Source organism: Pseudomonas fjordensis (assembly GCF_976987115.1).
The window spans coordinates 4,768,967-4,825,470 of the sequence record NZ_OZ336860.1 but is presented as its reverse complement, the minus strand read 5'-3'; the positions used below and the strand labels follow the sequence as shown (position 1 = coordinate 4,825,470).

The window sequence follows — 56,504 nt, the reverse complement described above, 5'->3', positions numbered from 1 at the left end:
AAGCGTGGCGATATCCAGATCCAGGGCGTGGGCAACCTGATGACGCAAATGGCCGGCTGCTGCCAGCCGTTGCCGGGCGACGCGATTGTCGGCTACATCACCCAGGGCCGTGGCGTGAGCATTCACCGCCAGGATTGCGCCTCGGTGCTGCAGTTGGGCGGGCGCGAACCGGAGCGGATCATCCAGGTCAGCTGGGGCCCGGTGCCGGTGCTCACGTATCCTGTGGACATCATCATCCGTGCCTACGACCGTTCCGGCCTGTTGCGTGACGTCTCGCAAGTGCTGCTCAACGAGCGGATCAACGTGTTGGCGGTCAACACCCGTTCGAACAAGGAAGACAACACTGCGTTGATGTCGCTGACCATCGAGATTCCGGGGTTGGACGCACTCGGGCGGTTGCTGGGGCGTATTTCCCAGTTGCCGAACATCATCGAAACCCGGCGCAACCGCACCCCATGAATAGCAGAATGATTGCTGACTGACATGTGGAGCTGTGTTCTGTGGGAGCTGGCTTGCCTGCGATAGCATCACCTCGGTTTAACTCAAGCACCGAGTCGCCGGCATCGCAGGCAAGCCAGCTCCCACATAAGATATTCAGCGGAAAGAGATACGATGTATTCACTCGAAGACCTGCTGCACCTGATGAACCGCCTGCGCGACCCGCAGTACGGCTGCCCGTGGGACATCAAGCAAACCTACGCCACCATCGTCCCGCACACGCTGGAAGAAGCCTATGAAGTGGCCGACGCCATCGAGCGCGGCGATTTCGATCACCTGCAAGGCGAGTTGGGCGACCTGCTGTTCCAAGTGGTGTATTACAGCCAACTGGCCCGCGAAGAAGGGCGCTTCGAATTTGCCGGCGTGATCGACAGCATTACCCGTAAGTTGATTCGCCGGCATCCTCACGTGTTCCCAACCGGCGACCTGTACGCGCCGCTGGATATCCCGCAGTTGAGCGAAGAACAGGTCAAGCAGCGCTGGGAACAGATCAAGGCTGAGGAGCGCGCAGAAAAGTCCGACGCCCCCGAGCAACTCTCCCTGCTCGATGATGTGCCCACCGCCTTACCGTCGTTGTCCCGTGCGGCCAAATTGCAAAAGCGCGCCAGCCAGGTCGGTTTCGACTGGCCGTCCGCGTTGCCGGTGGTGGACAACGTGCGCGAAGAGTTGGACGAAGTGCTCGAAGCCATGGCCGATAACGACTCGGCAGCCATTGCCGATGAAGTCGGCGACCTGCTGTTTGCCGCGGTCAACCTGGCGCGTCACCTCAAGGTCGACCCGGAAACCGCCTTGCGCGGCGCCAATGCCAAGTTCGAACGACGTTTCCGATTTATCGAACAGGCATTGCGCGATACACACCAACCCATAGAAGATTGCACCCTCGAAGTGTTGGACGCCCTCTGGGGTGAAGCCAAACGTCAGGAAAAGAATGTGTCCAGCTGCGGTTGAGCAGTTGCCTAAGTGAGTAAGCACCATGAGCCTTTCCCTTCGCGACCAGTTGCTCAAAGCAGGTCTGGTCAACCAAAAGCAGGCCAAGCAGGTCGGCAAAGAGAAACAGAAACAGCAGCGCCTGGTCCACAAAGGCCAGGCCGAAGTCGATGACACCCAGGCGCGCCTGGCCGCCGAGGCCCAGGCCGAGAAGGTCAAGCGCGACCAGGAGCTGAACCGTCAGCAGCAGGAAAAAGCCGAGGCCAAGGCGCGTACCGCCCAGGTCAAGCAACTGATCGAGACCTCGCGCCTGCCCAAGCTGACCACCGAGGACTACTACAACTTTGTGGATGACAAGAAGGTCAAGCGCCTGTCGGTCAACACGCTGATGCGCAACAAGCTGAGCAACGGCTCCCTGGCGATCGTGCACCACGGTGGCGGCTACGAGGTGATCCCGCGCGAGGCGGCGCTCAAAATCCAGGAGCGCGCGCCGGAACGTATCGTGCAGCTCAACATCCTCACCGAAAGCCAGGTGCCGGATGAGGATGATCCGTACGCCGCTTACCAGATCCCAGATGATCTGATGTGGTAAGCATCTAGAAACGACAAACCCCGCCAAATGGCGGGGTTTGTGTTTTAAGCGTGCAGCGTCAGCCTGTTACCAATCCACGGCGTAACTCAGGCTGAAGGTACGACCCTCGGCATTCGGGTACGGTGCGCGGGCGTTGGCCTGGGCGAACATGTTCTGGTAGTTGCGATTGGTGAGGTTGTACACCGCACCTTCCAGGCGGCCTACCGGTAGCCTTACCGAGCCCAGCAGGTCGACCAGGGTGTAGCCCTGGATATCGCGACCGTTGTTGTCCTTGGCCGCCGCGTCGTAATTGGCCAGGCGCATACCCTGCAAGCGCAGGCTGTAGTCGTCACGCTCATAGCCGACAAAGGCTGTGGTCTTGGCGGGGGAGATGCGGGTGGCAGGCAGGTCGATCCACTTGCCGTTCTGCTGGGTCTCGCCTTTGGCATAAGCGTAAGTACCACCGACGGACCATTGGTCGGTAACGTTATAGGTCAAGCCGGTTTCGACGCCACGCACGCGCTCTTTCTGATTGATCAGGCGCAGCACACGATCATTGGCGTCATAGAACTGCGTGACATCCGAGGTGTTTTCATACGCGGTGACACTGGCCTGCCACTTGTCCCAGTCGCCACGCCAGCCCAGCTCGTAGCTGTCGACTTTCAGGGCCTGAGCATTGAGATCCTGAATATCGTATTTGCTGTTCACATCACGCAGGAAGCGCTGGATATCCGGCAGGGAAAAGCCCTGGCTGAAGTTGACGAACACATCCTGGTTGTCGGTCAGGTGGTACACCGCACCGAGGTTATACAGCGTGTCATCGTATTTGAGCGTGCCACCGGGCAGTGTCGCGCGGTTGCCGGTCTGGACGATTTCGCCGTATGCGATGCTGTCGGAGACCTTGCTCTCAATCCACTCGCGACGTACGCCACCGCGCAAGGTCCAGTTGTCGATGTCGTAGGACAGCTGGCCAAAGATGGCTTTGGTGGTGGTCTCGATATCTGGGCCCAGTTCGAACGTGGTGCCGGTTTTGGTGTAGGTCAGGCCATTGACCCGGTATTGGTCGCCACGCTGGCGTGAGGTTTCATGGTCGTAGTCCGCGCCCCATACCAGGTTGCCCGTTGCCGGGCCGATGTCCGGCATCTGGGTATCGACCGCTGCACGCAGGCCGTAGACGTCCTGCACGCTGTTGTTGTCTGACACGCCTGCCCGGCCTCGGGACAGGTCTGGGAAGAACAGTGCATCCGCCCGCCGCCAGTAACTTTCGACCTGCAAACCCTGGCCGTAAAAATCCTTGTCGGCGTAGTTGAGGTTGACCGCCTGGTTATGGGTGTAGGGTTGGTCGCCAAGGTCCAGGCCTTTTACGGCGACTGCGTCGCTGGTGATGCGTGGGTTCTTGGTGTAGCGGGTGTCTTGTTCGTCCTTGTAGTCTTGCAGCGACAGGCTGATCTTCTTGTCGTCATCAAGCTCATAGCCGAAGCGACCTTGCAGGTCGTAGGTATCGGTGTCCATGTTGCTGCCCTGGGACGTGTCCTGGGGAATGCGCTTGCCATTACCGTCGAACTGATCGTTGCGCTGTACGGTATTGCCTGAGAGATACCAGTCCACCGGGCCCTTGCGGCCCGTGGCGCTTTGGAACGCCTGGTAAGCGAAACCCTTGTGGCTGAAGTTGTTGCCGGCGGTCATGCCGATCTTGCTGCTGAACGCCAGGTCTTCACCTTGGTTGCGTTTGGTGATGATGTTGATGATGCCGCCCGATGCGCCTGCGCCGTAGACACTGCTGGCGCCAGAGATCACTTCGATACGCTCGATGCTTTCTGGTGCCACGCTGTTGAGCTGGCGGAAGTTATCGCGGGTGGCGTTTTGCGAAACCCCGTCGATCAGGATCAGGGTATTACGCCCGCGAAGCGTCTGGCCGAAGTTGCTCATGCCGCCGCTGGAAGGCGCAATGCCAGGCACCAGTTGGCCGAGGATATCGGCGACCCGACGTCCTGCACCCGTCTGCTGGCGGATTTGCGTTTCATTGATCACCTGCACCGAGCCTGGAATCTGCGCAATGCTGGTTTCGCTGCGCGTGGCCGAAACCACTGTCGCCTGCAGTTGCAGGCTGGTCGGCGTTGCCGGTGTCTGCTCGGTCTGATCGGCCCAGGCAGGGGCGCTTATCGACCCAAGAAGTGGCAGCAGTACTGCCCATTGCGATGTGTTCATGATCATGTCTCAGAGTTATTAAAAGTATTGACAGAAAAATCGGATGTCTCAGGCGCTCGCGCAAATGCACGGATGACTCGGATACTCGCGGCGGCCAGGGCATAGGTCAGTGCCACCAGCCAGAAGCTGTGCGCCAAGCCCACCCACCCCATGCCGATACCGCCCAACAAGGCGCCGCACAGCGCACCGGCTTTGGCGGCGCTATTGCCCATGCCCAGGGCAAAACCCTGCTGGCTGTGCGCTACGGTAGTGGCGATCAGGGTGTAGGCTACGGGCAACAACGCGCCCTGCCACACGCCCCACAGCAGCCGGCTGGCGATGAACCCCACCCATTCACTGGCCAGCGCCGTGCAGGCCAGCGTGAAGGCGCAGGCCCACGTGACCCACTCAATGATGCGCAGGGTATGGGCTGGCTGATGCCGATCGAACAGGCGGCCCCACAACGGCGCGGACAGTGCCAGGGTCAAGGCGCTGGCGCCATAGCTGGCGCCGATCAGCCACGCGGGCGCGTGCAAAACCTGGGCGACATATAAGGCGTAAAACGGTTGCGGCATCATCCTGGCTGCCTGGATCAATACGATGATCCCCAGCATCGCGCCAATCCAGCCTTTGGGGAGTGCGGCAGGCTTGGACGTGCGGGCGGGTCTCGATCGTGGTGAGTCGCTGGGTAAGAACGCGCTGATTATCGCGCACAACAGGCAGACGCCGGTGGCGCTGTAGCACAGCAATGCGAAACCGGATATGTCCATCAGCCAGCCGCCCAACACCGGCCCGGCCAGGGAGCCGACGGCGGTGGCTGATTGCAGCCGGGCAAGAATGTGCCCCCGTCCGCCGTCGCCGCAGCAGGCCAGCGCGTAAGCTTGGGCAGCGGCGATGAAACCAGCCAATGCGCCTTGTACCACACGGATAGCCACCAGCCACCATGGATCAGGCGTAATCGCAGCCAGCGCCTGGCACACCGCCAACGCCAGCAGCGCGCGGATAATCATGAGCTTATGGCCGGTGCGGTCGCCCAGTCTTCCCCACATAGGCGTGAGGATCATCGCCGCCATCATTGGCCCTGCATACACCAGCGAAGACAGCAGGCCGGTGTACTGGGCATTGGCAACGCCCAGCAGCTTCTGGATTTGCAGCGGCCAAAACGGGCCGCTCATTTCCATCGCTCCCATCGACACCAACTGAATCACCACCAGCAGCCGCAGCGCTGTGTTGTTAGTCGGCATTGGCGGCCGCGCTCAACGGGTTAGGCAGGCGCCCGACGATATCGGCATGGCTCTCCAGCAGGCGCATGCGCATGAACGACTTGGCCGGCCACGCGTGCTCCAGCAGTGCTTCGCGCTCGGTGGTCCAGCGCTGTGGATCAACCTGCGTGCGCAGGTCGTCAAAACACTGGCTGACCTGAGCCGACAGTTCATCCCAGAGCAGCGCCTGGGGGATGTCGAAGTGGCGCGCAGCGAGCAGGATGAGCTCGCCCAGATGGCACATGAATACGGTGTGCAGGAGTTTGTCCCGTACGAAACCGGCGTCGTCGTACAGCGTCATCTTCGGGTCGTGCAGTTCAATGTCCAGGCCGTGGGCGTGCAAGGTCTTGCGGTCGATTCGGATATCGCCGAAGTCGCGCAGCAACAGGCGGCTCAATTGTCCGTCTGCGGCCATCACCATGAAGGAATTTTGCTGATGGGCCTCAAAAGCGATGCCATAACGCAAGTACATGCCCAGCAGAGCTGGCACGGTGATCGCTGCGTAGTCATGGAAGAACGCGAGCATGGCCGCCGCGTCATCCTTGCCTTGGCTCAGGCGCACCCACTGACGTAGCAGTGGCTGGCCGTGTTGATCAATGGCAAACAGGCTGCCCACTGGCACGGCCATTTCCCCTGGCTGGAGCTGGCTCTGGGGATTGTCGCGATAGAGCACTGCCAAGTGGCGGGAGTGCTCGTCATTGGCCGGTTGTGGCTGGAAATGCACACCGATCCGTTCGGGAACGATGTTCAGGCGTTGTTGAATCGCAGGCTCGCGTTCCAGGATGCTCAGCAGCAGATGGCTGATCCGTGGGCCCATGCGCGCTGAACGCGGCGAGACGGTGCGCTGTACGCTGGTCAGTCGTAGTGACACGGGCAGCTTGACCATCGGCGCATCGCGACGGCCCTCAGGTAACACGGTCCTGAATGACATGGTGGGGTGGGCGGTAAACGCGACGATATCGGTCAGCACCAGCAGCTTGTCGCCGATTTCGTTGGCGAACAGTTGGGGCAGTTCCTGGCGTGCCTGCCAAGGGTGGGCGGGCAATGGCAGATAATCGCCTGCCTCAAGACCCTGTGCTTGCAGGACTGCGGTCAGTTGCTGTGCCGCTTGCGGGAAGTGCTCGCTCCACCACTGCCAGTAATCGGCGGTACCGACCAACTTTTCGACATGGGCAAATTGGCGATGTAGCGCACACAGCAGCACCGGGAAGCGTGCTTCGAACTCTGGCGAATAGTCGATGACTTGCTCGGTATTCAGGCCCAGCTTGGTCTTGTAGTTGGGGTGCCATGGGTGACCCAATGTTCCCCACTGTTCAAGCACGGAAGTCGGGTTGATAACGCTCGGGCTGTTTTTGAGATGACTCAGCAGGTTGTCTTGATGCACCGGGTCCATGGACGCCTGCAACTTGAGCGTCCATTGCTCATGGAAGGCCAGGCACAAGGTGTCGTTGATGAAGCTGTCGTCGATCTCAACGTTGAGGCGGTTGAGCACTTCCCGGTCGGCAGGCGAATCAAGGCTGGCGTTAAGCAACGTCAACAACTGTGAGGGGAACTGGATTTTCTGTTCGGGCTGGCCTTGGCGCAACAGGATGACTTCGCCGCGCAGGTCCCAGCTTGCCATGCGGCCAGGACGCAAATGTTCGAAACGCAGTCGGGCCTGGCAAGGCAGTGTCAGTGAGCAATGCCCATGTTCGTCATAAATGAGGGTGCTGGGGTCCAGCAGGCTTTCACGAAACAAAGCTTGGATCAGGCGTTGGAAGCTACGTTCGGCGGCGGGTGCCAGCGTTTTGATCAGGGCTTGGAGGCTGATGTGGCTGGCCTGAAATTGCGCGGTGGCAAGTGCTTCGCTCCAGCGTTTCAGTAACGCGTTTTCCGGCTTGCTGCTGTTTCCATGCATCAAATTGATTCCCTGATTCGTGAGCCTGAATGAAAAGCGAACGAATGATATCGAGAATCATTATTTGTGTGTGTTTTTGTTACATTAATTTATGACAAAAAAACCGCGCTCAAAAGGCGCGGTTTCTTGTAGACGGCCCGGCTGCGTGGGCCGGGCGTCAACATGATTTCAGAGCTTCAGGAGCTTTTTGCCTGGCGTTGCAGTTCGAGAGTTTCGAGCTCGTTTTTATAATTATTGGCGTCGCTCTCGTTGTGAAACATGCCGACCAATACGTCTTGCTGATGGACATCCCAGATGTGAATCCCGTGGCCTACGGCTTCATGGGACATATGTTCATCGTCGCGTTCAGTTACTTTTACAGTCATCTGCTTGCTCCAATCTCTGGTTGATCTGCGGCAAGTCGTCGCAGGCCTCTGTTATATGATTTGTTAGCTTGCTAAGTAAACTGATTTTGCGCGCAATAATTCATTGCAGGAAGCGCAACAATGCTGGAGGCCGCGTAAACCGAGGCATTACGTCGCCATGGCAGAGGCTTTATGACAAAAGTTTCATGTTCGGGGCGGCCAGGTTGACCTCGGCACCGCCATCGCAGGCAAGCCAGCTCCCACCTTGAAATGCATTCCCCTGTGGAAGCTGGCTTACCTGCGAAGACGGCCTCACAGTCGACGCCTATCTACCTGATACCCCACGATCCAACTGTGGGAGCGGGCTTGCTCGCGAAGGCGGCCTGGCAGGCGACACTGTTATACCGAGTACATATCCATTCCTGCGGTAACGGCCACTTAGGGTTCCGCCCTGACGGCCAGCCCTTTCAAGGTCTTTTCGTTTTGGCAGCCTTGATTACCCTGTCCGTTGAAACATGCGCATTCACCGCCTTGCCTTGCACCCATGTCTTGGGTTTAGGCACCTTGGGGCCGCGGGGGCTTTTCGCAACTTGTTTGGGTTGGATGTTTCTGGCCAGCTCCAACAAACGCTGGGCCAACTTTTCCACAGGGATGGCGGGAAGATATTCCGAGGGCAGTGCAATCTGCATTCCCTCATAACCACTCCTGACCTGGACCGCCAAGTGATAGATCGAGGCTTCCCAGCCATCAGGCTGGGTCTCCCGATGGGCTTGCTCCACGCTTCGCTTGAGTACGGCCAGGACGTTGTAGGCCAACACTGCCGTAGTGAACCCGAGCAAGGCGGCCTTTGGGCTGCCGAGAGTTTCGATTTCACTTTCCAGGATCGCTTCCAGTCGCTGGAACATACCTTCAATGCTCCAGCGGCGGCGATAGAGTTGCGCGATCTGCTCAGCGCTGACGCTTTCAGGCAGGTTGCTCCAGAACATCAAGCTGCTGTCACCCGAGTCTGTTGGCGAATGAAGCGTCAGTTCGACGCGCCGACATTGGTAACCGCCTCTGACCTGGATGATCTGCTCACGCACAGAGCCTGTTTCCACAGGCACGGGTTCTTGCCACTCACCCTCTTGAATCAGGCGTGGATGTTTGGCTTGCTGGCGAATGACAAAGGACGTCTGGACCTGCTCACAAGCTTCCATTACCGGAAGCGTGCAGTAGAGTCGGTCAGCCAGCCACACCTGGCCAGGTTCAGCATTAGCCAACAGAGGCAACACGCAAACACGCTCGCTGGCGTAGGCATCCTCACATGCCTGAAGGTCGATAACCTGATCGAGATCGGGATCGTAGACCACTACCGAAAAACCGGGACGAGCCGCACCTCGCTCCTGGCGTAAAGCCCCCAGACGCTTCTCAGTGGATGCCAGGTGATTGCCGTCTACCACGCGAACCTGCCAGTCCGGCAGCATCGTCGTGCAGCCCAGTTCTTTGATGGTTGGAGTCAGTCGTTGCGCACTACCGGTGACCAGAGCGCGCAATAGCGCGGGTTCAGTACGACTGATCTTGTCGTAAAGCGCCGCCAAGCTGACAGGGAGATCTTCCAGTTGCCGCGCGGCGGCGTGCAGGGATGGCTTCAAACCCAATGAAACAAGGGACATCAGCTTGATTATGGTCGAGAACAGTAGTTCACGAGAATACTGCCGTTGCCGATGTTCTTCGAAGACCTGATCGACCCACTCAGGGGCAATAGCTTGTTCCAGCGCCAATTTGGCCATGACGCTGGCAGGTGCTTTTTTCTCGAAACGCGCTAGAACATCGGCCCACATCGTTTGGGATCCCTGAATGAAATTTCAGGGGATTTTACCGAAGACCTTGAAAGGGATGGCCCTGACGGCGGCTCACTTTTGAAAAGCCGGAATGCCGGCCCAGTCAAAAGTAAGCAAAACGCTCTTGCCCCACCACTCGGCACCTCGCTTAGGCTCGGTGTGCCCGAACACAGGCTTGAATCCGTGGGCCGCCGCCACGCGCCATCCATGGCGCGGGGCGGCTAACCCGGCGTCCTGCCGGGTTACCCACGAATTCAAGCCTGCGTTCGGCCAGCGTGGTTTAACGGGGCGCCTGAGATCAAGAGCAAGATCAAGAGCGACTCGCTCCGCATCGTGGTTACCGTCTGCTGCTACAGCCCAAAAGTTGTGTAGATACCTATGCTGCGATAGCGGTAGTGGCCGCGCCTAAAATTGCAGGCAAAAAAAAGCCCCGCATTCAGCGAGGCTCTTTTCCGGTGCATCAGCAATCAGCTGCCTTTGACGGCCTTACCGTCAACGGTGCCATCCTGCAGCATGATGTTGTATTCCTTGCCATCGGTCTCAACCTGACGCAGGGCAACCAGGATGCCGCCCTGGTTCTTGGCAAACCACATCTGGGTGATGCGCTTGCTCTGCGACGGGTCGCGCACGCGCTCGACCTTGATCGCGTCGATCGAACCGACTTTGGTCTGGACCTTTTCCGAGCCGATCACGCGGAAGTCGTAGGTATCGGTATCGGTACCCTCAACCACGCGGTAGCTCATGCTCTTTTTGCCCGCAGCCACATCACGCTGCAGGGCGAGTTGATAGGTGGACTTGTCGAGCATGCCGCTTTCGAGCGTGACATTGACCGGGTCTTTGTTTTCAAAGCCGGTGACTTTCTTGGCGCTCTGGTCAAAATCCAGGTTGATCTTCTTCGCCTTGCCCAGGCCGCCGCGTTCGAAGCTGTAGCTCTTGGGTTGCAGGGTGTCCTTGTCGAACAGGATCACGCTGGTTTCGGTCAGGCTGGCAATCATCATCGAGGCCTTGAAATTCAAGGTCCAGGTACCGTCGCCATTCTTGGCCAGGCTGCGTTCAGCCGAACCGCTCATGGGCAGTTGTTTCCAGTCGGCGGTGTAGCTGACGGAGAAGGGGTGAAGGTCTGCCGCTTGTACGGCAGGCAAAGCGAACAGCGCAAAAGCGAAAAGCAGGGCGCGACGCATAAAATCTCCTAGGTTCGAATCAAGTGGCCGCTGGCCGCGAGTAACTGGCCGTCCAATAATGCACCCTGGTCGCCAAGAATCAACCGTCCTTCGGCAAACCAGCGAACAGCCAGTGGGTAAATCCTGTGTTCCTGGGTATGAACCCGTTGCGCAAGCGTCTGCGCCGAGTCGCCTGACTCTACCGGAACCACTGCCTGTACGACCAGAGGCCCGCCATCGAGTTCCTCGGTCACAAAGTGCACGCTGCAGCCATGCTCACTGTCGCCGGCGTCGAGGGCGCGCTGGTGGGTGTGCATGCCTTTGTACTTTGGCAGCAGGGAAGGGTGGATATTGAGCAGGCGCCCTTCGTAGTGCCGGACGAAATCTGCGCTGAGAATGCGCATGAAGCCGGCAAGGACCACGAGTTTGGGCTTGAAGGCGTCGATCAGTTCGATCAAGGCGCTGTCGAAGGCCTCGCGACCGTCGAACGCCTTGTGATCCAGGGAGCGAGTATCGATACCCGCGTCACGGGCGCGTTGCAGGCCGTAGGCGTCGCTGCGGTTGGAAATCACCGCAGCGATGCGCACCGGGCTGTCGCCGGTGCGCGTGCTGTCGATCAGGGCCTGCAAGTTACTGCCGGTGCCGGAAAGCAGCACCACGACATCACAGGTCTGGGGCATCAGTGAGCCTTGAGGTTCTTCAGTTCAACCTGGGCTGCGCCTTCGGCAGCAGTGGCGATCTGGCCAATGACCCAAGGTTGCTCGCCGGCTTCACGCAGCACGTTCAGCGCGGTTTCAACGTGTTCCTGCGCAACGCAGATCACCATGCCCACGCCGCAGTTCAGCACGCGGTGCATTTCGGTTTCGTTGACGTTGCCTTTCTCTTGCAGCCAATCGAAGACTGCCGGGCGCTGCCAGCTGGCTACGTCGACAATCGCCTGGGCGCCTTTTGGCAGGACGCGCGGGATGTTGTCCAGCAGGCCGCCACCGGTGATGTGGGCCATGGCCTTGACGGCGCCGGTGTCCTTGATCAGCTTGAGCAGTGGCTTGACGTAGATGCGGGTCGGCGCCATCAGCAGGTCTGTCAGTGGCTTGCCGTCGAGCTGGATGTTCTCGATGTCGGCGCCGGACACTTCGATGATCTTGCGGATCAGCGAGTAACCGTTGGAGTGCGGGCCGGACGATGGCAAGGCGAGCAGGGCGTCACCAGCGGCTACTTTGGAGCCGTCGATGATCTCGGCTTTTTCCACCACGCCCACGCAGAAGCCGGCCAGGTCGTAGTCTTCGCCTTCGTACATGCCTGGCATTTCAGCGGTTTCACCGCCCACCAGGGAGCAACCCGACAGTTCGCAGCCAGCGCCGATGCCGGTCACAACCTGGGTAGCGGTCTCGACATTGAGCTTGCCGGTGGCGTAGTAGTCGAGGAAGAACAGCGGCTCGGCGCCGCACACCACCAGGTCGTTGACGCACATGGCGACCAGGTCGATGCCGATGCTGTCGTGCTTGTTCAGGTTCAGGGCCAGGCGCAGCTTGGTGCCCACGCCGTCGGTGCCGGACACCAATACAGGCTGCTTGTAGCCGGCCGGGATTTCGCAGAGGGCGCCAAAACCGCCCAGGCCACCCATGACTTCAGGGCGCGCAGTGCGCTTGGCGACGCTCTTGATGCGTTCGACCAATGCTTCACCGGCGTCGATGTCTACACCGGCGTCCTTGTAGCTCAGGGAGGGTTGCTTGCTCATGATCCAGGCCTTTAGGGGGGATTTCTGGGTAACGACCGGGCGGGCGGGGGCTTTTGGAAAGGGCCCTGCCGTTGACGGTCTGCGAAGGCGCGCGATTTTATCAGGCTTGAGGGGCAGCGGCCATCCTCGGGCCGACGGGCAGGGCATATGAGCTCAAAAAAATGCAAATCGGGCCGGTAATCGTGCGTATTAAGGTATAGCCTTGAGCTCGCTAGCGTTATGACAGTATGAAAACTTACCGGGACCCTGTGAATGTTTTACCGGTCGCTGTGTCACAGCCTTGCCAAACCGAGATCACGCGGTCTGTTCCAACCGCTAAATTTGTCGTTCGGGAATCTTCCATGCGTCTGTGTAAATTCTTTTTTGTAGGCTGCTTGTCGTTGGTCAGCCTGGCGAGTCATGCCGAAACCCTCAATGGCCTCTATCAAGTACTTGAACCGGTCAGCAGCCAGTCGCCCCAAGAGCGCGACCAGGCCACACAGCGTGCCGTGCAGACCCTGGTGATCCGCCTGACCGGCGACGCCAAGGCCGCCGATGGCCCGGGCCTGGCGGCGATCCGCAAAGATCCGCAACAAATCATCAGCCAGTACGGCTACGACGCCGGCCCGCCGGAAAGCTTGCAAGTGGACTTCGACCCGGTCAGCACCGACCGCGCCTTGCGTGATGCGGGCCTGTCGATCTGGGGCAGCAACCGGCCGTCGATCCTGGGTTGGTGGTTGAACGATTCAACCGAAGGCAGCAGCCTGGTCGGCGATGGCCAGGCCGTGGCCCAGGCCCTGCGCCGGGCCGCGCAACACCGGGGTCTGCCGCTGCGCTTGCCGCTGGGAGACCTGGATGAACAGGTAGTCGCCACCGCGCCGAATCTTGAAAGCCCGGACGCCACGCCTTTGCGTGCAGCGTCCGAGCGCTACGGTGCCGATGCGTTGCTGGCGGTGCATGCGCGTCAGGAAGGCAGTCAATGGCAGGCCAAATGGCGCTTGTGGCTGGGCGACAAGGCTGAGGAGGGCACCGCCCAAGGCGCTGACACTGCCGCGCTCGCCGATGCTGTCTTGCTGGCGGTCAGCCAAAAGCTGGCCCCGCGTTTTGCGGTCAAACCTGGGGTGAGCACTGAGCAACTGCTTGAGGTGCAAGGCATGAACCTGGAGCGCTACGCCGCCCTGGGTCGCTTGCTCGAGCCCTTTGGCGGCCAGCCGCAGTTAGTGGATGGCAACCGGATTGTGTATCGCGTCAATGGCAGCGCCGAACAACTGCGCACCCAATTGAGCCTGGCCAAGCTGCAGGAAATTCCTGCTGGCGAAGCCTTGGCCCAGCCCGTCGTGGTCGATGGCGCGCAACCGGCTGCTGCACCTGAGCCTCAGGCGCAACTGCGTTTTCGTTGGTAAACGGTGTTCCTCCTTCTATATAGAAGAAGGGCGTAGATAACAGATGGAGTGGTATATGGCGGATACGCGTCGTTGGGTGTGGCTTGGCGGGATTGTCCTGCTGTGCGTTTTTGTGTTCTTGCTGCATTCGATCCTGACGCCGTTCCTGGTAGCGCTACTGCTCGCCTACCTGTTCGATCCGGTGGTGGATCGCCTGGAAAAAGTCGGCATGTCGCGCACCTGGGGCGTGATCACGGTGTTTGCGCTGTTCACGTTGATCATCACGGCGCTGGTGTTGATATTGGTGCCGATGTTGGCCAAGCAGCTGTTTCGCCTTTATGAACTGGCGCCGCAGATGCTCGACTGGTTGCAGCACACGGCAATGCCGTGGGCCCAGTCCAAGTTCGGGCTGGCAGATGGCTTCTGGAAGTTCGACAAGGTCAAGGCGGCCATCAGCGAACATATGGACAAGACCACCGACATCGTTACGGTGGTGCTCAGCCAAGCGACCGCTTCCAGCCTGGCGCTGATCGGCTGGTTGACCAACCTGGTGCTGATCCCGGTGGTGGCGTTCTACCTGCTGCGAGACTGGGACATCATGATGGCCAAGATCCGCAGCCTGCTGCCCCGTGATCGTGAAGAACGCGTGGTTTCCCTGGCGGCGGAGTGTCATGAGGTGCTGGGTGCGTTCGTGCGCGGGCAGTTGCTGGTGATGCTGGCCCTGGGCGTGATTTACGCTGCCGGCCTGATGGCGATCGGCCTTGAGCTGGGGCTGTTGATCGGCTTGATTGCGGGCCTCGCGGCCATCGTGCCCTACATGGGCTTTGTGATTGGCATCGGTGCGGCGCTGGTGGCCGGGCTGTTCCAGTTCGGCGGCGACCTGTACCCGATGCTGGGGATTGTCGCAGTGTTCATGGTGGGCCAGGCCTTGGAAGGTATGGTGCTGACGCCACTGCTGGTGGGCGATCGAATCGGCCTGCACCCGGTGGCAGTAATCTTTGCGATCCTGGCGGGTGGCGAGCTGTTCGGCTTTACCGGCATCCTGTTGGCGCTGCCGGTGGCGGCGGTGATCATGGTGCTGGTGCGCCATGTGCACGACCTGTACAAGGATTCAGACGTTTACACAGGAGTGGATGAGCCCGAGTTGTAATCGCAATGTCACAAACCCGGCCCTGGCCGGGTTTGTTGTTATTGGCGCCGGGGGCGTCAAACAAATTCGCGTAAACCTGCGAGTTAACGCAAACCTTTGATTTTGCTTGTGGTCTGCTGCATTGTGCGCCCGGCGTCACGGGTATAAACTTTGCAAACTTTACACAGAGGCCACTAACGGTTCGATGGGAGCCGTTCAGTCAGCATGAAACCGATTCAGCTGCCCCTAGGTGTGCGTCTGCGTGATGACGCTACCTTTATCAACTACTACCCAGGCGCCAATGCCGCTGCACTCGGCTATGTCGAGCGGCTCTGCGAAGCCGACGCCGGGTGGACTGAAAGCCTGATCTATCTGTGGGGCAAGCATGGCGTGGGGCGTACCCACCTGCTGCAGGCCGCGTGCCTGCGTTTCGAACAGATGGGCGAACCGGCGGTGTACCTGCCCCTGGCAGAGTTGATGGACCGCGGCATCGGCATCTTCGATAACCTTGAGCAATACGAACTGGTGTGTCTCGACGACTTGCAGGCAGTGGCCGGCAAGGCGGAGTGGGAAGAGGCGCTGTTTCATTTGTTCAACCGCCTGCGCGACAGCGGCCGACGTCTGCTGATTGCGGCCTCTACCTCGCCCCGCGAGCTGCCGGTGAAGTTGGCCGACCTCAAGTCGCGGCTGACCCTGGCGCTGATCTTCCAGATGCGCCCGTTGTCCGACGAGGACAAGCTGCGTGCGCTGCAACTGCGTGCTTCCCGCCGTGGCCTGCACCTGACCGACGAAGTCGGGCACTTTATTCTCACCCGTGGTACCCGGAGCATGAGCGCGCTGTTCGATTTGCTTGAACAGCTCGACCAAGCTTCTTTGCAGGCGCAAAGAAAATTGACGATCCCTTTTCTGAAAGAGACCTTGGGTTGGTAAGGCCTTGATTTTCCATATGTCGGCATTTTCAAGGCGTCAGAAAACCTGCGTTTGAGCCTTAAGGGCTACGCAACTGAAGCAAAAAATGGAATCACGGCTTAGATGTCATGGTCGAAACCGGAAGTCACATAGATCACGATTGAATTTGCAAATCGATGTGATAGAGGGCATAGTCTCGGCTTCTTTACACATCAGCCACGGTCGTGCCCATGCTAAATCGCTTCGCACCCCTCGTGCCTCTCGCACTCGTTACCCTGTTGTTTGGTTGTGCCTCCCACCCTCAGCAGGTGGCAGAACAGCAAAAACCACAGGTTCATAATCAGGCAAAGTTCGTTGCTGCACAGTCTGCTTCTGTTTATGAAGAAGAGGTGGCAACCGAAAAAGAACTCGCCGAGTTCTCCGACAGCAAGCCTTACCAACTGCCACTTCTGGCCGACAGCATCCTTGAGCGCGGCATGTCCTTGATCGGTACCCGTTACCGTTTTGGCGGCACCTCGGAAGCCGGTTTTGATTGCAGCGGGTTCATTGGCTACCTGTTTCGTGAAGAAGCCGGTATGAACCTGCCGCGCTCCACGCGCGAGATGATCAACGTGAATGCACCGTTGGTCGCACGAAACAACCTCAAGCCCGGTGATCTGCTTTTCTTTAGTACCAGTGGCCGCGGTCGTGTCAGCCACGCCGGTATCTACCTGGGCGATAACCAGTTTATTCACTCCAGCAGCCGCCGCAGTGGTGGTGTTCGGGTCGATAACCTGGGTGACAGCTATTGGAGCAAAACCTTCATCGAAGCCAAGCGCGCACTCGCCATGGCCCCGACGACGGTTACCGCTAGTAAGTAAAGTTAAAGTGATACTTGAAGTTTGACGTGTAAGCGCTAGAATCCCTGGACATTGTTGTCATCCGTTCGCGCGAGCTTTGCTTGCGCGTTCTGGTTTTCAACGTTCGGCAGCGAAAGCCGCATCCAGACCAGGATTGTTCTGCACATGTCGACCTCGGCCCGCCTGATGCTTGTTGTTTGCGCCGCGCTGCTCAGCGCCTGCGCCAGTCGCACACCGCCGCCCGCGCCCGTCGCGGTCAAGCCTAAGCCGGTGTTCAACTATGCCACCCAGAATTTCTCGCCGGCTGCCGAAGACGTGCTCTTTCGTGCGCTAGGCCTGGTCGGCACGCCTTATCGCTGGGGCGGCAACACACCGGACTCGGGTTTTGATTGCAGCGGCCTGATCGGCTTTGTATTCCGCGACGCTGCCGGCATCTCATTGCCGCGCACCACCCGTGAATTGATCGTGATGCGTGCCCAGGACGTCAGCGAACAAAACCTGCAAACCGGCGACTTGCTGTTCTTCGCCACCGGTGGTGGTTCGCGGGTCAGCCATGCGGGCATTTATGTGGGGGAGGGGCGCTTCGTACACGCGCCGCAAACCGGCGGTACGGTGAAGCTGGATACGCTATCCAAAGCGTATTGGCAGAATGCCTATCTGAGTGCCAAGCGGGTGCTGCCGGGGAACCTGGCGCGTAATCCCTGAATCAGTAAAACTCAAAATGTGGGAGCGGGCTTGCCCGCGAATGCAGTGTGTCAGTCAACGGGTTAGTTGGCTGGGCCACCGTAATCGCGGGCAAGCCCGCTCCCACATTGGTGTGTGGCGATCTACTTAGCAGCCGACACTCGCCAAACCTTATTGCCCACATCATCGGCCACCAGCAAATCCCCCAGCTGATCAATCACCACGCCAACCGGCCGGCCCATGGCTTTCTCATCACTATCAAGAAACCCCGTCAGCACATCCACCGGTTGCCCTTTCGGCTGGCCCCCTTCGAACGGCACGAAAATCACCTTGTAGCCACTGTGCGGCTTGCGGTTCCAGGAACCATGCTGGCCGATAAATGCGCCGTTTACGAAGGGGGCGGGGAGTTTGCTGCCCTTGGCGAAGGTCAGCCCCAGCGACGCAGTATGAGGGCCTACCGCATAGTCGGGAGCGATGGCCTTGGCGACCATGTCCAGGTTCTGCGGGGTGACACGTACGTCCACATGCTGGCCGTAATAGCTGAACGGCCAGCCATAGAAGCCGCCATCCTTGACCGAGGTGATGTAGTCCGGCACCAGGTCACTGCCAATCTCATCGCGTTCGTTGACTGCCGTCCACAGCTTGCCGCTCTGTGGCTCCCACGCCATGCCGTTGGGGTTGCGCAGGCCAGAAGCAAAAATGCGGTGCTGGCCGCTGGCGCGGTCGACTTCCCAAATGGCGGCGCGACCCTGTTCGGCTTCCAGGCCGTTTTCGCCGACGTTGCTGTTGGAGCCGACGCTCACGTACAGCTTGCTGCCGTCCTGGCTGGCCACTACGTTTTTGGTCCAGTGGTGGTTCAAAGGGCCACCGGGTAAATCCACCACCTTGGTGCCGGGGGAGGTGATCGCGGTTTCACCCGGCTGATAGGCGAAGCGCAGCAATTTATCCGAATCGGCCACATAGAGGTCGTTACCCACCAGGGTCATGCCAAACGGCGAATTGAGGTTTTCCAGGAACACCGTGCGAGTTTCTGCCACGCCATCATGGTCGGCATCGCGCAGCAAGGTAATGCGGTTCGGGCTCGGCACGCCGGCGCCAGCGCGGTCCATGACTTTTTCCATCACCCAGCCGCGTAGGCCTTTGGTATCGTCCGGCTTGGGCGGTGCATTGGTCTCGGCCACCAGTACATCGCCGTTGGGCAATACGTAGAGCCAGCGCGGGTGATCCAGGCCTTCGGCAAACGCGGCCACCTGGGTGCCGGCGGCGGCGACGGGCTTGGCGCCTTCGGGCCAGCCGATGGCCGGGGCGATATTGACAGTGGGGATCAGCGTCTTGTTCGGCTCCGGCAGCCGGGGCGAGGGCCCGGTGCCGTCGGCGACCTGCAGGGTCGAGCTTTCGCCGCACGCAGCGAGGCTGCCGGCGAACATGATCATTAGGGCGAGTCGGGTTTTAGGCATGGTTTTCTCCTTGATACCTGTAGGGGTAGAGAAGCACGAACGGCGGATGGTTCAAGTACAAGGCCAGCTTTAATTGACGCTCCACCCCCAACCCACTAACCTTCGCGGCTTGTTCCAGGTGCTCTGTGGCGTACGCGTCGACGGAGTGAAACAGGGAAGCCGGTGAGTGAGCGCACTTGTACACAGTGCTGCCGCGATTCCGGCGCTGCCCCCGCAACGGTAAATGAGTCAAGACGGTGCTGTTTGCCACTGTATCGCGTGCGATATGGGAAGGCGCACCCTCGGCTGCTTGCTATCAAAAGCGCCACTCATGAGCCCGGAGACCGGCCTGGATCATCCAACAGCATCACGGTGGGCGATGCTTGGCTGTCTGTTTTTTTCTTTTTCCTGCCCGCCGTTTTTGTCCAGCCCCAACGGAGAGCTGCCATGACTGATTCCCCCGAACGCGACGAACGCCACCTGGCGCGCATGCTGCGCAAAAAAGCCGTGATTGACGAGCGCATCGCCAATTCCCCCAACGAATGTGGCCTGCTGCTGGTGTTGACCGGCAATGGCAAAGGCAAGAGCAGTTCGGCGTTCGGCATGCTGGCCCGAGCCATGGGCCATGGCATGCAATGCGGTGTGGTGCAGTTCATCAAGGGGCGTAACAGCACCGGCGAAGAATTGTTCTTCCGCCGCTTCCCCGAGCAGGTGCGCTTTCATGTGATGGGCGAAGGCTTCACCTGGGAAACCCAGGACCGCCAGCGCGATATCGCCGCCGCCGAAGCGGCTTGGGCGGTATCTCGGGCCATGTTGAATGACCCCTCCATCGGCTTGGTGGTGCTGGACGAACTGAACATCGCCCTCAAGCACGGTTACCTCGACCTGGACCAGGTACTCAGCGACCTGCAAGCCCGCCCGCCCATGCAGCATGTGGTAGTCACCGGCCGTGGCGCCAAGCCTGAGCTGATCGAAATGGGCGACACCGTCACCGAAATGGGCATGCTCAAGCACGCGTTCCAGGCCGGTATCAAGGCACAAAAAGGCGTCGAACTTTGAATCAGCCCCGTCATTGCCCGGCCGTATTGATCGCCGCTCCGGCGTCCGGCCAGGGCAAAACCACGGTCACCGCCGCGCTGGCGCGTTTGCACCGCAACCTGGGGCGCAAGGTGCGCGTGTTCAAATGCGGGCCGGACTTTCTCGACCCGATGATCCACGAGCGTGCCAGTGGCGCGCCGGTGTACCAGTTGGACATGTGGATGGTGGGCGAGCAGGAAAGTCGCCGTCTGCTCTGGGAGGCGGCGGGGGAGGCCGACCTGATTCTCATCGAAGGCGTGATGGGCCTGTTCGACGGCACGCCTTCCAGCGCTGACCTGGCGCGGCACTTCGGTGTACCGGTGCTGGGCGTGATCGATGGCACCGCCATGGCCCAGACGTTCGGCGCTTTGGCCCTGGGGCTGGCGCGCTATCAACCCGACCTGCCGTTCGCCGGCGTGCTGGCCAACCGCGTCGGCACGTTGCGCCATGCGCAATTGCTCGAAGGCAGCCTCACCGAGGGCTTGCGTTGGTACGGTGCATTGTCCCGCGAGACCGGCATCGAACTGCCCAGCCGTCATCTGGGCCTGGTGCAAGCCAGCGAATTGAACGACCTAGACGTGCGCCTGGACGCCGCCGCCCAGGCGTTGGGCAGCAGTTGCGAAGTGGCCCTGCCGCCGCCGGTGACCTTTGCCGCGCCCGAGGTGATCGAAGCCGAACCTTTGCTGGCCGGTGTGCGTATTGCCGTGGCCCGTGACGAAGCCTTTGCCTTTACCTACGGCGCCAGCCTGGATCTGTTGCGGGCAATGGGCGCCGAGCTGAAGTTCTTCTCACCGATCCATGATCGCCAGCTGCCTGAAGCTGACAGCCTCTATCTGCCCGGTGGGTATCCAGAATTGCACCACCAGGCATTGTCGGCCAATACCGCGATGCTGGACGCCATTCGTGCTCATCACGCCGCTGGTAAACCGCTGCTCGCCGAATGCGGTGGCATGCTCTATCTGCTCGACTCCTTGACCGATGTGGAGGGTACACGCGCCGAACTGGTTGGCTTGTTGCAAGGCGATGCGGTGATGCAGAAGAAACTCGCGGCCCTTGCACTGCAAAGCGTTGAACTGCCGGAGGGGACGTTGCGTGGGCATACCTATCACCATTCCCTGACCAGTACCGAATGGGCGCCGATTGCCCGTGGCCTGAGCCCTAACGGCGGGCGCGGGGCTGAAGCGGTCTATCGCCAAGGTCGATTGACAGCCTCCTACGTACACTTTTATTTTCCGTCGAATCCTGGCGCGGTGGCCGCGTTGTTTGCGCCCGCTCCCACAGGGGAATGCATTTCAAATGTGGGAGCGGGCTTGCTCGCGAAGAGGCCATGACTGACAACGCATTCCCCCAAGCCGACCGCGAAGCCGTCTACCGCGCCATCGCCGAACGCCGCGACATGCGCCACTTCAGCGGCGGCAGTGTCGCGCCTGAACTGCTGCAACGCCTGCTCCACGCCGCGCACCAGGCGCCCAGCGTCGGCCTGATGCAGCCGTGGCGTTTTATCCGCATCAGCGACCGCCCGTTGCGCAGCCAGATTCAACAGTTGGTAGAAGAAGAACGCGTGCGCACTGCCGAAGCGTTGGGCGAGCGCTCCGATGCGTTCATGAAGCTCAAGGTCGAAGGCATCAACGACTGCGCCGAGGTATTGGTCGCCGCTTTGATGGACGACCGCGAGCGCCACATCTTCGGGCGCCGTACCTTGCCGGAAATGGACATGGCCTCGCTCTCTTGCGCGATCCAGAACCTGTGGCTGGCGGCGCGCGTGGAAGGGTTGGGCATGGGCTGGGTTTCGCTGTTCGACCCCCAGGCCCTGGCCGAGCTGCTGGGCTTGCCGCCCGGCGCAAAACCGCTGGCAGTGTTGTGCCTGGGGCCAGTGGCCGAGTTTTACCCGGCACCGATGTTGCAGCTAGAAGGCTGGGCCGAGCCGCGACCGCTAAGTGACATGCTGTATGAAAACACGTGGGGAGTGAGTCAATGAGTGTGGCCTTGCTGTGTGTGGCTGCGGTGGCGCTGGATGCGCTGCTGGGTGAGCCCAGGCGCTGGCATCCGCTGGTGGCATTCGGCAATTTCGCCGGGCGCATCGAGCAACGTTTCAATAGCGGTGGGCGTGGCTGGCGCAGCCATGGCGTGACCGCGTGGTTTATCGCCGTGGTGCCGCTGACCCTGCTGGCCACCGCGTTGTCGTGGGCGCCCTATATTGGCTGGCTGCTGGAGATTATGGCGTTGTACTGCGCCCTGGGCATGCGCAGCCTGGGTGAGCACGTCACCCCAGTGGCCCAGGCCCTGCGCCGTGATGACCTGGACGAAGCGCGTACGCGTGTGAGTTACCTGGTCAGCCGCCAGACCAGCGAACTGGACCACACTGAAGTCGCCCGCGCGGCCACCGAATCGGTGCTGGAGAACGGCAGCGATGCGGTATTCGCTGCGTTGTTCTGGTTCGTGGTGGCCGGTGTGCCAGGCGTGGTCCTCTATCGCCTCAGCAACACCCTGGACGCCATGTGGGGCTATCGCAATGAGCGCTTTGAGCGTTTCGGCTGGGCAGCCGCCAGAATCGATGATGTGCTCAACTATATTCCTGCGCGTTTGGTGGCCTTAACCTACGCGCTATTGGGTAAAACCCGCCTGGCGCTCAAATGCTGGCGCACCCAGGGCTCGACCTGGGACAGCCCCAACGCCGGCCCGGTGATGGCGGCAGGGGCCGGAGCCTTGGGTGTGGAACTCGGCGGCGCGGCGATTTATCACGGCGAGGTGCATCAGCGCCCGCCATTGGGCGAAGGCCCGCCGGCCGACGCCGATTCCATTGATCGCGGCTGGCAACTGGTGCAGCGCGGCGTATGGTTGTGGCTGCTGGTCCTGTGCGTGGGGGCGCAAATCTATGCTTGAACATGGTGGTCGGCTGCGTAAGGCCGCGATTGAGTACGGCATTGCCGAAGCGGATTGGCTCGACCTTTCCAGCGGCCTGGCGCCCTGGCCGTGGCCGATTCCCGAGATTCCCTTGCGTGCCTGGGCGCGTTTGCCGGAAACCGATGACGGTTTGGAGAAGGCTGCCAGCGAGTATTACGGCGCCGGCCCGTTGCTGCCGGTGCCGGGCTCCCAGGCAGCGATCCAACTGCTGCCGCGCCTGCGTCGTTCCGGCAAGGTCGGCGTGCTTTCGCCCTGTTACGCCGAGCACGCCGAAGCCTGGCGCCGCGCCGGTTATGTGGTGCGCGAAGTGCAGGAGCAGGAAGTCGACTTCTTTCTCGACAGCCTCGACGTGCTGGTGGTGGTCAACCCCAACAACCCCACGGGATTGAGCTTGAGCCCACAGCGCCTGCTGGACTGGCATGCGCGGCTGGCCCAACGCGGTGGCTGGCTGGTGGTGGACGAGGCGTTCATTGACGTAACCCCGGACTTGAGCCTGGCCAGGCATGCCGACCAGGTCGGCTTGATCGTGCTGCGCTCATTCGGCAAGTTTTTCGGCCTGGCCGGTGTGCGCCTGGGCTTCGTGCTGGCCGAGCGCAAGTTGCTCAAGCTGTTGGCCGAACAAGTCGGGCCCTGGGCCGTCAGCGGGCCGACGCGGGTGCTGGGCCAAGTGTGCCTGCGCGATACCGCCGGGCATGCGCGCCAGCGCAGTCGTTGCATCGAAGCCGGCCAGCGTCTGTTCGAGTTGCTTGAGCGCCGCGGCCTTCAACCCCACGGCGGCTGCGCATTGTTCCAGTGGTTGATTACCCCCCACGCTGAACGGCTGTACGAATTCATGGCCCAGCGCGGCATCCTGCTGCGCCTGTTTGTGCACAACAGCAGCGTGCGCTTCGGCCTGCCCGACACCGACGCCGACTGGCTGCGCCTTGACGAAGCCCTGGCCGCCTACAAGGACGCCACATGAGCACGTTGATGGTGCAGGGCACCACCTCTGACGCCGGCAAAAGCACCCTGGTGACCGCGCTGTGTCGCTGGCTGGTACGCCAGGGCATCGCAGTGGCACCGTTCAAACCGCAGAACATGGCGCTCAACAGCGCAGTGACCGCCGAAGGCGGCGAGATCGGCCGCGCCCAGGCGGTGCAGGCCCAGGCTGCCAACCTGGCGCCCCACACTGACATGAACCCGGTGTTGCTCAAACCCAACAGCGACACCGGTTCCCAGGTGATCATCCATGGCCGTGCCGTTACCAGCATGAATGCCGTGGCGTACCACGACTACAAAGCCATTGCGATGCAAGCCGTGCTGGCCTCCCACACGCGTTTGAGCCAGGCCTACCCGGTGGTGATGGTCGAAGGCGCGGGCTCACCGGCCGAGATCAACCTGCGCGCTAATGACATCGCCAACATGGGCTTCGCCGAAGCGGTGGACTGCCCGGTGCTGTTGATCGCAGACATCAATCGCGGCGGCGTGTTCGCCCATCTGGTTGGCACCCTGGAACTGCTGTCACCCAGTGAGCAGGCGCGGGTCAAGGGCTTCATCATCAACCGTTTTCGCGGTGATATCGCGTTGCTGCAACCCGGGCTGGATTGGCTCGAAGCGCGCACCGGCAAACCGGTGATCGGCGTGCTGCCCTACGTGATGGACCTGCACCTGGAGGCGGAAGACGGCATCGACCAACGCCAGATCGACAAGGCCGCCCAAGTGCTCAAGGTAGTGGTGCCGGTGCTGCCGCGCATCAGCAACCATACCGACTTCGACCCGCTGCGCTTGCATCCCCAGGTGGACTTGCAGTTCGTCGGGCCGGGCCAGTCGATACCGGCTGCTGACCTGATCATCCTGCCGGGCTCGAAAAGCGTGCGCAGTGACCTGGCCTACCTGCGTGCCAATGGCTGGGACACCGCCGTGGCGCGGCACCTGCGTTATGGCGGCAAGGTACTGGGGATCTGCGGCGGCTTGCAGATGCTCGGCGAGCAAGTCCATGACCCGCTGGGCCTGGAAGGGCTTGCGGGCTCCAGCGACGGCCTCGGGTTACTGGCGTTCAGCACCACCCTGGAACAAGAGAAGCAGTTGCGCAACGTGCGTGGACGCCTGGTGTTGGAAGACGCCGACGTCAGCGGTTATGAAATCCATGCGGGGGTAACCTGCGGCGCTGCCTTGGCAAGCGCTGCCGTGCTGCTGGACGATGGCCGCAGCGATGGCGCGCAGAGCCCCGATGGGCAAATTCTAGGCACCTACCTGCACGGCTTATTCGAAACCCCGGCAGCGTGCAGCGCGTTGCTGCGTTGGGCCGGGTTGCAGGACGTGCAAGAGGTGGATTATCACGGCCTGCGCGAGCGCGATATCGAGCGCTTGGCGGACTTGGTGGAGCACCACCTGGACACCGAGTTGTTGCGCAAGCTATGTGGAATCTGAAGGTGTTCACACGACCCAATTGTGGCAGCTGGCACGCCTACGATAGCCATAGCTATCTACACACCTCTGCAGCGCTCAACGGTAACCACGATGCGAAGCGAGCCGCTCTTGATCTTGATCTGCTTTTGATCTCAGGCGCCCCGTTAAACCACGCTGGCCGGAATTCGACAGGGATTTGGGGGGTAAACCGGCAGGGATGCCGGTTTAGCCGCCCCGCGCCATGGATGGCGCGTGGCGGCGGCCCCCCAAATCACTGGCGGATTACGGGCACACCGAGCCTAGGCGAGGTGCCGAGTGGTGGGGCAAGAGCGTTTTGCTTACTTTTGCGCTTTTCAAAAGTGAGCCGCCGTCAGGGCGGAACCCTAGGTAGCCGTTACCTACATAACGGATATGCACGCGGTCTAATCCAACATCCCGGTCGGCTGTCAGGCCGTCGCGGGAGCACGCTTGCTCGCGAACGCGGTGGGCCAGCCATAAGTGCATTCACTGACACACCCTATTGGCGAGCAAACCCACTCCCACACTGTTCGCCAGAGACCTTTGCATGTATCAATTGATCCTCGGCGGCGCCCGTTCGGGCAAGAGCCGCCTGGCCGAAAAGCTTGCCGCACAGAGCGGGCTTGCCGTCATTTACATCGCCACCAGCCAACCCCTCGACGGTGAGATGAACGAGCGCGTCGCGCTGCACCGCCAGCGCCGCCCCGACCATTGGGGCCTGGTTGAAGAACCCATCGACCTCGCGCGCGTGCTGCGCGAAAACGCCGCCACTGATCGCTGCCTGCTGGTGGATTGCCTGACCTTGTGGCTCACCAATCTTCTGATGCTCGAAGACCCGGCCCGCCTTGCATCCGAGCGCGATCACCTGCTGCAAACCCTGGCCTCGCTGCCGGGGGAAATCATTTTTGTCAGCAACGAGACCGGTCTGGGTGTCGTGCCGCTGGGCGAATTGACTCGCCGTTATGTGGATGAAGCCGGTTGGCTGCATCAAGCCTTGGCCGAGCAATGTCAGCGCGTTGTACTGACGGTTGCCGGCCTGCCCCTGACTTTGAAAGGTACTGCGTTATGACCGATTCCTGGTGGCTCAACCCCTGCAAGACCATTGATGCCACGGCCCACGAACAGGCGCTGGCGCGTCAGCAGCAGTTGACCAAACCCGCTGGCTCCCTCGGCCAGTTGGAAGCGCTGGCGGTGCAGCTGGCAGGTTTGCAGGGCCAGGCCAAACCCTCGGTAGATCACCTATGGATCGCGATTTTTGCCGGCGATCACGGCGTGGTTGCTGAAGGTGTGTCGGCATTTCCCCAGGCGGTCACTGGCCAGATGCTGCAAAACTTCGTCACCGGTGGTGCGGCAATCAGCGTGCTGGCGCGGCAACTGCAAGCGCAATTGGAAGTGGTCGACCTCGGCACCGTCACGCCGTCCTTGGATTTGCCCGGCGTTCGTCACCTGAATATCGGCGCGGGCACGGCCAATTTCATCCATGGCCCGGCGATGACCCAAGCCCAAGGGCAGTTGGCCTTGCAAGCTGGACGAGACAGCGCACGCCGCGCCCTGGAAAGCGGCACGCAGCTGTTTATCGGCGGTGAGATGGGCATCGGCAACACCACTGCCGCCAGCGCCCTGGCTTGCGCATTGCTGGATTGCCAGGTCAGTGACCTCACAGGCCCTGGCACCGGTTTGAATGCCGCAGGGGTCAGCCACAAGGTCGCGGTCATCGAACGCGCCTTGGCGTTGCACGCCGGCCAGCGCAGCGATGCGCTGCAAACCCTGTTCAATCTCGGCGGTTTTGAAATAGCCGCGCTGGTCGGTGCTTACCTGGCCTGCGCCCAGGAAGGTATCGTGGTGTTGGTGGATGGGTTCATCTGCAGCGTGGCCGCGCTGGTAGCGGTGCGCTTGAACCCGGCGTGCCGCCAATGGCTGGTGTTCGGCCATCGGGGCGCCGAGCCGGGCCATCGCCATGTGCTGTACAGCCTCGACGCGCAGCCGTTGCTGGAACTGGGCCTACGCCTGGGCGAAGGCAGCGGCGCCGCGTTGGCGGTGCCCTTGTTGCGCCTGGCGTGTGCGCTGCACGGGCAGATGGCGACCTTCGCCGAAGCCGCCGTGGCGGACCGCCCCGCATGACCTTGCGCCTGGACCTGCTGCGCCACGGCGAAACCGAACTGGGCGGTGGCCTGCGTGGCAGCCTGGACGATGCGCTGACGGCCAACGGCTGGCAGCAGATGCGCGACGCAGTGGTGGGGCAGGGGCCGTGGGATCGGCTGATCAGCTCACCGCTGCAACGCTGCGCTCTGTTTGCCCAGGAATTGGGGGCGCAGCTCGATGTGCCGGTGAGTCTGGCGCCTGACTTGCAGGAGCTGCACTTCGGCGCCTGGGAAGGGCAGAGTGCGGCCGCGTTGATGGACACCGATGCCCAAGGGCTGGGCTTGTTCTGGGCCAACCCCTATGCCTTCACGCCACCGCAGGGCGAGCCGGTCATCCGGTTTTCAGAGCGGGTGCTTGGCGCTGTCGCCCGGCTGCATCAGGCCTATGCTGGCCAGCGCGTGCTGTTGGTCAGCCATGGCGGTGTAATGCGCCTGCTGCTGGCCCGGGCGCGAGGCTTGCCCCGTGAGCAACTGCTGAATGTCGAAGTGGGTCACGGTGCCTTGTTCGGCCTGCAGGTAGAGGCCGATGGCGTGCTGAAGGAAGGGCGCTGATGATGCTGCCGTTCTGGATCGCCCTGCAATTTCTCAGCAGCCTGCCCATTCGCTTGCCGGGCATGCCGCAGCCTCAAGAACTGGGCCGTTCGTTGTTGTTTTATCCGCTGGTTGGGTTGCTGTTCGGCGTGCTGTTATGGGGCCTCAACTATGTGCTGCTGGGCGCACCGTTGCTGTTGCATGCCGCGTTGCTGCTCACGGCCTGGGTATTGCTCAGCGGTGGCCTGCACCTGGACGGCCTGGCCGACAGCGCCGATGCATGGCTGGGTGGCTTTGGCGACCGCGAGCGCACCCTCAGCATCATGAAAGACCCGCGCAGCGGCCCGATTGCGGTGGTCACCCTGGGCTTGGTGCTGCTGCTCAAGTTCAGCGCCTTGGTGGCGTTGATCGAGCAACACAATGGCGCCGCCTTGATCCTGGCGCCCCTGATCGGACGCGCCTCGATGCTGGCGCTGTTTCTCACCACGCGCTATGTGCGGGCGGGCGGATTGGGCCAGGCACTGTCAGACCATCTGCCGCGAATTGTCGGCCAACAGGTGCTGATCCTCAGCGGGTTGGCCTGTATCCTGATCGGCGGCTTCAACGGCGGCATCGCGGTGTTGCTGGCGGCATTGTGTTTCGTGTGGCTGCGCCAGTTGATGGTCAAGCGTCTGGGCGGCACCACGGGCGATACCGCTGGCGCACTGCTGGAGCTGCTTGAAGTCGCGGTGTTGGTCGGGCTGGCGTTGTAACGCTTTCTTGCAATTGGTTAACTCCGGGTATATACACGCTCTATGCTTGCCTCCCAATGTTTATGCACTAACCTGCGACGCGCCGCCCGTGGCGTCAGCAGGCACTACGACGGCGCTCTCGACGGCTTCGGGATCAACGTTGCCCAGTATTCTTTGCTGTGCAACCTGCAGCGTCTCGACCAGCCGAGCATTTCCAGCCTGGCGGACGCCATGGGCCTGGATCGCAGCACCCTGGGGCGCAACCTGCGTGTCCTGGAAGGCGAGGGGCTGGTGCAGTTGGTGGAGGGCGACGATTTGCGCAACCGCCTAGTGGTGTTGACTGACACCGGCCATGAACGGCTGGCCGCTGCGTTGCCGGCGTGGGAAGCAGCGCAACAGAAACTGATTGATAAGCTTGGCGCCGAAAAGCGCGAAATGTTGTTGGCCTTGCTGGATGAACTCGCCTGAACGGCGGTTTGTTCGACTACAAGCGGGTATATACCCGCGAACGGAGAATAAGAAATGACCTCGATGTGGCGCACCAGTGGTTGGGTCCTTTTAGGGAGTGCGCTGATCTTGGCGTTGTCCTTGGGCGTACGGCATGGCTTTGGCCTGTTTCTGGCGCCGATGAGCAGCGAATTCGGTTGGGGGCGTGAAACCTTTGCCTTTGCCATCGCCTTGCAGAATCTGATCTGGGGCTTGGCGCAACCATTTACCGGGGCCTTGGCCGACCGTTTCGGCGCGACCAAGGCGGTGTTTGTCGGCGGGGTGTTGTACGCCGTCGGCCTGGTGCTGATGGGCATGTCCGACTCCGCGTGGTCGCTGTCATTGAGCGCAGGCTTGCTGATTGGCATTGGCCTGTCCGGCACCTCGTTCTCGGTGATCCTCGGCGTGGTCGGCCGCGCCGTAGCGCCCGAAAAACGCAGCATGGCCATGGGCATTGCCAGTGCGGCCGGCTCGTTCGGCCAGTTCGCCATGGTGCCCGGCACCCTGGGCCTGATTGGCTGGCTCGGCTGGTCGGCCGCCTTGCTGGCGCTGGGCTTGATGGTGGCGCTGATCCTGCCGCTGGTCGCCATGCTCAAGGACCGGCCGCTGGCGGTCACGGTGGGCCAGCAAACCCTGGGTGAGGCGCTCAAAGAGGCCTGTTCTCACTCCGGCTTCTGGCTACTGTCCTTCGGCTTTTTTGTCTGCGGTTTCCAAGTGGTGTTCATCGGTGTGCACTTGCCGGCGTATCTGGTCGACCAGCACCTGCCGGCCACGGTGGGCACCACGGTGCTGGCGTTGATTGGCCTGTTCAACGTATTTGGCACCTACACGGCAGGTTGGCTCGGTGGGCGCATGTCCAAGCCGCGCCTGCTCACCGGCTTGTACCTGTTGCGGGCGGTGGTGATCGTGTTGTTCCTGTGGGCGCCGGTCACCGAAGTCACGGCGTATCTGTTTGGCATGGCGATGGGCTTTTTGTGGTTGTCCACCGTGCCTCTGACCAACGGCACCGTCGCGACCCTGTTTGGTGTGCGCAACCTCTCGATGCTGGGCGGGATTGTGTTCCTGTTCCACCAGCTTGGCTCGTTCCTCGGCGGGTGGCTGGGCGGGGTGGTCTATGATCGAACTGGCAGCTACGATTTGATCTGGCAGGTGGCAATTTTGCTCAGCCTGCTCGCCGCCGCGCTGAATTGGCCGGTGCGTGAGCGGCCGGTGGCACGTATACAGGCGCAGATGGAGGCAGCATGAGCATGACGGCGCGTCTTATGCTGTTGGCGGCGGGGCTGGTGCTGTTGCTGCTGGCCTGGTGGGGCTGGCAGCGGGGCGGCCTGGCGTTGATGCAACTGGGCATGGCGATCTGTTAAGTTGTGGGTCTGAACCGACTCAAGGACTTTTGACATGCAGATGCGCTGGCTCGCTGTACCCGTCCTGATGGCTATTGGCAGCGTGGCGATGGCCGCCAGTTGCCCACCGTTGCTGGAGGGCCAACTGCCCAAGCTGCGGGCCAAGGAATCCATCGACCTGTGCCAGCAATTTGCTGGCAAACCCTTTGTGATCGTTAATACGGCGAGTTTCTGCGGCTTCGCTCCGCAGTTCAAAGGCCTTGAAGCGTTATATCAGCGCTACAAGGGCGAAGGCCTGGAAGTGATTGGCGTGCCGTCCGATGACTTCAAGCAGGAAGCCAAGACGGGTGAAGAAACCGCCAAGGTCTGCTACGTGAATTATGGCGTGACCTTCACCATGACCGAGCCGCAGAAGGTCAAGGGGCCGGATGCGGTGCACCTGTTCAAGGTGCTTGCGCAGCAGGCCGACGCGGCGCCGAAGTGGAACTTCTACAAGTATGTGGTGGATCGCCAAGGCAATGTGGTGGCCAGTTTTTCCAGCCTGACCAAGCCGGACAGCCCGGAACTGATCAAGGCGGTGGAGCAGGCCATAGCGTCAAAACCCTGATGGGCGAGCACTGAAAAGCCCCGCCTCCTTCACAGGAGAGCGGGGCTTTTTTATACGGCTGCGGGTTAGAACTTGTAGGTCATGCCCAAGCCGAAACCGTTGGCGCTGTTTTCATACTTGGCGTTGTAGCTGGCCAATTGGTTGGAACGCGAAACCTTGACGTCCTCTTCCTTCAGGTAGGAGTAGGCCAGGTCGATGGTCATGTTATCCATGACCTGATAGCCCAGGCCCAGGCTGAAGATAGTACGGTCGCCGGTCGGGATACGCGGCGAGCGATCCGTGTTGTTGGTAGGCGACTGGTCGAACGTCAGGCCGGTACGCAGCACCACCTGCTTGGTGAGCTGGTACGAGGTACCCACGGCGTAGGCCCAGGTGTCGTGCCAGTTCTGGTCTTCCTTGATCGTGCTGACCAGGCCCGGGGCAAGCGCGCCGCCAGTAGCGCCGCTGACGCCTTCGTTCTTGACGGTGATGTCTTTCAGGCGGCTCCAGCGCGTCCAGGTTGCACCGGCGTAGAGTTTCCACGCGTCGGTCAGGTCTTGAGTGACGGACAGGTCGTAGGACTCAGGCGTGTCGATTTTCAGCGAAGCGTCGTAGCGGTTGCTCCGCAGGAACGGCGAGGTCGCGGTCGGTGCGGTGACTTCGGTATGGCCGTCCAGCTTGTAGCTGACCTTGGAGTGGTAGGTCAGGCCGACACGGGTGGTATCGGTGGCTTGGACCAGCACGCCGATGTTGAAGCCCAGTGCGGTGTCGTCACCCTTGATCTTGATATTGGTGTCTGGCGCGCGAGGGTTCAGCGTCAGGTCCGATTCCAGGGTGCCGGCGATGCGGTTGATCGTCGGGCCGAAACCCACGGAAACGCGATCGTTGAAGGCGTAGCTGACGGTCGGTTGCAAGGTGATGACTTTCACTTCGCTCTTGCTGCCAAAGCCACGGCCCTGGAAGCCGCTTTCGTAGTCGGTCACCAGGCCGAACGGCGCATAAACGCCGAAGCCGACAGCCCACTGGTCGTTGAGTTTATTGGTGTAGAAACCGAAAGGCACGGCAGTGAAAGGCACCATATCGCCTTTATTGCTGCCAGCGGAACGGCCGCTGACATTGCTGATATCGGTGGAGGCATCAATGGCTGCAACGCCGCCGGTGACCTGCTGACCTTCCAGACGTGCCATACCAGCAGGGTTACCGAACACAGTGCTCGCATCATCGGCAGAAGAAGAGCGACCTGCGAAACCGGTACCCATCCCGCTCACGCTCTGTTCGTTGAGGGCAAAGCCGCTAGCGAACAGTTGGGAGGATGCCATGGCAACGGCGAGGCTAAGTGTGGTCTTGAGCATTACTTTTTTCATTATTAGAACTCCGTGTGATCACCGCTGCGGAAAGTATCAATAAATTTCAGATCGCGCTATAGGCTGTAATGCTGGAGATAGAGCGGTTTTGTAGGACAATCCGACCAAAATTGCTGTTTTTTGGCGAATCTTGCAATTTGCCCGGTCAGCAAGTTGCCTGTTTCATTGGGATTACACAGGTTTCCCAGGCGTGGGTGAAATCTCGCAGGCGGCCCTGGGGGTGGAATATTTCTTTCCAGATACGCGCCATGGCCAGTACATCGCCGGGCGCGGGCAGGGCAGGACGATGTTGTTCCACCAGCAGCCAGGCGATCGCCGTGGCGTAGCGCAGGTTTACCGTCAACTCCAACTGGGGCGCGCTGAGGAACGCATGTTGGCTGGCCAGCCCACGCACCAGGCTGGCACGTTCCGGGTCCAGCGCCAGGTAATCATCCCAGAGGGCGCGGTGGCGGGGTTCGGTGATGCTGTACAGGCCATGGCCGCGCCGGTCATGCAGCGCCGAGCCCAGTTCGGACTGGCTGGCGGCAATGCCCAGCAGCAGGGATTCGGCTGTTGGGCTGTGACGACCGAGGTACATCAGCGTCGGCCGGATCACATAACGACACAATTCACTGGCGGCAATACCCATACGAGCCTCAGTCCATGCAAAGAGTGGACGAGCCTGAGAAGGGGAGCTTGGCAGCGGTGAATCGGATCTCAGGCCCGTCGTAAGCGGATCATGCCGCTTGAGTTGAAGTGTAGTGTCATATTTACGATGTAAAGGACTGTTTTTAAAACATCTTCTGCAACCGGTTATAACGTTTATATCGATTTGTACTTAGCACCAGGTGCTCAGTGCCAAATTCCAGGCAATAAAAAACCCTGTTATTCAAACAGGGTTTTTTGAGTTTCAGCGACGCGGGTCGATCAGGCAGTCAGTGCCTGACGGGTACGATCGATCACGGCCTGCAGCGGTTCTGCGCTGGAGTATTGATCGGGGTACAGGCGTTCGCTGTGACGAGCGATGCCGTGTTCGTTGACCAGGGTGAAGCTGAAGCAGCCTTTGCGAGCGGCCATGATCAGGCAGTTCATTGGGGCAAAAGCGTTGGTGAGGGTGCGAATGGCATCCTGAGTGTGGATTTGAGCGTTCATATTATTGGTGTTCCTACAAATGACACGGATAAGAACCGTGCAACGTTAAAACGTTCCAGTAACGCTGATCACCATTGATCAAACGAAGAACCCGACTGGAACAAAGCAGCCAGTTTGAAGCGCTATTAAATTAGGCGCGCTTGGGCTGGCAGGTAGGTACTTAGGAGGGCAGGCAACACAACAGGGGCAAAGGTTCTGGGCCCGGGGTGAAGATCCTGATCAATTTGCAGGTTGGTTCGGTCAGAGTATTGGAACTTCGCGCCACCCTTTGCTTGTTCAAAGGCAGTGTCGTCGCAAGGAATACCTGGAAACCATCGAGGTGGTCGATCCCATGTGGTTCAGGGGACGTGTTCGACCAGAATTGACTTTCAGCTTGGTACTAACGCCGCGGATAGTAACGGATTGAAACAGGGAAGGGAAGGCCGATTGCAAAAAAACTTCGATCAGCCGCCGAGCAACTCGCGATAGACCAGCACGGTGATGGCCGCAGCCAGGGCGCATCCCAGCCCGTAGGCGGCGAGCGTCAGTCGCAAAGACTGTCCGGTCTCGATCATGCGGATCACATCGCCCATGTCGTTGATTCTGCCATCACTGAGTTCGATGCACAGGATCACAGCGGTAAAGGCGGCCGATAGCAGGATAGCAATAGCAAACAGTGCGCCGTCCGGCGAGGGGAGCGCGGCATTGATCCCAAGCGAGGTCGCGCAGATGGCCAGCAGCAGCCCGGCGAATAACAGAATTCCTTTCATCGGCCCTACTGGTTTGCATTGTCGGTGGCGCAGTGTGGCGAGCCGAGGCAGATTTGAAAAGCCCTCGAGTTTGCCTGCTCAGTAACATGTTTAACCGATGTTGAATCAAAAAACGCCGTCGATATAACCAGCCGATCAGGACTTGTGCACATTCGTTGCCAAGGGTGTAACCCTGCTGTCACTGGTGTGCAAGCGCGCCCATTTGCCTGTAATCAAAATTTAAGTCAATGAAAAATCTCGCTTTTTTTTATTGGTGAAAAAATCGTCAGTTTGACTGCGGCCCCCGTTCCATGGGGCTTTGCGCCTGTTCAAGGGGGGTTGTCCACTGAGTTATCCACAGCTTCTGTGGATTGTCCCGAGCGCTTGCTCTAGGACGGGCGTGCACGGTTTTTTCAGCTTTACCTGTACGAAAAAAAGAGTAGAGTGGCGCGCCTTCCGTTCTGCCCCACAGTGCTTTATGAAGTTTCGCTCAGTATCACCTTCTGTTACCGACACGCCCCAAACTGTTACCGCGCCCAAGCGTTTTTCCTTGAAGGTTGCTTTGTGGCTGCTCGACAGCCCGCGCCTGGGGCAGAGTACCAATATCAAGCATATCGCCGGCCGCTTGCTCAAGCAGCCTGCCCGCGAAGGCGTGGTGGCCGCTCAGAGCCGTCTCGGCCAACTGATGTGTCGCGAGTGTGGAAACGCCCGTGACCGGCGCATCGGCCACGATTTGTTGCGTTCGGCTGCTCGCGCCGGCGACCGTTGCGCCCAGCGCGAACTGGGCCAGGTCGAAGACTGAGCTGTCCTGCGGCCTTAGGCTTGGTTACCCTTGCTCTTTTTCGGTGATGGCAGAAATGGCTATGGTGTTTGACTGGACCAGTATCGCCTTGGGGCTTGTAGGCGCAGCCGTGCCGCTACTGGCGCTGTGCTGGCAACTCCAGCGGCGCCTGACCGCACGCACCACCGGCTGGGAACTGCTGGAGGAACGCCTGGCGACCGCCCAACTGGCCCAGGAAGGGCTCGCCGCCCAACTGGACGCCAGCCGCGATGAGATCAGTGACCTGAGCCAGGCTAATGCCGCCAAGCAAGCCGACCTGGCGGCGCTGCGCCGTGAAGTCGAGCTGTTGCAGATCGACCGCGATAACGCCCGCGACGCCGCGCACGCCTGGAACCTCGACCGCAGCGCCAAGGAAACCGAACTGCGTCGCCTCGACGCCTTGGCCGCGGCCCTGAGCGCCGAATTGCGCGAGCAGCAAGAGAGTCATCAGCAGCGCCTCACCGACCTGCAAGGCTCACGAGACGAGCTGCGTGCGCAATTTGCCGAACTGGCCGGCAAGATCTTCGACGAGCGTGAGCAACGTTTTGCCGAAACCAGCCAGGAACGCCTCGGTCAACTGCTGGACCCGCTCAAGGAACGTATCCAGTCCTTCGAGAAACGTGTCGAAGAAAGCTATCAGAACGAAGCCCGTGAGCGCTTTTCCCTGGCCAAGGAACTTGAGCGCCTGCAGCAATTGAACCTGCGTTTGTCGGACGAAGCCACCAACCTGACCCGTGCCCTCAAGGGCCAAAAAACCCAGGGCAACTGGGGTGAGCTGATTCTTGAACGGGTGCTGGAGCACGCGGGCCTGGAGAAGGGCCGTGAGTACCAGACCCAGGTCAGCCTCAAAGGCCCGGACGGCGAGCGTTTCCAGCCTGACGTGCTGATCATGTTGCCGGGCGACAAGCAGGTGGTGGTCGACTCCAAAGTCAGCTTGACCGCCTATCAACAGTACGTCGCGGCGGATGACGAGGTGATTGGCCAGGCCGCCTTGAAGCAACACGTGCTGTCCCTGCGCAATCATGTCAAAGGCTTGGCCGGCAAGGACTACAAGCGCCTGGAGGGTTTGCACAGCCTGGATTTCGTGCTGCTGTTCGTACCGATCGAGGCCGCCTTTTCTGCCGCATTGCAGGCCGAGCCCAACCTGTTCCAGGAAGCCTTCGACCGCCATATCGTGATTGTCAGCCCCACCACCTTGCTCGCCACCCTGCGCGTGATCGACAGCCTGTGGAAGCAGGAACGCCAGAGCCAGAACGCCCGGGAAATTGCCGAGCGTGCCGGTTGGCTATATGACAAGTTCGTGCTGTTTATCCAGGACCTGGACGAAGTGGGCAACCGGCTGCAACAGTTGGACAAGGCCTACAGCGCGGCGCGCAACAAGCTGACGGATGGGCGTGGGAACCTGGTCAGCCGTACCGAGCAATTAAGGTTGCTCGGCGCCCGCGCCAGTAAGAGCTTGCCGGCAGATCTGCTGGAGCGGGCAATGACCGATTCGGATGGCGTGGCGCATCTCCCGGAATAAACACGGACCTAAATTGTGGGAGCGGGCTTGCTCGCGAAGGCGGTGTTTCAGTGTTAGATGTGCTGACTGACATTACGCATTCGCGAGCAAGCCCGCGCACATAGATCGAGTTCGGCCCCGTCATAGGCACAACTCTGTAGCGCTCAAAGGTAACCACGATACGAAGCGAGCCGCTCTTGATCTTGATCTGCTTGTGATCTTGATCTTAGGCGCCCCGTTAAACCACGCTGGCCGGAATTCGACAGGGATTTGGGGGGTAAACCGGCAGGGATGCCGGTTTAGCCGCCCCGCGCCATGGATGGCGCGTGGCGGCGGCCCCCCAAATCACTGGCGGATTACGGGCACACCGAGCCCAAGCGAGGTGCCGAGTGGTGGGGCAAGAGCGTTTTGCTTACTTTGCCGCTTTTGCAAAGTGAGCCGCCGTCAGGGCGGAACCCTAAGTGGCCGTTACCTAAATAACGGATATGTACCCGCTCCAACTGTGTTGACTGTGAGGCCGTCTTCGCAGGCAAGCCAGCTCCCACATTTGGATTTCGGAGCGTCAGATGGATATGCGTCAGCTGTCAGGCCGTCGCGGGAGCCAGCTCCCTCGCCACAGGTTCGGCGTCATACCGAAGTTGCGTAGATACCTATGCCGTTACAGGGGCAAATGCCTGCTCAACAGCGCCCGCAACGCCGCCGGCTTCACCGGTTTGGCCAGGTAATCCAACCCCGCCCCATGCACCTCGGCCACCATCTCCGGTCGCCCATCGGCACTGATCACTACACCGGGAATCGGCTCGGCCAGTTGCGCACGCAGCCAGCCCATCAACTCGGTACCGGTTTCGCCATGGTCCAGGTGGTAATCCACCAGCGCCAGTTGCGGGCGGATACCCTCGGCCAGCAACGCCGCGCATTCGGCCTGGTTGGCGGCTGTCCAGACTTCACAGCCCCAGCGCGTGAGCAGGCTGCGCATGCCGATCAAAATGCTGTCTTCGTTATCCACGCACAGCACCCGTGCGCCACTCAAGGGCAGGCCGGTTTCTGCCGGCGCCTTGGGTTGCACGCTGGCCTGGTTGCGGGCCAGCGGCACGCATACGCTGAAGACGCTGCCTTTGCCCGGCCAGGAGCGTACGCTCAGGCGATGGCCCAGTACGCGGCACAGGCCGTCGGCAATCGCCAGGCCCAGGCCCAGGCCCTTTTCGGCACGGGTCTGGTGGCTGTCCAGGCGCTTGAACTCTTCGAAGATGACCTTCTGTTTATCCGGCGCAATGCCAGGGCCGCGATCCCAGACTTCCAGGCACAGTTCGCCCTTGCGACGACGCACGCCCAGCAGCACCGGGCCGTCGGCATAACGGAAGGCATTGGTCAGAAAATTCTGCAAAATCCGCCGCAGCAGCTTGATGTCGCTGTCGACCCGTAAACGGCTGCCGCGCCAGCGGAAGCGCAAGTGTTGCTCCTGAGCCAGCGCCTTGAATTCTGCGCCCAGGGTGTCGAACAACTCGTTGAGGACAAAGGGCTGGCGTTGCGGATTGATCTTGCCGTTTTCCAGGCGCGAAATATCCAGCAAATCACTGATCAGGTCTTCAGCTGAGCGCAGTGAACTGTCCAGATGCTGCACCAATTGCCGTGCCTCGCTGGACAGGCCATCGGTCTGGTGGGAGAGGGCGGCGGAAAACAGCCGCGCAGCGTTCAGCGGTTGCATCAGGTCATGGCTCACGGCCGCCAGGAACCGCGTCTTCGACTGGCTGGCGGATTCGGCCACGCCTTTGGCGTCGGTGAGGGCCACGTTCAGTTGCGACAGTTCATGGGTGCGCTCGGTCACCCGCTGCTCCAGGCCTTCGTTGGCCTCGGTCAGCGCTTGTTCGGCTTCGCGGAACGCGGTGATGTCGGTGAAGCTCATGACAAACCCGCCGCCAGGCATCGGGTTGCCGATCAACTCGATCACCCGGCCATTGGGGAACAGGCGCTCGGAGGTGTGCGCACGCCCCTGGCGCATCCAGTGCAGGCGACGCGCCACGTGCACTTGCGCTTCACCGGGGCCACACAGGCCGCGCTCGGCGTTGTAGCGAATGATGTCTGCAATCGGCCGGCCAACGCTGATCAAGCCGTCCGGGTAGTTGAACAGTTCCAGGTAACGCCGGTTCCAGGCCACCAGCTTGAGCGACTGGTCCACCACGCTGATGCCCTGGGTGATGTTCTCGATGGCGCCTTGCAGCAGCGCGCGGTTGAACTGCAGCACTTCCGAGGCTTCGTCGGCGATACGGACCACGTCCTCCAGTTGCATTTCCCGCCCTTCAATCGCCGCTTTCACCACCGCCCGCGTCGAGGAGGCGCCGAGTACGCCAGCCAGCAAGCGTTCGGTGTGGGCGATCCAGTCGTTATCGGCATTCTGGTTGGGGTTGAAGCCTTTGCCCTGGCGATAGGCGAAACGAATAAAGCTCTGCTGGGCCCGTTCTTCCCCGACGAAGCGTGCCGCCAAGCTGAGCAGGTCGCTGATCTGTACCGACAGCATGGAACGCGCACTCGCGCGCTGGCTGATTTCCTGGCCGATAAAACGACCTGCCTGCCAGTGCTCGGAAACCCGTGTGCGCGACAGCATCGACACCCACACGAAGAGGGTGAAGTTACCGGCCAGGGAGAACACGGTGCCCAGGGTCAGCGACGTCACCGACAGCCCGAACGGGTGGGAGTGCATCCAGGTCAGGCCGGGGAAAAGGTTGAGCGACCAGCCCAGACTTTTCGCCGTCACCGGCAGGACCAAGGTGTAGAACCACAAGAAGGTACCGGCGGCCAAACCGGCAAACACGCCACGCCGGTTGGCCTGCTTCCAATACAGCGCGCCGAGCATCGCCGGGGCCAGTTGGGTCACGGCGGCAAAGGCGATCTGGCCGATGGTCGCCAGGCTGGCGGTGGAGCCCAGCAAGCGGTAGCTCACGTACGCCAGCAGCAGGATGATCACAATGCTCACCCGGCGTACCGACAGCATCCAGTGGCGGAAGACTTCGAATGGCCGCTCGGCGCTGGATCGGCGCAACAGCCACGGCAGCAGCATGTCGTTGGAGACCATGGTCGACAAGGCGATGCTCGCCACGATCACCATGCCGGTGGCCGCCGACGCACCGCCAATAAACGCCAGCACGGCGAGCGCCGGGTGGGCCTCGGCCATCGGCAGGCTGATCACATAGGAGTCCGGCAGCACAGAGCTTGGCAACAGCATCTTGCCGCCCAGGGCGATGGGCACCACAAACAGTGCTGCTAGGATCAAATAGGCCGGGAATACCCACTTGGCCAGGCGCAAATCCTGGGGGTCGATGTTCTCCACCACCGTCACATGAAATTGTCGTGGCAGGCAGATGATCGCCATCATGGCGACGCCGGTCTGTACCACCATCGATGGCCAGTTGATGGTCTCTTTCCAGTACTCCTCCAGGCGCGGGGCGAGCATGGCCTGGCTGAACAGGTCGCCGAAACCGTCGTACAAGCCGTAGGTGACAAACGCACCGACGGCCAGAAAAGCGAACAACTTGACCAGCGACTCAAAGGCAATCGCCAGCACCATGCCGCGGTGGTGTTCGGTGGCGTCGAGGTTGCGCGTGCCGAACACGATGGTAAACAGCGCCAATACCAGCGACACAATCAAGGCCGTGTCCTGGGCACGGGTGCCGGTGGTGTCGGGGCCGGCGCCGATCAGCAGGTTCACGCCCAGCACGATGCCTTTGAGCTGCAGCGCGATATAGGGCAGCACGCCGACCAGGCAAATAAGTGCCACCACCACCGCCAAGGACTGGGACTTGCCGTAACGGGCGGCGATAAAGTCGGCGATGGAGGTGATGTTTTCCTGCTTGCTGATCAGGATCATCTTCTGCAGCACCCAGGGGGCCAGCACCAGCAACAGCACGGGCCCCAGGTAGATCGGCAAGAATGCCCACAGTTGTTCGGCCGCTTGGCCCACGGCGCCGAAGAAGGTCCAACTGGTGCAGTACACCGCCAGCGACAGGCTATACACCCACGCACGCACGCGCGGTGGCAGCGGCGCATGGCGGCGGTCACCGTAAAAGGCGATGGCAAACATGGTGGCCATATAGGCCAGGGCAACGGCGGCGATCAGCCCGCTGGACAGCGTCATGGTAACTCCGAGCATAAGAACACCCGGGCATTCCAGGCCCGGCTGGACAGTCTCGCATGATGCCTGATGTTAGTCAGTGTCGACCAAGGTCGTGTGGGATCGAATGTCGCAGGCGGCGCTCAGCGGGGTGGCAGGGTTTTCTGGCGCAGGATGTAGATCGTCACCAGCACCGCACTGGTCAGCATAAAGCCCCTTGCCCACGGCAGCGGCACCAGGTAGCAGGAAATCGAGATGCTCAACCACATCAAGCCAATGGCGTAGACCTTGCCTTTGAGCGGGATGCCATTGCCGTCCAGGTAGTCGCGCACCCAAGGCCCCAGGCGCGGGTGTTCCACCAGCCAGTGGTAGAAGCGCGGGGAGCTGCGAGCGAAGCAGGCGGCGGCGAGTAGCAGGAAGGGTGTGGTCGGCAACACCGGCAGGAAAATACCGATGACGCCTAGCGCTACGCTTAGCCAGCCGATGGCCAGCAGCGCGTAGCGCAGGAGCAGTGGACGGTTGCCCATGGGTGCCACGGGCAAGCGACTCAGTGGTGACGTGGCTTGAGGATCGCCGGTTTTTCGTCAGGCGCGTTGCACAGCAGGTACAGCGCGGTGAGGGCTTCCGGGATCTGCACGATCATGTCGTCCATCAGGTTGGCGTCGGCGGCGATGTCGGAGAACTCTGCTTCCTCTTCGAACAGGCCCGAACCGACCATGATCGGCAGCAGCATTTCACTGACTTCTTCTTCGGCGGTTTCGAACCAGGCGGCTTCGCGCAGGAACACGCCTTCCATGAAGCCGATGCACCAGCCGCGCAGGTCGGAGTCATCCGGATCGTCGCCCAGGTCCAGCTCGCACGGCAGCTCGAACTCTTCGTCGGAGGCCAGTTGGCGGGCGATGTGGGCTTTGAGGGCGAGCAGGGTGGATTCGATTTCTGTGCGCTGGGCGTCGTCGCTGTAGTGAGGCTCTTCAGCAAACAGCGCATCGATCCATTCACGGTCCGGGACGGGGTCGGAGCAGATCGACAGGGCGGTCAGGTAGCCGTGGGCGGCCACGTAGTCCAGCGCCTCGTCATGCAGCTCATCGGCGTCGAGGAAGGCTTGCAGGCGGGTTAGTTGCTCAGCGAAGGACATTGAAGGGCTACCTTGGGAATAAACGATGCTGAATTCTAGGCTTTCTTGAGCGCCCAGGCCAGCCGCACGGCATATTTGCCCGGTTTTAGCCTGGTGCGTCTATTCGTCAGTCGCGCCCTTTGGTGGATAACGCTCGGGTATACTGCCGCGTTTTGTGATGCCCCTGCAGGCCCAGCGCCAATCCGGGAAAACTTCGCTTACGGATTATTTTTCGTGAACGCGGATTTTTTCGGCCAGCCTGTATAGAGGGATTTCGGCACCATTTTGGAGTTTTACATGCTCGAGCAGGCTCAACGCGTCCTCAAGGACATCTTCGGCTACGACAGTTTTCGTGGCCGCCAGGGTGCGATCATTGAGCGCGTGGCCAGTGGCGGCGATGCCCTGGTGCTGATGCCTACCGGTGGCGGCAAGTCGCTGTGCTTCCAGGTGCCGGCGCTGTTGCGCAATGGCCTGGCCGTGGTGGTGTCGCCGCTGATTGCACTGATGGACGATCAGGTCGCCACCCTTGAAGAACTTGGAGTCGCTGCCGCGTCGTTGAACTCCACCCTCAGCGCCGAGCAGCAGCGCGACCTGGCCGCCCGCATCAAGCGTGGCGAGGTGAAAATGCTTTACCTGGCGCCGGAGCGCCTGGTGCAGCCACGCATGCTGGCCTTTTTGCAGAGCCTTGAGATCGCCCTGTTTGCCATCGACGAAGCCCACTGTGTGTCGCAATGGGGCCACGATTTCCGCCGCGAATACCTGCAGCTTGGCCAATTGGCCGAGCTGTTTCCCGATGTGCCGCGCATTGCGCTGACCGCCACCGCCGACAAGCGGACCCGCGAAGAGATCGTCGAGCGCCTGCATTTGCAGAACGCCGAGCGCTTCCTGTCGAGTTTTGACCGGCCCAATATTTTCTACCGCATCGTGCCCAAAGAGCAGCCGCGCAAGCAGTTGCTGGCGTTTCTGTCCGAACGGCGCAGTGATGCGGGCATCGTGTACTGCCTGTCGCGCAAGAAAGTCGACGAAGTCGCCGCGTTCCTCTGTGAGCAAGGCTACCCGGCGCTGCCTTACCACGCCGGCCTGCCCAATGAAACGCGGTCAGCGCACCAAAAACGCTTCCTCAACGAGGAAGGCCTGATCATGGTGGCGACCATTGCCTTTGGCATGGGCATCGACAAATCCAACGTGCGTTTCGTGGCGCACATGGACCTGCCCAAGTCCCTTGAGGCTTATTACCAGGAAACCGGGCGTGCGGGCCGCGATGGCCTGCCGGCGGATGCCTGGATGGTCTACGGCCTGCAAGACGTGGTGATGCTCAAGCAGATGCTGCAGAACTCCGAAGGCGACGAGCGCCACAAGCGCCTGGAGCAGCACAAGCTCGACGCCATGCTCTCGTTGTGCGAAGAGACCCGCTGCCGCCGCCAGACCCTGCTGGCGTATTTCGACGAAGACATGCCTGAGCCCTGCGGCCACTGCGATAACTGCATCGATGGCGTGCAAACCTGGGACGCCACCGAACCGGCGCGCCAGGCGTTGTCGACGATCTATCGCACCGGCCAGCGCTATGGCGTGGGCCATCTGGTGGATGTTCTGCTGGGCAAGGACAACGAAAAAATCCGCAGCTTCGGCCACGAAAAACTCTCGGTGTACGGTGTCGGCAAAGCCCGCGCCGAAGGTGAGTGGCGTTCGCTGTTTCGCCAGATGGTTGCCCGTGGTCTGGTCGACATCGATATCGAGGGCTACGGCGGGCTGCGCCTGAATGACAGTTGCCGGCCGTTGCTCAAGGGCGAAGTAAGCCTGGAACTGCGCCGCGACCTCAAGCCGCAGACCACCGCCAAGAGCAGCAGCACCAGCCAGGCCAGCCAACTGGTGCGGGGCGAGGAGCGCGAACAATGGGAAGCCTTGCGCACCCTGCGGCGCAAACTGGCGCAGGAGCACAGCGTGCCACCCTACGTTATCTTCCCCGACTCCACCTTGCTGGAGATGCTGCGCGAGCAGCCCACCACCATGGCCGAGATGGCCCGGGTCAGCGGCGTGGGCGCGCGCAAACTGGAGCGCTACGGCCAGGCCTTCCTGGAAGTGCTCGGCGGCCAGGCCGAAGCGCCGAAGGAAATCGCTGATATTCGCCACGAACTGATCAGCCTGGCCCGCGCCGGCATGACCCCGGTCCAGATCGCTGGCCAGCTGCAATGCTCGGAAAAAAACGTGTACACCTTGCTCGCCGAAGCCATCGGCAAGCAGCAATTGTCCCTGGAGCAGGCCCTTGATTTGCCAGAGGATTTGCTCGGTGAAATCCAGGACGCCTTTCTCGATGGAGAAGGCGAATTGCCAGCTGTGACGGAGATTGCGCCGTTGTTTACCGGGCGTGTTCCGGAAGGCGTTTTGTACTGCGTGCGTGCCGCTTTGCAGTCGGAATTCGAAATTTAGTGTGGCAATTACGACAATGTAACGAATCAGTACATAGCGGGCCTTGCCTACGGGCAGGGCTCATGCTTAGCTGACTAATAATTAGCCATACTTTATTTTCAGTCTTAAACACGAGTTTTTTATGCCGTTAACCGATCAACACCGTTTTGGCATGCAGTTGGCGCAAATGTCGCGAGGGTGGCGCGCCGAACTGGACCGCCGCCTGGCGGGGCTGGGCTTGTCCCAGGCGCGCTGGTTGGTGCTGCTGCACCTGGCCCGTTTTGTCGAAGCACCCACCCAGCGTGAATTGGCCCAAAGTGTCGGCGTGGAAGGGCCAACCCTGGCGCGTCTGCTCGACAGCCTGGAAGGCCAGGGCCTGGTACAACGCCAAGCCGTGGTGGAAGACCGTCGTGCCAAACGTATCCTACTGTGCGATACCGCCCAACCGCTGATCGACCAGATCGAAACCATTGCCACGGCGTTGCGTCATGAGTTGTTCGTGGGCGTGAATGAAGAAGACCTGCGGGTGTGCATGCGGGTGCATGAGCACATCCTGGCGAACCTGGAAAAGTCCTGATCTTCAATTACATTTGATCGTCCCTACGCTCCAGCGTGGGGACGATCAAAGCCTTCTGTAGGAGCGAGCTTGCTCGCGAAAAACGTCAACGATAACGCGGGTTTCCTGAATAAACGCGGCGTCTGTGGGTTTTTCGCGAGCAAGCTCGCTCCTACAAAAAAACCTTGGCAATCCACTCCCGCATGTGGGTTTGGCTTTCCTAGAACGTCTGGCCCAGGTTCAAGTACACCGCCTTCTGATTATCATCGTTGAACCCATAGCTGAAATTCAGCGGCCCCAATGGCGTATCAAACCCCAGGAAAATACTCGCGGCGTTGATATAACCGCTGTCGAACTCGTTATCGTTGTTCCACGCCCGGCCCCGTTCCAGGGATGCACCCAAGTACAACGGGAAGTCCAGTGGCAGGTAAGAGCGCGGGGTGAGCCTGCGGAAATACACCGCGCGCATCAGGCTGATGTTCTGCCCCGAAATCGCATCCTGGCGAAAGCCCGATAATTGCCGTGCGCCCCCCAGCAAGAAGCTGGAAATCACTACATCCGAATCATCCAGGGTGCGCCCATAGCGGCCGCCCAGTATCAGCGTGTCCGGGCCGTGGCTCATGGCCTTGTCCAGTTTGAACTCCCATTGGCGGTAGCGCTGGTCCGAGCCCAGGCCGGGTTCGAACTCGCGAAAGGCCAGGCCGATGTCTTCGCCGCTGTGGGGGAAGTACACGTTGTCCAGGGAATCGAATGAGTATTTGAGCTCATAGAAGCCTTCGCTGAAGCTCACACTCGGTAGATCGCGGTCGCCAATGCGCACGTCCGCCTTGCCCCAGGCTTCGCCCACGCCAAAGCGGATCTCGCCGCTGTTGCCGATCTGCCGGCCCACGTTCAAACCGAAGCCATAGCGTTCCAGGCGGTATTCGGAGATGGGGTCGTTATCCAGGATCAGCTCGACGTTCTGTGCCTCGGCCCTGATGTAGGGGGCCACAAAGTAGCGTGAGCCGGTGTCCATGGGTTGGTAGAACTCGCTGTACAGTTCCTGCCGATCACCGATCTGCACCCGCGTGAGCCATTCCGCGCCGAGTCGGTTGATGCCGTTGACGCGGTAACTGGCGCCGAGGTTGAAGGCGCTGTCGCCGCGCATGTCGTCCGAGAGGTTCAAGCCCAGGCGCAGGTAGTCGGTGCCGCTGCGCTTGCCGCGTGCACTGATTACCAGGGTGTTGTCCTGGCCTTTTTTCACCACGCGGTATTGCACCTGCTCGAAGTAATCCAGGCCGTACAGGGTGCCCATGTCCGATTGCAGGCGGCCCAGGTTCAGCGGTTCTCCCAGGTCCTGGCGGATGTAGTAGCGGATAACGTCGTCGCTGACCTTGGAGTCGTTCTCCACCTGGATTGCGGTGATCACCGGGGTGCGTTCGCCTGGCGTGCGCGCAGCTATCAGGTCGGCGTCGATGGGTTCGGCAGGGCGCAGGTGTGCCAGGCGTACGTCGAGGGCACGGGTGGCGCGGTAACCGGCTTCGATCATGTCCTTGGCGCGGCCGAAATCGGTGACGCCATAAGCGGCCAGCGGCGGTTGGATCAACACGTCCTTGGGGTACAGGGCCTTGAGTTGCTCCTCGGAGTTGCGCCGGGTCATCAGGGTGATGGACTGGTTGAGCACGTCCACCACGGTGGCCAGTTGTTTGCGCGAACGCAGCGGGGTGCCGATGTCGACCACAATCGCGATGTCGACGCCCATCTCCCGCGCCACGTCCAACGGGATGTTGTCAGTCATGCCGCCGTCCACCAGCAGGCGGCCATCCAGCTCCACCGGGGCGAACACCGCCGGGATCGACATGCTGGCGCGGATCACCTGGGGCAGGTGGCCTTTGCTGAAGACTACTTTTTCGCCGGTGGTGATGTCGGTAGCCACGGCGCGGAAGGGGATCGGCAGCTTGTCGAAGTTACGCGTGTTGCTGCTGTGGGCGAACATGCTCTCCAGCAACAGTGCAAGGTTCTGACCCTGGATCACGCCCAGCGGCAGGCCGAGGCTGCCATCGTCGCGGAAACTGAGTTTTTGTTTGACCAGGAAATCCCGGTCATCCTGCTTGCGCCGAAACGGTACGTCTTCACGCGGTGGCGCGTCGGACAGGGCCTGCTGCCAGTCGATCCCCAGCGCCAATTTCTCCAGCTCGTCGATCTTGTAGCCCGACGCGTACAACCCGCCAATCACCGCGCCCATGCTGGTGCCGGCAATCGCATCGATATGAATACCTTGCTCCTCAAGCGCCTTGAGCACGCCGATGTGCGCCAGGCCACGGGCGGCACCGCCAGACAGCACCAGGCCGATTTTCGGGCGGGGGGCTTCTACCGCGTCGGCAAGTAGGGGAACAAGGCACAGGAACAGGCAAGACAGCAGGCGGCGCATCATCAATCTCGTGGCTGGGCGACAAAGGCCGCTATTATAGCCACCCGATTCGCTGAGCCTGTTACGCCAGGAGCCGCTTAATGATGTCTGCATGCAAACCCGAGATCGTCATCACCTATTGCACCCAGTGCCAGTGGTTGCTGCGCGCCGCGTGGCTGGCCCAGGAGTTGCTCAGCACCTTTGCCGATGATTTGGGGCGCGTGGCGCTGGAACCGGCCACTGGCGGCGCGTTTCGCATCACCTGTGATGGCGTGCAGATTTGGGAGCGCAAGGCCGATGGCGGTTTTCCCGAGGCCAAGGTGCTCAAGCAGCGAGTGCGCGACCAGATCGACCCGCAGCGCGACCTCGGGCATAACGACCGTAGCGCCTGAAGTCAGGCCGGCGCCGGTTGTTTGGCCTGGCTGGCGCTGCCCATCAGGCCGGAGAGCACGATGGCGACGATGATCAACGCGCCGCCCAGCAGCATGCGCAAGGTCGGGGTTTCGGCGAACAACAGCCAGGCCACGGTAATGCCGTAGACCGGCTCCATGGCAAACACCACCGACGCGGTGCGCGCCTTGATCACCGCGAGGCTGGCGACAAACAGGCTGTGGGCCAAGCCGGTACAAAACACCCCCAGCAGCCCGATCCACAACCAATCTATCCCACGCACATCCGCCAGCCCCGGCGCGGCCACGGGCAGCAGGAGCGCGGCGACCACGACGTTCTGGCACAGCGCGGCCTGGACCGCAGGAATGCGCCCGGAACTGGCGCGATTGTTCAGCGACAACAACGAGAACAACAAGCCCGAGGCGATACCCCACAGCAGCCCGCCCGTAGCCTCGCTGGCGAGATTGAAATCCGGAGTCACAAGCACCAGGCCAACGGTAACCAGCACCACCAGCAGCACTTCGTTGGCCCGAATACGCTCGCGGAAAATCAGCCCCTCAAGGATCACCGTAAAGGCCGGAAAGGCGGTGAAGCCCAGGGTCGCCACAGCCACGCCCGCGACCTTGACGGCAATAAAGAACGTCACCCAATGGGCGGCCAACAACACACCGCTGACCAGCAGCCGGCGCCAGTCACGCATCTCTAGCTTTTTCCACGGAGCGTTGCTGGCAAAGCGGGCGAATACCGCCAGCGCCAGCACGGCAAACGCCGCCCGGCCAAATACGATGATGGCGGGGGAGGCAGCCGCCAGCTTGCCGAATACACCGGTGAGGCCAAACATCAATGCGCCGATATGCAGGGCGCCAAGGGCTGAGCGGGGAGTCATTGCGATCCTTGATCCAACAGGGGGTGACAGCCTCGCAGTCTAGAGGGTTGGCGGGTGGGCGTCTGTCGCGGACGGGGTGATTTTTAGCGCAAGACTCTTGCTAGCCCGCCCGACGCAACGCCCCGGGCGAGGCGCCAAAGGCCCGTAGCATGGCCGCGCAAAATGCGCTTTGTGAGGCGTAGCCGACGCGCTCGGCAATCTCGCCGATGGGCAGGGAGGTTTCGCGTAACAGCCTGAGCGCCATGTGCAGGCGGCGACTGCGTAGATAGTCCATCGGCGTTTGCCCGCACTCCGCCATAAACCGTGCATGCAGGCGCGGCACGGACAAATCGGCGATCCGCGCCAGGTCGGCCACCTGCAGCGGGTGCGCCGCATGGCGCTCGATATGGGCATTGAACGCCGCGTAAGGCAGGCGCCGGCCCGGCAGCGGTTGGGCCAGGGGATGGTTGAGGCTGGCCAATAACAACACGGCGCCTTGCTGGACGATCAGTGGGTCGTGCACCGGGCTTTGTGCCAGCCACTGCACCAGTTGGTGTTGCCGGGCATCCAGCGCCAGGCGCGCGGGTTGGTCGAGCAAGCGGCGGCTGGCATCGGCATGTTCGCCCAAGGATTGCACCATCCAGTTTTCAGTCGGCACATCCAGCACCAGGCAGCGGCTGCCATCGCGGCTGATGCAGGCATGATGGGTGGAGAAGGGCAGCACCATCACGCTGCTTTCGCGCACCTGGCTGCCACGGCCATCGACTTCCAGGTCCAGGTGCCCGGACAGGCCGAACACCAACTGCGCATGGTCATGGCTGTGGGCAATGGGCGCTTCGAGGTAGTGGCGTAGCGTGAGGGTCGGGCTCATCGCGGTCTCCAGGGCGGCAAGCTGTCAGTCTACAACGCTTGGCGAGCGACGAGCGCTGTCATCAGACTGACGCACGCTTGTCATGGGCTATTAATCGCCAAGGCGCAAGCTCGCCAAAACAGCGTCGAGGGATGCCCATGACCCGTGCCGAGTTCACCAAGCCCAGCCGCAAGCAACGGGTGCGAACCCTGTGGATTTCCGACGTGCACCTGGGCACCCGGGATTGCCAGGCCGAACACCTATCGCACTTTCTCAAGGGCTATCACGCCGACAAGGTCTACCTGGTCGGTGACATCATCGACGGTTGGAAAATGCGCGGCGGCATGTATTGGCCTCAAGCCCATACCAACGTAATCCGGCGGCTGCTGACCATGGCCAAGCGTGGCACCGAGGTCATCTACGTCACCGGCAACCATGACGAGTTCCTGCGCCGCTATTCCAAGCTGATCCTGGGCAATATCCAGTTGGTGGATGAAGCCGTGCACGTCACCGCCGATGGCCGCCACTTGCTGGTGATTCATGGCGACCAGTTTGATGTGATCACGCGCTATCACCGCTGGCTCGCCTTCCTCGGCGATTCGGCCTACGAATTCACCCTGACGCTGAACCGCTGGTTGAATCACTGGCGCGCGCGGTACGGCTACGGTTACTGGTCGCTGTCGGCGTACCTGAAGCACAAGGTCAAGACAGCGGTGAGTTTTATCAGCGATTTCGAAGAGGCGATCGCCCACGAAGTAACCAAGCGCGAATTGCACGGCGTGGTGTGCGGGCATATTCACCATGCCGAGATTCGCAAGGTGGGCGAGGTGGATTACCTCAACTGCGGGGATTGGGTGGAGTCGTGCACGGCCTTGATCGAGCACTGGGATGGGCATATCGAGTTGTATCGATTGGCGGATGCGCAGGCTAAAGAGGCACTGCTGAAGGCTGAAATGGTTGCTGGCTGAACCTGAGAGCTGGCTTGCCTGCGATGGCTATAAGTATGTACACAACGCTGTAGCGATCGACGGTAACCACGATGCGAAGCGAGCCGCTCTTGATCTTGCTCTTGATCCGCTTTTGATCTTGATCTCAGGCGCCCCGTTAAACCACGCTGGCCGGAATTCGACAGGGATTTGGGGGGTAAACCGGCAGGGATGCCGGTTTAGCCGCCCCGCGCCATGGATGGCGCGTGGCGGCGGCCCCCCAAATCACTGGCGGATTACGGGCACACCGAGCCTAGGCGAGGTGCCGAGTGGTGGGGCAAGAGCGTTTTGCTTACTTTTGCGCTTTTCAAAAGTGAGCCGCCGTCAGGGCGGAACCCTAGGTGGCCGTTACCTAAATAACGGATATGTACCCGGTCCAACTGTGTTGACTGTTAGGCCGTCTTCGCGAGCAAGCCCGCTCCCACAGTTAGATCGCGAGGTATCAGGTAGATATGCGTCGGCTGACCCACCGCCATCGCAGGCAAGCCAGCCCCCACACCTAATCCCGTTTCTTCAGTTGGAAACGTCAGCAATGGCTTGAGCCAGCAACGTCAACCGCGTCGCATCAACCCCAGCCACGTTAGCCCGCCCCGAACTGACCATATACACACTGTGCTTCTCGCGCAGTTGCTTGACCTGCTCGGCACTCAAGCCGGTATAGGAAAACATCCCCCGCTGCGCGCCGATATGCGCAAAGCGCTCGGCCAGCCCATGGGGCGCAAGCGCTTCCACCAACCCGGAACGCAACTGGGCGATCCGCGAACGCATGGCCTCGACTTCCTCGCTCCACTGCTTTTTCAGCTGTGCATCACCGAGGATGGTCGCCACCACGGCGGCGCCATGATCCGGTGGCGTCGACCACAGGTTGCGCGCGATATTCGCCAGTTGGCTACGTACATCGGTGAGCTTTTCAGCATCCGCCGCACACACAATCAATGCACCCACGCGGTCGCGATACAGGCCGAAGTTCTTCGAGCAGGAACTGGTAATCAGCACTTCCGGCAGTTCGGCGGCAAACAGGCGCACCGCCCAGGCGTCTTGCTCCAGGCCGTCGCCAAAGCCCTGGTAGGCAAAGTCGATCAGCGGCAGCAACTGGCGTTCCCGCACGATCTGCAACACCTGGCGCCAGTCGTCCTGGGACAGGTCAAAACCGGTCGGGTTATGGCAGCACGCGTGCAGCAATACCACGTCGCCCTTGGGCACGCTGGACAGGGTTGCCAGCATCGCCTTCACGTCCAGGCGGTTGTCGCTGCCCACGTAAGGGTAATGACTGACCTTGAGCCCGGCCTTGGCAAAAATGGTTTCGTGGATCGGCCAGGTCGGGTTGCTCAGCCACACGCCACGGCCCGGCAGGCTGTGGGCGATAAAGTCGGCACTCAGGCGCAGGGCGCCGGTGCCGCCGGGGGTTTGCGTGGCGCCAGTGCGGCGGTCACGCAGCAAGGCCGAGTCGGCGCCGAGCACCAGTTCGCTGATCAGGCTGCCGAAGGCTGCATCGCCATGGCCACCGATATAGGTCTTGGTCACTTGGGTGTCGACCAGGCGCTGTTCCGCCAGCTTCACCGAGTGGGGAATCGGCGTCAGGCCCTGGTCGTCTTTATAGACACCTACGCCCAGGTCGAACTTGTTCGGGTTGGCGTCCTGGGCATACAGGTCCATCAGCCCGAGGATCGGGTCGCCGGGCACGCGGTCGATGGCATCGAAATGCATTACTTGCGGCCCTCGGCAGTCTTGGCCACTTCGTCGGTGCGCGCGGCCATGATGAAGTCGTTGCGGTGCAGACCCTTGATGGAGTGGCTCCACCAGGTCACGGTGACTTTGCCCCACTCGGTGAGCAGGCCAGGGTGATGGCCTTCGGCTTCGGAGATTTCACCCATCGCGTTGGTGAAAGCCAGGGCGAATTTGAAGTTCTTGAACAGGAAAACCTTTTCCAACTGCATCACGCCGTCGCGCACTTCGATGTTCCAGTCAGGGATCTGCTTGATCAGTACCGGCAGTTCTTCATCGCTGACTTGCGGGGCATCGGCGCGGCAGGCTTCGCAGTGGGCTTGGTTCAAGGTGGTCATGGAAGGTGTCCTGAATTCGAATGATTGAAGGTCAGTGGCGTTACCCTAAAGCAACGCGGGGCCAGGGAACAGACTCACCTGGCCTTAAAACGTGAGGTTCACGCGGCTTTGGGCTTGGGTGGGAATTTCGGTGCGTGCAGACCCAGCTGCATACCGCGCTCGACCATGCCCATGATGTCTTCCTGCGCCACGTCGAACAGGCGCTTGAGTTCGGGCAAGACGAAGTACAGCGGTTGCAGGATGTCGATGCGATAGGGGGTGCGCATCGCTTCCAGCGGATCAAAGGCCTGGTGCTCAGGCTCGTCCGACAGGCAATACACACTTTCTTTAGGCGACGACAGGATGCCGCCACCGTAGATACGCCGGCCCTGGGGCGTGTCCACCAGGCCGAACTCGATGGTCATCCAGTACAGGCGCGCCAGGTACACCCGTTGCTCCTTGGTGGCCGCCAGGCCGAGCTTGCCGTAAGTGTGGGTGAATTCAGCGAACCAGGGGTTGGTCAGCAGCGGGCAGTGGCCAAAGATCTCGTGGAAAATATCCGGCTCTTGCAGGTAGTCCAGTTCTTCACGGGTGCGAATAAAAGTCGCCACCGGGAACTGCTTGCTGGCCAGTAATTCAAAAAAGGTCTGGAAGGGGATCAGCGCCGGCACGCGGGCGACTTGCCAGCCGGTGGTGTCGGCCAGCACCTTGTTGATCTCGCCCAGTTGGGGAATGCGGTCCAGGGGCAGGCCGAGCTTGTCGATACCGTCCAGGTATTCCTGGCAGGCGCGGCCCTCGATCACTTTCAATTGGCGAGTGATCAGGGTGTTCCACACCGCATGTTCTTCTGGCGGGTAGTGGATAAAACCTTGCGCATCGGGCTCGCGGGCCACGTAGTGCGTCTGCTTCATACGGCTCTCCTGCTAGGCATTCGTTCTTGTTATGTCCTGGGATGCTCCTATTGATAACCGGATAGGCGCCGGTTTCCATCAGCCTTAACGGACTAGCGTAGGAAAAATTACCGATTATCGTAAAGTATTCGTTACGATAGGCCCGCTCGTCGCAGCTATGGGCTGGGAAAAGTCACCGCGCTGTCACATAATCTTGACGACTATCTGCGCCCAGCGACAAAAAGACGCGGCGCCTACTCCCTTTTCGAGTTTTTCCATGCGTATCAAAGTGCACTGCCAGAACCGCATCGGCATCCTGCGGGACATCCTCAACCTGCTGGTGGAGTACGGCGTCAACGTCGCCAAGGGCGAAGTCGGCGGTGAGCATGGCAACGCCATCTACCTGTTTTGCCCTAACCTGGTGAATATGCAATTTCAGGCGTTGCGCCCGCAGTTCGAGGCGATTGCCGGGGTGTTTGGCGTCAAGCGGGTAGGGCTGATGCCCAGCGAGCGTCGGCATATGGAACTCAATGCATTGCTCGGCGCCCTGGAATTTCCGGTGCTGTCCATTGATATGGGCGGCTCCATCGTGGCCGCCAACCGTGCGGCGGCGCAGTTGCTGGGCGTACGGGTGGATGAAGTGCCGGGGATTCCCCTGTCGCGTTACGCCGAGGATTTCGACCTGCCGGAACTGGTGCGCGCCAGCAAATCGCGAATCAATGGCCTGCGGGTCAAGGTCAAGGGCGACGTATTTCTGGCGGACATCGCGCCCCTGCAATCTTCCGAGCACGATGACAGCGAAGCCATGGCCGGCGCCGTGCTCACCCTGCACCGCGCCGACCGTGTCGGTGAGCGTATCTATAACGTGCGCAAGCAAGAGCTGCGCGGTTTCGACAGCATCTTCCAGAGCTCCAAGGTCATGGCCGCGGTGGTGCGGGAAGCGCGGCGCATGGCGCCGCTGGATGCACCGCTCTTAATAGAAGGCGAAACCGGCACCGGCAAGGAACTGTTGGCCCGGGCCTGCCACTTGGCCAGCCCGCGCGGGCAATCGCCATTGATGGCGCTCAACTGCGCGGGGTTGCCCGAGTCGATGGCCGAGACCGAACTGTTTGGCTACGGCCCCGGCGCATTTGAAGGCGCGCGAGCGGAAGGCAAGTTGGGCCTGCTTGAGCTGACGGCGGGCGGTACCTTGTTTCTGGATGGCGTGGGGGAAATGAGCGCGCGCTTGCAGGTCAAGCTGCTGCGCTTTCTGCAGGACGGTTGTTTCCGTCGGGTGGGCAGTGATGAAGAGGTGTACCTGGATGTGCGGGTGATCTGTGCGACCCAGGTGGATTTGTCGGAGCTCTGCGCTCGGGGTGAGTTTCGCCAGGACCTTTATCATCGGCTGAATGTGCTGTCGTTGCATATCCCGCCATTGCGCGAATGCCTGGATGGCCTTGCGCCGTTGGTCGAGCACTTTCTCGATCAGGCCAGCCGGCAGATCGGTTGCCCACTGCCCAAGCTGGCACCTGCGGCCATGGACAAACTCAGCCACTACCACTGGCCGGGCAATGTGCGGCAGCTGGAAAACGTGCTGTTCCAGGCGGTGTCATTGTGTGAAGGCGGTACGGTCAAGGTTGAGCATATTCGCTTGCCGGACTATGGCGTGCGCCAGCCGCTGGGTGATTTTTCCCTGGAGGGCAGCCTGGAGGAGATCGTCGGGCGCTTTGAGAAGGCGGTGTTGGAAAGTCTGTATGCCGAACACCCGAGCAGTCGCCAGTTGGGCAAGCGCCTGGGGGTGTCGCACACCACCATTGCCAACAAGCTGCGTGATTACGAAGTGCTCAAGGCTGATCGCAGTTAAAACGGTGGGAGCTTGCTCCCGTGACGGACTGACAGCCGGCGCTGATTTAACTGACGCACCGTGATCCAAATGTGGGAGCTGGCTTGCCTGCGAAGACGGCCTAACAGTCAACACAGTTGGATCGGGTACATATCCGTTATTTAGGTAACGGCCACTTAGGGTTCCGCCCTGACGGCGGCTCACTTTCGAAAAGCGCGAAAGTAAGCAAAGCGCTCTTGCCCCACCACTCGGCACCTCGCTTGGGCTCGGTGTGCCCGAACACAGGCTTGAATCCGTGGGCCGCCGCCACGCGCCATCCATGGCGCGGGGCGGCTAACCCGGCGTCCTGCCGGGTTACCCACGAATTCAAGCCTGCGTTCGGCCAGCGTGGTTTAACGGGGCGCCTGAGATCAAGATCACAAGCAGATCAAGAGCGACTCGCTTCGCATCGTGGTTACCGTCTGCTGCTACAGCCCACAAAGTTGTGTAGATACCTATGCTGCGATAGCGGACTGTCAGCTGGCATATCGGTGCCTGTTCCACCGCTATCGCAGGCAAGCCAGCTCCCACATTGGTTGGGTATTGCCCACGGAATCAGCGCCCGGCATCAATCCCCTGTGGGAGCGGGCTTGCCCGCGATGGCGGAGGGTCAGTCAATTAATCTGCAACTGAACCACCGCTATCGCAGGCAAGCTCCACCTTTGATCTCTACAGCTTTGAAGGCCGGTGTTTGCCGCAGGCGGCAGTAGTCCGCCGTTTTTTCGACTGTTTTTCCCATCACCGCTTTCACCTATCTCCACGAAACCCCCGCCCCGCCTGGATTTGCGCCTCTTTTAAAAAGTTGGTTCGCAAATTGCTTAAGCCTCCTCAGTACAGCGGTGGGCGGCAAGCGTCCGTCAGAAAGAGGATAGAGCGTGGACAAGTACCTTTATGTGGCAATGACCGGCGCCAGCCAGAATGCACTGGCGCAGAAGGCCCATGCCAACAATCTGGCGAACATTTCCACCAACGGTTTCCAGCGCGACCTGGAGCAGGCGCGTTCGATGCCGGTGTTCGGTGACAGCTTTCCGGCGCGGGCGTTTGCCATGACCGAGCGGCCGGCCACTGACTTTTCTCCGGGCGCGATGATCGAAACCGGCCGTGACCTGGACGTAGCCGTCAGCGGCGACGGCTGGATGGCGGTGCAAACCCCCGATGGCGGCGAAGCCTACGTGCGCAGCGCCAGTATGAACGTGGATGCCCTGGGCGTGCTGCGGGCCGGCAACGGTATGCCGATCATGGGCAACGGTGGCCCGATTGCCGTGCCGCCCCAGCAGAAAATCGAAGTGGGTTCGGACGGCACCATCAGCATCCGTGCCATGGGCGAAGGCCCGCGGGTGATGGCGGAAGTGGACCGTATCAAGATGGTCCAGCCAGACCTCAAGAACATGACCAAAGGCCTGGACGGCACCATCCACACCAAGGATGGCCAGCCGGCCCAGGCCGACGCGAACGTGCGGCTGACCTCGGGTTTCCTGCAGGCGAGCAACGTCAATGCCGTGGAAGAAATGACCGCGGTGCTGGCGCTGGCCAAGCAGTTCG

51 protein-coding genes and 1 riboswitch (2 of these 52 running past the window's edge) are annotated in these 56,504 nt (G+C 61.0%); of the genes, 29 read left to right on the top strand and 22 right to left on the bottom strand.

Annotated elements, in window-relative coordinates:
• From relA to ACWHXD_RS21945, 3 genes are all read left to right on the top strand, one after another.
• Window positions 1-459: the 3' portion of a GTP diphosphokinase gene (relA, locus tag ACWHXD_RS21955; protein WP_003193076.1), read on the top strand. The gene continues 1,785 nt to the left of window position 1, outside the view; 459 of the gene's 2,244 nt are visible here — the last part of the coding sequence; its start codon lies off the left edge, out of view; its stop codon occupies window positions 457-459.
• Between the two features lie 153 nt (window positions 460-612).
• A complete protein-coding gene (gene mazG / locus ACWHXD_RS21950) occupies window positions 613-1,446 on the top strand; it encodes a nucleoside triphosphate pyrophosphohydrolase (RefSeq protein ID WP_056786536.1) in 834 nt (277 codons plus the stop codon).
• Window positions 1,447-1,471: 25 nt separating this feature from the next.
• Entirely contained in the window at window positions 1,472-2,017 is a 546-nt protein-coding gene (locus tag ACWHXD_RS21945) for a DUF2058 domain-containing protein (RefSeq protein WP_003193073.1), read from the top strand.
• A 66-nt stretch (window positions 2,018-2,083) separates the two neighbouring features.
• On the opposite strand, the gene ACWHXD_RS21940 is transcribed toward ACWHXD_RS21945, so the two are convergent.
• From ACWHXD_RS21940 to purM, 8 genes are all read right to left on the bottom strand, one after another.
• Window positions 2,084-4,204 carry a TonB-dependent receptor gene (locus tag ACWHXD_RS21940; protein ID WP_138762312.1) on the bottom strand — a complete coding sequence of 707 codons (2,121 nt, stop codon included), beginning with the start codon at window positions 4,202-4,204 and terminating at the stop codon, window positions 2,084-2,086.
• 2 nt (window positions 4,205-4,206) lie between these two features.
• Window positions 4,207-5,427: an MFS transporter gene (locus ACWHXD_RS21935; RefSeq protein ID WP_138762311.1), complete on the bottom strand. Its 1,221-nt coding sequence runs from the start codon at window positions 5,425-5,427 to the stop codon at window positions 4,207-4,209.
• The gene (locus ACWHXD_RS21930) at window positions 5,417-7,342 is read right to left on the bottom strand and encodes an IucA/IucC family protein (RefSeq protein WP_138762310.1); all 1,926 of its coding nucleotides are present in this window, start codon (window positions 7,340-7,342) and stop codon (window positions 5,417-5,419) included. The genes ACWHXD_RS21935 and ACWHXD_RS21930 overlap by 11 nt, the downstream gene beginning before the upstream one ends.
• Before the next feature lie 176 nt (window positions 7,343-7,518).
• The gene (locus tag ACWHXD_RS21925) at window positions 7,519-7,707 is read right to left on the bottom strand and encodes a hypothetical protein (RefSeq protein WP_034128323.1); all 189 of its coding nucleotides are present in this window, start codon (window positions 7,705-7,707) and stop codon (window positions 7,519-7,521) included.
• A gap of 446 nt (window positions 7,708-8,153) precedes the next feature.
• The gene (locus tag ACWHXD_RS21920; protein ID WP_098952559.1) at window positions 8,154-9,455 is read right to left on the bottom strand and encodes an IS4 family transposase; all 1,302 of its coding nucleotides are present in this window, start codon (window positions 9,453-9,455) and stop codon (window positions 8,154-8,156) included.
• A gap of 518 nt (window positions 9,456-9,973) precedes the next feature.
• Window positions 9,974-10,687: a DUF3108 domain-containing protein gene (locus ACWHXD_RS21915; RefSeq protein WP_032895894.1), complete on the bottom strand. Its 714-nt coding sequence runs from the start codon at window positions 10,685-10,687 to the stop codon at window positions 9,974-9,976.
• An 8-nt stretch (window positions 10,688-10,695) separates the two neighbouring features.
• Window positions 10,696-11,346: a phosphoribosylglycinamide formyltransferase gene (gene purN, locus ACWHXD_RS21910; RefSeq protein ID WP_044268401.1), complete on the bottom strand. Its 651-nt coding sequence runs from the start codon at window positions 11,344-11,346 to the stop codon at window positions 10,696-10,698.
• Window positions 11,346-12,404, bottom strand: coding sequence for a phosphoribosylformylglycinamidine cyclo-ligase (gene purM, locus ACWHXD_RS21905; protein WP_014719398.1), 1,059 nt, complete (start codon window positions 12,402-12,404; stop codon window positions 11,346-11,348). The genes purN and purM overlap by 1 nt, the downstream gene beginning before the upstream one ends.
• Before the next feature lie 341 nt (window positions 12,405-12,745).
• Between purM and ACWHXD_RS21900 the strand changes: the two genes are divergently transcribed.
• The 5 genes from ACWHXD_RS21900 to ACWHXD_RS21880 all read left to right on the top strand — a co-directional run bounded on the left by ACWHXD_RS21900 (window position 12,746) and on the right by ACWHXD_RS21880 (window position 17,347).
• Window positions 12,746-13,786 (top strand): DUF2066 domain-containing protein, encoded by a 1,041-nt coding sequence (locus tag ACWHXD_RS21900; RefSeq protein WP_138762493.1) that lies wholly within the window; start codon window positions 12,746-12,748, stop codon window positions 13,784-13,786.
• A 55-nt stretch (window positions 13,787-13,841) separates the two neighbouring features.
• On the top strand, window positions 13,842-14,915 hold the full coding sequence (locus tag ACWHXD_RS21895) for an AI-2E family transporter (RefSeq protein ID WP_003193054.1): 1,074 nt from the start codon (window positions 13,842-13,844) through the stop codon (window positions 14,913-14,915).
• Between the two features lie 204 nt (window positions 14,916-15,119).
• Window positions 15,120-15,824, top strand: a complete 705-nt coding sequence (hda, locus tag ACWHXD_RS21890) for a DnaA regulatory inactivator Hda (protein ID WP_003193052.1) — start codon at window positions 15,120-15,122, stop codon at window positions 15,822-15,824.
• A 209-nt stretch (window positions 15,825-16,033) separates the two neighbouring features.
• Window positions 16,034-16,663: an NlpC/P60 family protein gene (locus ACWHXD_RS21885; RefSeq protein ID WP_138762492.1), complete on the top strand. Its 630-nt coding sequence runs from the start codon at window positions 16,034-16,036 to the stop codon at window positions 16,661-16,663.
• A gap of 144 nt (window positions 16,664-16,807) precedes the next feature.
• Window positions 16,808-17,347 carry a C40 family peptidase gene (locus tag ACWHXD_RS21880; RefSeq protein ID WP_138762491.1) on the top strand — a complete coding sequence of 180 codons (540 nt, stop codon included), beginning with the start codon at window positions 16,808-16,810 and terminating at the stop codon, window positions 17,345-17,347.
• A 122-nt stretch (window positions 17,348-17,469) separates the two neighbouring features.
• Here the strand turns inward: ACWHXD_RS21880 and ACWHXD_RS21875 are convergent, their stop codons facing one another.
• The gene (locus tag ACWHXD_RS21875; RefSeq protein ID WP_138762490.1) at window positions 17,470-18,783 is read right to left on the bottom strand and encodes a PQQ-dependent sugar dehydrogenase; all 1,314 of its coding nucleotides are present in this window, start codon (window positions 18,781-18,783) and stop codon (window positions 17,470-17,472) included.
• 99 nt (window positions 18,784-18,882) lie between these two features.
• Window positions 18,883-19,129, top strand: a riboswitch (cobalamin riboswitch).
• Window positions 19,130-19,209: 80 nt separating this feature from the next.
• On the opposite strand from ACWHXD_RS21875, the gene cobO reads away from it, so the two are divergent.
• The 13 genes from cobO (at window position 19,210) to ACWHXD_RS21810 (ending at window position 30,985) form a co-directional block, all read left to right on the top strand.
• Window positions 19,210-19,821, top strand: a complete 612-nt coding sequence (gene cobO, locus ACWHXD_RS21870; RefSeq protein ID WP_137205163.1) for a cob(I)yrinic acid a,c-diamide adenosyltransferase — start codon at window positions 19,210-19,212, stop codon at window positions 19,819-19,821.
• Window positions 19,818-21,170, top strand: a complete 1,353-nt coding sequence (locus ACWHXD_RS21865; protein WP_138762489.1) for a cobyrinic acid a,c-diamide synthase CobB — start codon at window positions 19,818-19,820, stop codon at window positions 21,168-21,170. The genes cobO and ACWHXD_RS21865 overlap by 4 nt, the downstream gene beginning before the upstream one ends.
• Entirely contained in the window at window positions 21,167-21,817 is a 651-nt protein-coding gene (gene bluB / locus ACWHXD_RS21860; protein ID WP_032895904.1) for a 5,6-dimethylbenzimidazole synthase, read from the top strand. The genes ACWHXD_RS21865 and bluB overlap by 4 nt, the downstream gene beginning before the upstream one ends.
• Entirely contained in the window at window positions 21,814-22,722 is a 909-nt protein-coding gene (gene cbiB, locus ACWHXD_RS21855; protein ID WP_138762488.1) for an adenosylcobinamide-phosphate synthase CbiB, read from the top strand. The genes bluB and cbiB overlap by 4 nt, the downstream gene beginning before the upstream one ends.
• Entirely contained in the window at window positions 22,715-23,704 is a 990-nt protein-coding gene (gene cobD, locus ACWHXD_RS21850; RefSeq protein WP_032895906.1) for a threonine-phosphate decarboxylase CobD, read from the top strand. Before cbiB ends, cobD begins: the two co-directional genes overlap by 8 nt.
• Window positions 23,701-25,152, top strand: coding sequence for a cobyric acid synthase (locus ACWHXD_RS21845; RefSeq protein ID WP_138762487.1), 1,452 nt, complete (start codon window positions 23,701-23,703; stop codon window positions 25,150-25,152). Before cobD ends, ACWHXD_RS21845 begins: the two co-directional genes overlap by 4 nt.
• Before the next feature lie 544 nt (window positions 25,153-25,696).
• Window positions 25,697-26,218: a bifunctional adenosylcobinamide kinase/adenosylcobinamide-phosphate guanylyltransferase gene (cobU, locus tag ACWHXD_RS21840; RefSeq protein ID WP_138762486.1), complete on the top strand. Its 522-nt coding sequence runs from the start codon at window positions 25,697-25,699 to the stop codon at window positions 26,216-26,218.
• Window positions 26,215-27,270, top strand: a complete 1,056-nt coding sequence (cobT, locus tag ACWHXD_RS21835) for a nicotinate-nucleotide--dimethylbenzimidazole phosphoribosyltransferase (protein ID WP_138762485.1) — start codon at window positions 26,215-26,217, stop codon at window positions 27,268-27,270. The genes cobU and cobT overlap by 4 nt, the downstream gene beginning before the upstream one ends.
• The gene (gene cobC / locus ACWHXD_RS21830; RefSeq protein ID WP_138762484.1) at window positions 27,267-27,842 is read left to right on the top strand and encodes an alpha-ribazole phosphatase family protein; all 576 of its coding nucleotides are present in this window, start codon (window positions 27,267-27,269) and stop codon (window positions 27,840-27,842) included. Before cobT ends, cobC begins: the two co-directional genes overlap by 4 nt.
• 2 nt (window positions 27,843-27,844) lie before the next feature.
• Window positions 27,845-28,573: an adenosylcobinamide-GDP ribazoletransferase gene (locus ACWHXD_RS21825; protein WP_032897829.1), complete on the top strand. Its 729-nt coding sequence runs from the start codon at window positions 27,845-27,847 to the stop codon at window positions 28,571-28,573.
• Between the two features lie 42 nt (window positions 28,574-28,615).
• Window positions 28,616-29,020 (top strand): MarR family winged helix-turn-helix transcriptional regulator, encoded by a 405-nt coding sequence (locus ACWHXD_RS21820; protein WP_138762483.1) that lies wholly within the window; start codon window positions 28,616-28,618, stop codon window positions 29,018-29,020.
• A 54-nt stretch (window positions 29,021-29,074) separates the two neighbouring features.
• Entirely contained in the window at window positions 29,075-30,283 is a 1,209-nt protein-coding gene (locus tag ACWHXD_RS21815) for an MFS transporter (RefSeq protein ID WP_014719382.1), read from the top strand.
• A gap of 150 nt (window positions 30,284-30,433) precedes the next feature.
• A complete protein-coding gene (locus ACWHXD_RS21810; RefSeq protein WP_138762482.1) occupies window positions 30,434-30,985 on the top strand; it encodes a glutathione peroxidase in 552 nt (183 codons plus the stop codon).
• Between the two features lie 65 nt (window positions 30,986-31,050).
• On the opposite strand, the gene ACWHXD_RS21805 is transcribed toward ACWHXD_RS21810, so the two are convergent.
• The 4 genes from ACWHXD_RS21805 to ACWHXD_RS21790 form a co-directional block, all read right to left on the bottom strand.
• Window positions 31,051-32,328, bottom strand: coding sequence for an OmpP1/FadL family transporter (locus tag ACWHXD_RS21805; protein ID WP_032895917.1), 1,278 nt, complete (start codon window positions 32,326-32,328; stop codon window positions 31,051-31,053).
• A 145-nt stretch (window positions 32,329-32,473) separates the two neighbouring features.
• Window positions 32,474-32,956, bottom strand: a complete 483-nt coding sequence (locus ACWHXD_RS21800; RefSeq protein ID WP_138762481.1) for a hypothetical protein — start codon at window positions 32,954-32,956, stop codon at window positions 32,474-32,476.
• A gap of 278 nt (window positions 32,957-33,234) precedes the next feature.
• Window positions 33,235-33,459 (bottom strand): hypothetical protein, encoded by a 225-nt coding sequence (locus ACWHXD_RS21795; protein WP_003193022.1) that lies wholly within the window; start codon window positions 33,457-33,459, stop codon window positions 33,235-33,237.
• Window positions 33,460-33,902: 443 nt separating this feature from the next.
• On the bottom strand, window positions 33,903-34,208 hold the full coding sequence (locus ACWHXD_RS21790; RefSeq protein ID WP_056786475.1) for a hypothetical protein: 306 nt from the start codon (window positions 34,206-34,208) through the stop codon (window positions 33,903-33,905).
• 457 nt (window positions 34,209-34,665) lie between these two features.
• Between ACWHXD_RS21790 and ACWHXD_RS21785 the strand changes: the two genes are divergently transcribed.
• Both ACWHXD_RS21785 and ACWHXD_RS21780 read left to right on the top strand, forming a co-directional pair.
• Window positions 34,666-34,989: an SEL1-like repeat protein gene (locus tag ACWHXD_RS21785; protein WP_032895922.1), complete on the top strand. Its 324-nt coding sequence runs from the start codon at window positions 34,666-34,668 to the stop codon at window positions 34,987-34,989.
• Between the two features lie 175 nt (window positions 34,990-35,164).
• A complete protein-coding gene (locus tag ACWHXD_RS21780) occupies window positions 35,165-36,529 on the top strand; it encodes a DNA recombination protein RmuC (RefSeq protein ID WP_169918249.1) in 1,365 nt (454 codons plus the stop codon).
• 637 nt (window positions 36,530-37,166) lie between these two features.
• Here ACWHXD_RS21780 and ACWHXD_RS21775 read toward each other — a convergent pair.
• The 3 genes from ACWHXD_RS21775 to ACWHXD_RS21765 form a co-directional block, all read right to left on the bottom strand.
• Window positions 37,167-40,637 (bottom strand): hybrid sensor histidine kinase/response regulator, encoded by a 3,471-nt coding sequence (locus tag ACWHXD_RS21775; RefSeq protein WP_032895924.1) that lies wholly within the window; start codon window positions 40,635-40,637, stop codon window positions 37,167-37,169.
• Window positions 40,638-40,756: 119 nt separating this feature from the next.
• Window positions 40,757-41,140, bottom strand: coding sequence for a YbaN family protein (locus ACWHXD_RS21770; protein ID WP_019818414.1), 384 nt, complete (start codon window positions 41,138-41,140; stop codon window positions 40,757-40,759).
• 20 nt (window positions 41,141-41,160) lie between these two features.
• Window positions 41,161-41,748, bottom strand: a complete 588-nt coding sequence (locus tag ACWHXD_RS21765) for a UPF0149 family protein (protein ID WP_138762480.1) — start codon at window positions 41,746-41,748, stop codon at window positions 41,161-41,163.
• 276 nt (window positions 41,749-42,024) lie between these two features.
• On the opposite strand from ACWHXD_RS21765, the gene recQ reads away from it, so the two are divergent.
• On the top strand, window positions 42,025-44,154 hold the full coding sequence (gene recQ / locus ACWHXD_RS21760; protein ID WP_138762479.1) for a DNA helicase RecQ: 2,130 nt from the start codon (window positions 42,025-42,027) through the stop codon (window positions 44,152-44,154).
• Between the two features lie 121 nt (window positions 44,155-44,275).
• Entirely contained in the window at window positions 44,276-44,710 is a 435-nt protein-coding gene (locus tag ACWHXD_RS21755) for a MarR family transcriptional regulator (protein WP_003193007.1), read from the top strand.
• A 199-nt stretch (window positions 44,711-44,909) separates the two neighbouring features.
• Here ACWHXD_RS21755 and ACWHXD_RS21750 read toward each other — a convergent pair whose 3' ends face one another.
• The gene (locus ACWHXD_RS21750) at window positions 44,910-47,099 is read right to left on the bottom strand and encodes a patatin-like phospholipase family protein (RefSeq protein WP_098950721.1); all 2,190 of its coding nucleotides are present in this window, start codon (window positions 47,097-47,099) and stop codon (window positions 44,910-44,912) included.
• Window positions 47,100-47,182: 83 nt separating this feature from the next.
• Here ACWHXD_RS21750 and ACWHXD_RS21745 point away from each other — a divergent pair, with 83 nt between their 5' ends.
• A complete protein-coding gene (locus ACWHXD_RS21745) occupies window positions 47,183-47,470 on the top strand; it encodes an Rdx family protein (protein ID WP_032897830.1) in 288 nt (95 codons plus the stop codon).
• Window positions 47,471-47,472: 2 nt separating this feature from the next.
• Here ACWHXD_RS21745 and ACWHXD_RS21740 read toward each other — a convergent pair whose 3' ends face one another.
• Both ACWHXD_RS21740 and ACWHXD_RS21735 read right to left on the bottom strand, forming a co-directional pair.
• On the bottom strand, window positions 47,473-48,354 hold the full coding sequence (locus ACWHXD_RS21740; RefSeq protein WP_014719370.1) for a DMT family transporter: 882 nt from the start codon (window positions 48,352-48,354) through the stop codon (window positions 47,473-47,475).
• 100 nt (window positions 48,355-48,454) lie between these two features.
• The gene (locus ACWHXD_RS21735; protein ID WP_138762478.1) at window positions 48,455-49,204 is read right to left on the bottom strand and encodes a helix-turn-helix transcriptional regulator; all 750 of its coding nucleotides are present in this window, start codon (window positions 49,202-49,204) and stop codon (window positions 48,455-48,457) included.
• Window positions 49,205-49,341: 137 nt separating this feature from the next.
• Here ACWHXD_RS21735 and ACWHXD_RS21730 point away from each other — a divergent pair, with 137 nt between their 5' ends.
• On the top strand, window positions 49,342-50,151 hold the full coding sequence (locus ACWHXD_RS21730) for a UDP-2,3-diacylglucosamine diphosphatase (RefSeq protein ID WP_003192999.1): 810 nt from the start codon (window positions 49,342-49,344) through the stop codon (window positions 50,149-50,151).
• Between the two features lie 531 nt (window positions 50,152-50,682).
• Here the strand turns inward: ACWHXD_RS21730 and ACWHXD_RS21725 are convergent.
• The 3 genes from ACWHXD_RS21725 to phhA form a co-directional block, all read right to left on the bottom strand.
• Entirely contained in the window at window positions 50,683-51,876 is a 1,194-nt protein-coding gene (locus ACWHXD_RS21725) for an amino acid aminotransferase (RefSeq protein WP_138762477.1), read from the bottom strand.
• A complete protein-coding gene (locus ACWHXD_RS21720; RefSeq protein WP_003192995.1) occupies window positions 51,876-52,232 on the bottom strand; it encodes a 4a-hydroxytetrahydrobiopterin dehydratase in 357 nt (118 codons plus the stop codon). Before ACWHXD_RS21720 ends, ACWHXD_RS21725 begins: the two co-directional genes overlap by 1 nt.
• Before the next feature lie 98 nt (window positions 52,233-52,330).
• Window positions 52,331-53,122 carry a phenylalanine 4-monooxygenase gene (phhA, locus tag ACWHXD_RS21715; protein WP_003192992.1) on the bottom strand — a complete coding sequence of 264 codons (792 nt, stop codon included), beginning with the start codon at window positions 53,120-53,122 and terminating at the stop codon, window positions 52,331-52,333.
• A 256-nt stretch (window positions 53,123-53,378) separates the two neighbouring features.
• Here phhA and ACWHXD_RS21710 point away from each other — a divergent pair, with 256 nt between their 5' ends.
• A complete protein-coding gene (locus tag ACWHXD_RS21710; protein WP_032895933.1) occupies window positions 53,379-54,944 on the top strand; it encodes a sigma-54-dependent phenylalanine hydroxylase transcriptional regulator PhhR in 1,566 nt (521 codons plus the stop codon).
• Between the two features lie 893 nt (window positions 54,945-55,837).
• Window positions 55,838-56,504: the 5' portion of a flagellar basal body rod protein FlgF gene (locus tag ACWHXD_RS21705; RefSeq protein WP_003192988.1), read on the top strand. Its footprint extends 74 nt past the window's final position; 667 of the gene's 741 nt are visible here — the first part of the coding sequence; it begins with the start codon at window positions 55,838-55,840; its stop codon lies off the right edge, out of view.

Excerpts from the sequence above, each read along its gene's own strand:
- mazG (WP_056786536.1), top strand. The coding sequence starts at position 613 with ATGTATTCACTCGAAGACCTGCTGCACCTGATGAACCGCCTGCGCGAC.
- ACWHXD_RS21945 (WP_003193073.1), top strand. The coding sequence starts at position 1,472 with ATGAGCCTTTCCCTTCGCGACCAGTTGCTCAAAGCAGGTCTGGTCAAC.
- ACWHXD_RS21940 (WP_138762312.1), bottom strand. The coding sequence starts at position 4,204 with ATGAACACATCGCAATGGGCAGTACTGCTGCCACTTCTTGGGTCGATA.
- ACWHXD_RS21935 (WP_138762311.1), bottom strand. The coding sequence starts at position 5,427 with ATGCCGACTAACAACACAGCGCTGCGGCTGCTGGTGGTGATTCAGTTG.
- ACWHXD_RS21930 (WP_138762310.1), bottom strand. The coding sequence starts at position 7,342 with ATGCATGGAAACAGCAGCAAGCCGGAAAACGCGTTACTGAAACGCTGG.
- ACWHXD_RS21925 (WP_034128323.1), bottom strand. The coding sequence starts at position 7,707 with ATGACTGTAAAAGTAACTGAACGCGACGATGAACATATGTCCCATGAA.
- ACWHXD_RS21920 (WP_098952559.1), bottom strand. The coding sequence starts at position 9,455 with ATGGCCAAATTGGCGCTGGAACAAGCTATTGCCCCTGAGTGGGTCGAT.
- ACWHXD_RS21915 (WP_032895894.1), bottom strand. The coding sequence starts at position 10,687 with ATGCGTCGCGCCCTGCTTTTCGCTTTTGCGCTGTTCGCTTTGCCTGCC.
- purN (WP_044268401.1), bottom strand. The coding sequence starts at position 11,346 with ATGCCCCAGACCTGTGATGTCGTGGTGCTGCTTTCCGGCACCGGCAGT.
- purM (WP_014719398.1), bottom strand. The coding sequence starts at position 12,404 with ATGAGCAAGCAACCCTCCCTGAGCTACAAGGACGCCGGTGTAGACATC.
- ACWHXD_RS21900 (WP_138762493.1), top strand. The coding sequence starts at position 12,746 with ATGCGTCTGTGTAAATTCTTTTTTGTAGGCTGCTTGTCGTTGGTCAGC.
- ACWHXD_RS21895 (WP_003193054.1), top strand. The coding sequence starts at position 13,842 with ATGGCGGATACGCGTCGTTGGGTGTGGCTTGGCGGGATTGTCCTGCTG.
- hda (WP_003193052.1), top strand. The coding sequence starts at position 15,120 with ATGAAACCGATTCAGCTGCCCCTAGGTGTGCGTCTGCGTGATGACGCT.
- ACWHXD_RS21885 (WP_138762492.1), top strand. The coding sequence starts at position 16,034 with ATGCTAAATCGCTTCGCACCCCTCGTGCCTCTCGCACTCGTTACCCTG.
- ACWHXD_RS21880 (WP_138762491.1), top strand. The coding sequence starts at position 16,808 with ATGTCGACCTCGGCCCGCCTGATGCTTGTTGTTTGCGCCGCGCTGCTC.
- ACWHXD_RS21875 (WP_138762490.1), bottom strand. The coding sequence starts at position 18,783 with ATGCCTAAAACCCGACTCGCCCTAATGATCATGTTCGCCGGCAGCCTC.
- cobO (WP_137205163.1), top strand. The coding sequence starts at position 19,210 with ATGACTGATTCCCCCGAACGCGACGAACGCCACCTGGCGCGCATGCTG.
- bluB (WP_032895904.1), top strand. The coding sequence starts at position 21,167 with ATGACTGACAACGCATTCCCCCAAGCCGACCGCGAAGCCGTCTACCGC.
- cbiB (WP_138762488.1), top strand. The coding sequence starts at position 21,814 with ATGAGTGTGGCCTTGCTGTGTGTGGCTGCGGTGGCGCTGGATGCGCTG.
- cobD (WP_032895906.1), top strand. The coding sequence starts at position 22,715 with ATGCTTGAACATGGTGGTCGGCTGCGTAAGGCCGCGATTGAGTACGGC.
- ACWHXD_RS21845 (WP_138762487.1), top strand. The coding sequence starts at position 23,701 with ATGAGCACGTTGATGGTGCAGGGCACCACCTCTGACGCCGGCAAAAGC.
- cobU (WP_138762486.1), top strand. The coding sequence starts at position 25,697 with ATGTATCAATTGATCCTCGGCGGCGCCCGTTCGGGCAAGAGCCGCCTG.
- cobT (WP_138762485.1), top strand. The coding sequence starts at position 26,215 with ATGACCGATTCCTGGTGGCTCAACCCCTGCAAGACCATTGATGCCACG.
- cobC (WP_138762484.1), top strand. The coding sequence starts at position 27,267 with ATGACCTTGCGCCTGGACCTGCTGCGCCACGGCGAAACCGAACTGGGC.
- ACWHXD_RS21825 (WP_032897829.1), top strand. The coding sequence starts at position 27,845 with ATGCTGCCGTTCTGGATCGCCCTGCAATTTCTCAGCAGCCTGCCCATT.
- ACWHXD_RS21820 (WP_138762483.1), top strand. The coding sequence starts at position 28,616 with ATGCTTGCCTCCCAATGTTTATGCACTAACCTGCGACGCGCCGCCCGT.
- ACWHXD_RS21815 (WP_014719382.1), top strand. The coding sequence starts at position 29,075 with ATGACCTCGATGTGGCGCACCAGTGGTTGGGTCCTTTTAGGGAGTGCG.
- ACWHXD_RS21810 (WP_138762482.1), top strand. The coding sequence starts at position 30,434 with ATGCAGATGCGCTGGCTCGCTGTACCCGTCCTGATGGCTATTGGCAGC.
- ACWHXD_RS21805 (WP_032895917.1), bottom strand. The coding sequence starts at position 32,328 with ATGAAAAAAGTAATGCTCAAGACCACACTTAGCCTCGCCGTTGCCATG.
- ACWHXD_RS21800 (WP_138762481.1), bottom strand. The coding sequence starts at position 32,956 with ATGGGTATTGCCGCCAGTGAATTGTGTCGTTATGTGATCCGGCCGACG.
- ACWHXD_RS21795 (WP_003193022.1), bottom strand. The coding sequence starts at position 33,459 with ATGAACGCTCAAATCCACACTCAGGATGCCATTCGCACCCTCACCAAC.
- ACWHXD_RS21790 (WP_056786475.1), bottom strand. The coding sequence starts at position 34,208 with ATGAAAGGAATTCTGTTATTCGCCGGGCTGCTGCTGGCCATCTGCGCG.
- ACWHXD_RS21785 (WP_032895922.1), top strand. The coding sequence starts at position 34,666 with ATGAAGTTTCGCTCAGTATCACCTTCTGTTACCGACACGCCCCAAACT.
- ACWHXD_RS21775 (WP_032895924.1), bottom strand. The coding sequence starts at position 40,637 with ATGACGCTGTCCAGCGGGCTGATCGCCGCCGTTGCCCTGGCCTATATG.
- ACWHXD_RS21770 (WP_019818414.1), bottom strand. The coding sequence starts at position 41,140 with ATGGGCAACCGTCCACTGCTCCTGCGCTACGCGCTGCTGGCCATCGGC.
- ACWHXD_RS21765 (WP_138762480.1), bottom strand. The coding sequence starts at position 41,748 with ATGTCCTTCGCTGAGCAACTAACCCGCCTGCAAGCCTTCCTCGACGCC.
- recQ (WP_138762479.1), top strand. The coding sequence starts at position 42,025 with ATGCTCGAGCAGGCTCAACGCGTCCTCAAGGACATCTTCGGCTACGAC.
- ACWHXD_RS21755 (WP_003193007.1), top strand. The coding sequence starts at position 44,276 with ATGCCGTTAACCGATCAACACCGTTTTGGCATGCAGTTGGCGCAAATG.
- ACWHXD_RS21750 (WP_098950721.1), bottom strand. The coding sequence starts at position 47,099 with ATGCGCCGCCTGCTGTCTTGCCTGTTCCTGTGCCTTGTTCCCCTACTT.
- ACWHXD_RS21745 (WP_032897830.1), top strand. The coding sequence starts at position 47,183 with ATGTCTGCATGCAAACCCGAGATCGTCATCACCTATTGCACCCAGTGC.
- ACWHXD_RS21740 (WP_014719370.1), bottom strand. The coding sequence starts at position 48,354 with ATGACTCCCCGCTCAGCCCTTGGCGCCCTGCATATCGGCGCATTGATG.
- ACWHXD_RS21735 (WP_138762478.1), bottom strand. The coding sequence starts at position 49,204 with ATGAGCCCGACCCTCACGCTACGCCACTACCTCGAAGCGCCCATTGCC.
- ACWHXD_RS21730 (WP_003192999.1), top strand. The coding sequence starts at position 49,342 with ATGACCCGTGCCGAGTTCACCAAGCCCAGCCGCAAGCAACGGGTGCGA.
- ACWHXD_RS21725 (WP_138762477.1), bottom strand. The coding sequence starts at position 51,876 with ATGCATTTCGATGCCATCGACCGCGTGCCCGGCGACCCGATCCTCGGG.
- ACWHXD_RS21720 (WP_003192995.1), bottom strand. The coding sequence starts at position 52,232 with ATGACCACCTTGAACCAAGCCCACTGCGAAGCCTGCCGCGCCGATGCC.
- phhA (WP_003192992.1), bottom strand. The coding sequence starts at position 53,122 with ATGAAGCAGACGCACTACGTGGCCCGCGAGCCCGATGCGCAAGGTTTT.
- ACWHXD_RS21710 (WP_032895933.1), top strand. The coding sequence starts at position 53,379 with ATGCGTATCAAAGTGCACTGCCAGAACCGCATCGGCATCCTGCGGGAC.